Below are 57,671 nucleotides of genomic sequence, written 5' to 3'. Positions count from 1 at the left end.
GATGAAGGACGTGGACGTCGCCACGTTGAGTCGCAGCGCGATGAGTCCGATCGCCCCCGTCAGCACGATGTTGACGGCGGGGGTGCGGAACCGGGGGTGGACGAACCCGAAGAAGCGGCGGGGCAGCACCCCGTCGCGGCCCATCGCGAACAGCAGGCGGGAGGCGCTGGCCTGGGCGGCGATGCCCGAGGCGAACTGAGCGACCACCAGGCCGGCCAGGAAGATCGAGGAGAACAGGCTCCCGGCGATCGTCTTGGCGATCTCGAAGGCGGCCGAGTCCGGGTCGGTGAAGGTGCTCCCCGGGTGCACGAGCTGGGTCGTGTACGCGAGCAGGACGAAGATACCGCCGCCGATCAGGGCGATGAGCATGATCGCGCGGGGGATGGTGCGCCGCGGCTCGACGGTCTCCTCGGTGAGGGTGGTGACGGCGTCGAAGCCGAGGAAGGAGTACGCGGCGATGGCCGCTCCGGCCGAGACGCCGACCAGGGTGCTGTTGTCGTTGAGGAACAGCGTGGCGCTGAACAGCCCTCCGGCGCCCGAGTGGCGGAAGACGTGGAGCAGCGAGAAGAGCGCGAAGAAGCCGATGACGAGGACCTGGAAGATCATGAGCAGGTCGTTGGTCTTCTCCGCGGTGCGGATGCCGCGCACGTTCAACGCGGTGGTGATCGCGATGAAGCCGACGATCCAGACCCAGAAGGGCACGCCGGGGAACTGGGCGTGCAGGTAGGCGCCGCCGATCAGCCAGATGACCATGGGCAGGAAGAAGTAGTCGAGGAGCGTCGCCCACCCGACGAGGAAGCCCGCCCTGGAGTCGATGGCCCGCCGCACGTAGGTGTAGGCCGAGCCCGCCACCGGATGGGCCGCGGCCATCTTGCCGTAGCTGTGCGCGGTGAAGATCATCGCGACCATGGCCAGCAGGTAGGCGGTCGGCACGGTGCCGTTGGTCGTCTGCGCGATGACTCCGTACGTGCCGAGCACGATCAGGGGGGTCATGTAGGCGAGACCGAAGGCGACGACTGATCTGAGGGTCAGGGTCCGGTTCAGTGTCGGGGTGGGCTGTTCCATGGCGGGGCTCCAGGGGCGCGTAGGGGCCGGGCGGGCTTCCGGGGATGTGTCGGCGGGCGCGGGGGACGGGGCGGAGGCGGACGTGCCGGGCGGTCAGCCGCCGGCGCGGCGGTCCGGATTCCAGCGGCGGGGGTCGATCCGCCCCTGGTACAGCGGCAGTTCGATCGGGGCGTCACCGTCCTGGAACTGGTCCCACACACGGTTGAGGCCCGCCGTGCCGTGGGTTCGGACCCGGGTGACGTCGTCGAGGTCGAGCACGTCGGTGAGGACGGTGGGCAGGCCGTCGGGGGCCTCGACCCGTACCCGGCCCTCCGGGTCCACCACGAGACTGCGGCCGGTGCCGACCGGGCCCGCGGTGTTGACGCTGATCACGTAGACCTGGTTCACCATGGCGTTGGCCCGGGCCAGGACCAGTTCCTGGGCACGGTCGGCGGTCGTCGTCATGACCGGATTGACGATCACTTCCGCCCCCATCCAGGCCAGATGCCGGGAGACCTCGGGGAACCACGCGTCGTAGCAGATCGCGAAGCCGATCCGGCCCGCCTCGGCCAGGTCGGCCACGACGAAGCGGTCGCCGGGGTCGTACGGCTCATAGGGGCGCCACGGGAAGACCTTGCGGTACGAGGCCGCGAGCCGGCCCTCGGGCGAGAAGGCCAGAGCGGTGTTGAACAGCTCGCCCTGCGGACCACGTTCGCACACACTGCCGGGCAGCAGCCAGATCCCCAGGTCACCCGCCAGCTCGGCGAGCATCTTGGTCCGGGGGCCGTCCAACGGCTCCGCGGACTCCCGCAGCCGGACCTCCCGCTCCTCCCGGGAACCCTCCACCCCGCACAGGTGCAGCTCGGGATAGACCGCCAGACGGGTCCCGGGGAACCTCGCGAGGAGGTCCTGGACCTCGTCGGCGAAGCCGGCCAGCGGCGAGCGGGAGGAGCGCGGAGGGGCCTGCGCGAGGGCGATGGGCAGGGGCCGGGACACGGGAGTCACCACTTTCGGACAGCAGGTGGCCTGATGGCGAAAAAAAATAGAGCACGATGAGCACTTAAACAAGAGTGTTCAAGATGAGCACTTTTGAGTACGGTGTCGCCATGCCCGGCTCCCCCGTGAACTCCCGCCCGGCGCGCGCGGAGCAGGCCACGCACGGCCTGAACGCGCCGCCGCTCACCGCCATCCGGCGGCTGTCCGCACTGGACGCCGTACGGGCCCGTATCGCGCTCGCCGTCGATCTCGGCCTGCTGGCGCCCGGTGAGCGGCTGCCGGGCAGCGACCGGATCGCCGAGGCCCTGGGCGTTTCCGAGATCACGGTCCGCCGGGCCCTGGTGGCCCTGTGCAAGGAGGGCGTGCTGGAGCGCAGACGCGGCCGCACCGGCGGGACGCTGGTGGCCGAGCGGCCCGCGCACTCGACGGTCGGGGCCATCGAGACGTACCGGGCGGCGTCGGCCGACGTGCACCAGCTGATCGACCACCGGCTCGTCCTGGAGTGCGGGGTCGCGCATCTGGCCGCGGTCCGCGGCCTCGACCCGGAGTCCGCGCGGGAACTGGACCGGCTGCTCGAGGAGATGGACCGGGCCCCGAGCTGGGCGGAGTTCCACGGCTGCGACGAGCGGTTCCACATGGCGGTGGCCGCCGCGACCGGACTCGACTCCGTCGCCGAGCCCTACGGCGCCGTGCTACGGGAGCTGTACCGCTACTACCTGCCCTACCCGCTGGACTTCCTGCGCCACTCCAACGACGAGCACCGCGCCCTGGTGAAGGCGATACTGCGCGGGGACGCGGCGGAGGCGGCCGAGGTGGCGCGCCGGCATGTCGAGGAACTCCACAAGAGCATGTTCATGGACCTCCTCGACCGACGCTGACGGACACCGGCGGTCCACTGCCGCGCCGGACGCACCCCCTGCCCCGGCCGGTCCGGCATACCCGCGGTCGGTCCCGGCACCCGCACCCGGCCGCCGCGGCGTTCGCCCACGTCACCGAAGTGATCCGGGCGGGGGCTCCGGCCGCCGGCGCCCCGGCGGCGATCACACTCAAGAGCACGACCGCGGAGCCGATGACGGCCGCACGCGGTGAAGGAGGATGCCATGTCCACCGCGCGCGAGGAGCGGGCCCGGGCGGCCGGGGAGGCCGACCGGCTGACGGCACAGGGAGTGAGCGGGATCGTCCTCACCATGGTGGACAGCGCGGGCATCACCCGGGTCAAGACCGTGCCGGTCTCGGCGCTGCCCGACGCCGTGCGGTGGGGTGTCGCCATGCCGCCGGTCTTCGACCTGTTCCTGGCCGACGACTCCGTCACCACCGCCGGGCACACCGGCGCCCCCGAGGGCGACCTGCGGCTCCTGCCCGACCTCGACCGGCTGACCCCGCTGGCCGCGCAGCCCGGCTGGGCCTGGGCGCCCGCCGACCGCCACGACCAGCGGGGCACTCCGTACCCCGGCTGTCAACGGCTGTTCGCCCGGCGGATGACCGAGCGGGCCGCCGAACGCGGCCTCGCCCTGCGGATGGGCTTCGAGACCGAGTGGGTGGTCGGCCGAGACACGGATCCGTCCCCGTCCCGCCCGGCCGCGGGCCCCGCGTACGGCATGGCACGCTTCGTCGAGCTGTCCGACTACCTGCGCGACGTGCTGGACGCCCTCGTCGCCCAGGGCGTCGCCGTACAGCAGTTGCACCCGGAGTACGCGCCCGGCCAGTTCGAGGTGTCCGTGGCACCCGCGGACCCGGTGGGAGCCGCCGATCTGGCGGTGCTCGTGCGGGAGACGGTCAGGGCGGTCTCCGCGCGGCACGGGCTGACGGCGTCGTTCGCCCCGGTCGTCGAGGCGGGAGCGGTCGGCAACGGACGCCACCTGCACCTCAGTCTCTGGCAGGACGGCCGGAACCTGTGCCGGGACGGGGACGGACCGCACGGCATGACGGCGGTCTGCGAGGCGTTCCTCGCGGGCGTCCTGCGGGAGCTGCCCGCGCTGCTCGCCCTCGGCGCGCCCTCGGCCGCCAGCTACCTGCGGCTCGAACCCTCCCGCTGGGCCGGCGCGTTCCAGTGCTGGGGCCCGGAGAACCGGGAGGCCGCGATCCGCTTCGTCGCCGGGGCACCGGACGCCGGCTGGGCGGCGAACGCCGAGATCAAGAGTTTCGACGCGGCGGCCAACCCCTACCTGGCGGTGGGCGCGGTCATCGCCGCCGGCCTCGCCGGGATCGACGCCGCCGCGACCCTCCCGCCGCCCGAGGTGGGTGACCCCGCCGAGGTGGGAGGGCACAAGCGGCTGCCCACCTCGCTCACCGAGGCGCTGACACACTTCGAGCGGTCGGCGGTGCTGCGCGAGGCACTCGGGGAGTCGCTGTTCGGCGCGGTCGTCGCCGTACGGCGTGCGGAGGCCGCGCGGTTCGAGGGGGCGACCCCGCAGAGCATCGTCGCGGCCACCCGCCTGCGGTACTGACGGCCGGCGACCGGCCCCCGAAGGGCCCGCCCCCGTCCCTCCCCCGGTGCGCCTGGCACCGGGGGAAGGGCGGCGGGTCAGCGCGCGGTCTGCGTGTGGACGTACTCGACGAGGTGGGTGAGCGCGTCGGGGTCGGTCGAGGGCATGACACCGTGGCCGAGGTTGAAGATGTGGCCCTCCAGTCCCGCGGCCGCGTCCAGCACCTCCCGGGCCTTGGCCTCCATGGCCTTCCGGGGCGCGAACACCACGGTCGGGTCGAGGTTGCCCTGGAGCGCCTTGCCGGGGCCGACACGGCGCGCGGCCTCGTCGAGCGGGACCCGCCAGTCGACGCCGACGACGTCCGCGCCCGCCTCGCCCATCAGGCCGAGCAGCTCGCCGGTGCCGACGCCGAAGTGGATGCGCGGGACGCCGTACCCGGCGACGGCCTCGAAGACCTTGGCGGAGGCGGGCAGCACCGAGCGGCGGTAGTCGACCGGCGAGAGGGCGCCGGCCCAGGAGTCGAAGAGCTGCACGGCGCTCGCGCCCGCCTCGATCTGCACCTTCAGGAAGGCGGTCGTGATGGCGGCGAGGCGGTCGAGCAGGTCGGCCCACAGCTCGGGGTCGCCGTACATCATCGCCTTGGCGTTCTCGTACGTGCGGGAGGGGCCGCCCTCCACGAGGTAGCTCGCGAGAGTGAAGGGGGCGCCGGCGAAGCCGATGAGCGGGGTGGACCCGAGCTCGCGGGTGAGCAGGCCGATCGCCTCGGTGACGTAGGAGACGTCCTCGGGGGTCAGGTCGCGCAGCCGCGCGAGGTCCTCGCGGGTGCGCACCGGGCGCTCGACGACCGGGCCGATGCCGGGCTTGATGTCCAGGTCGATACCGATGGCCTTGAGGGGCACGACGATGTCGCTGAAGTAGATCGCCGCGTCCACGTTGTGCCGGCGGACCGGCTGGAGGGTGATCTCGGTGACCAGCTCCGGGCGCATGCAGGACTCGAGCATCGGGATGCCCTCGCGCACCTTGCGGTACTCCGGCAGGGAGCGCCCGGCCTGCCGCATGAACCACACGGGGGTGTGCGGCACGGGTTCACGCCTGCACGCCTTCAGGAAGGCGGAGTCGTAGGTGGCTGTCTGCGGCTGCCGGCTTGCGGGCGTCTGGTTGGCACTCACGCCCGCAAGTCTCGCATGCCCCCGATGACGCGAAGGCCCCGGTGTGCGGCCCCCGGACGGCGCCGCCGACGGCGGCGGGGTGTCTTGCCCTGCACAAAGGCCCGGTTCCCCTTAATCTTCCCGGCATGGCTGCGGCTCAGGGACGACTGTCGGACGGCACTGGCGGAATGGACGATCCGAAGGATCCGGGAAAGGGGGACGACGATGCGAGCAGGACGGCTCAGGCCCCCTTGCCCTTCCGGGCGGCGGTCGAGGCACTGAGGGCCGCGCGGCTGCGGCCGCAGCTGGAGATCGAGCAGGTCCCGCCGCCGCAGCGGCTCGCTCCGTTCACGTACGCGCTGGAGGCCACGGTCGTCGACGGGGAGCAGGACCTGGCCGACGGCCGGCTCGTGCTGCTGCACGACCCGGCCGGGCACGACGCCTGGCAGGGCACCTTCCGGCTGGTGACGCTGGTGCGCGCGGAGCTGGAGCCGGAGATGGCCGCCGACCCGCTGCTGCCGGACGTGTGCTGGTCGTGGCTGACCGGGGCGCTCCAGGCGCGCGGGCTGATGTACGGCGAGCCGAGCGGGACCGTCACGCGCGCCAGTTCGCACTACTTCGGCGGGCTGTCGTCGCGCCCGGCGGCCTCGCAGATCGAGATCCGCGCCTCCTGGACGCCCCGGGAGGGGCTGGGCGGGGTGCCGGACACCGCGGCGCACCTGGCGTCCTGGTGCGATCTGCTCGCCCAGGTCGCCGGGCTGCCGCCGGCCGGTCCGGGGGACGCGTCGGTGGTGACGCTGCCGCAGCGGCGCGGTCCGCAGTCGCGTTGACGCCGGACCCGTCCCCGCGCTGACGAGGGACTGGCACCCACGCTGACGAGGCCCCGCACCCGTGCGCGTACACCTGTCCGGGCGGCTTACCGGCTTCTTGCCGTTTCTTTGTCGATACGGCCACTTTCAGGCAGGTATCGCTCCCGAACGACACCCAAGTGAACCGATTCGACCTTCGGATTATCGACAATACGTTCGAATTAAACGCTCGGTCACTCACCAGATCGTGATCATTCTCTAAAGGACACCGGGTTTGGTGCCGAAGACCACTGTGACCTTGCAAGCACGGTTCTTCCCGGCTTCATCCCCACAAGCCGGCCCCGTCCCCCCACCCCCCAGGAGGCCTGGTGTCCGTTCTCCTCGAGCAGCCCGCAAGCCTGGTCGCCTACCGCCCGAACAAGCCGACCGCCATGGTCGTCGTGGCGGACCCGCGCGTCCGCTCCACTGTCACCCGTCATCTGTGGGCGCTCGGAGTCCGTGACGTCATCGAGGCGTCGTCCGTCGCGGAGGCCCGTCCCCGTATCGGCAATCCGCGTGACATCTGCGTAGCCGACGTCCACCTGCCCGACGGCTCCGGGCTCACGCTGCTGTCCGAGACCCGTGCCGCCGGATGGCCCAACGGCCTGGCCCTGTCCGCCGCCGACGACATCGGCGCCGTTCGCAACGCTCTGGCCGGCGGTGTCAAGGGCTACGTCGTCACCGGCACCCGCACCAACGTCGGGCTACCCACCCGGCCCGGCGCCGCCCCCATCGGCGCCGCGGCCGCCCGACTGCACCGCCGCCCCCCGGGCGCCCCGAGCCACCCGGGTGGATACCGCGAGCTCTCCGGCCGCGAGGTCGAGGTGCTGCGGCTGGTCGCGGAGGGCCAGTCGAACAAGGCCATCGGCGTCTCGATGGGCCTGTCCGCGCTGACCGTCAAGAGCCACCTCGCCCGCATCGCCCGCAAGCTCGGCACCGGCGACCGGGCCGGCATGGTCGCCGTAGCCCTGCGGACCGGCATCATCCACTGACCGCCCCGACCGCCCCGAACAGCCCCTTTCTCGATTTGTCCGTCTCCGTCCCCGACCCCCCGCACGCCTCTCCCCCGTCCCCCCCATCAGCACGTTCAGCACCCGACCCGTCCGCCCGAGAAACCGTCCCCTCCCCCGGTCGTCCCCCCGGTCGCGCTCCGCGCGTGCCCCTTGCCGGTCGTGCACCGGACGTATCACCTGCCTGACCGGTTTACGACCCCCCGGCGCCCGCCGACGGAACGTTCCGTCGGCGGGCGCCGTCCATCCACGGATACTCTTGACATGTGACCGACGCCCAAGAGACCGCAGCAGACAGCTCACTGCGAACCACCGGAGGCGCCCCTCCGGACGACGGCGGATCTTCTGGCACCGGGGCGCCGATCCCCCTGCTCGAACCCCGTGAGGGCATCCCGCCCGTGATCGCCGACGCGGACGCGCTCGCCGTGGTGACCGCCGCGTTCGCGGCCGGCTCCGGCCCCGTCGCCGTCGACGCCGAACGGGCCTCCGGCTACCGCTACGGCCAGCGCGCCTACCTGGTGCAGCTGCGCCGCGAGGGCGCCGGCACCGCGCTGATCGACCCCGTCGCCTGCCCCGACCTGTCCGGCCTCGGCGGGGCACTGTCCGGCGTCGAGTGGGTGCTGCACGCGGCCACCCAGGACCTGCCGTGCCTGCGCGAGATAGGCATGCTGCCGACCAGCCTGTTCGACACCGAGCTGGCCGGCCGGCTCGCCGGGTTCCCGCGGGTCGGGCTCGGCGCGATGGTCGAGGGCGTACTGGGCTTCGTCCTGGAGAAGGGCCACTCCGCCGTCGACTGGTCGAACCGGCCGCTGCCCGAGCCGTGGCTGCGGTACGCGGCGCTCGACGTGGAGCTGCTCGTCGACCTGCGCGACGCCCTGGAGAAGGAGCTGGACCGGCAGGGCAAGCTGGAGTGGGCCCTTCAGGAGTTCGACGCCATCGCCTCGGCGCCGCCCGCCGAGCCGCGCAAGGATCCCTGGCGGCGTACCTCCGGGATGCACAAGGTGCGGCGCAGGCGGCAGCTCGCCGTCGTGCGGGAGCTGTGGCAGACCCGGGACCGGATCGCCCAGCGGCGGGACGTGTCGCCGGGCAAGGTGCTCTCGGACGCGGCCATCGTGGAGGCCGCGCTCGCCCTGCCGGCCAATGTGCACGCGCTCGCCGCGCTGAACGGCTTCGGGCACCGGACCGGCCGGCGGCAGCTGGAGCAGTGGCAGATCGCGGTGGAGCGGGCCAAGGACCTTCCCGAGTCGGCGCTGCCGCAGCAGGGGCAGCAGGTGACCGGGCCTCCGCCGCCGCGGGCGTGGGCCGACAAGGACCCGGTGGCGGCGGCACGGCTGGCCGCCGCCAAGACCGAGGTGTCGGCGCTGGCCGAGCGGCTGAACATGCCGCAGGAGAACCTCGTCTCACCGGACACCGTGCGGCGCCTGTGCTGGGAGCCGCCGAAGGGCGCCGACGCCGAGTCGGTCGGCGCCGCCCTCGCCGGGTACGGCGCGCGGCCGTGGCAGGTGGAACAGGTCACTCCGGTGCTGGTGAAGGCACTGGCGGCCCAGGACGCCTAGGCCCTGTCGTCCAGGGGCGCCCAGGACCTTGAGGGCCTGTCCGGCCGGGCGCGCCTCCCCCGTCGCCCGGGTGCCCGTGCCCTACCTGGTCGCCCCCTTCATGAAGCCGTTGTAGACGAAGCGCTGGAGGAACAGGAAGACGATCAAGGTCGGCAGGATGACCAGGACCGCTCCTGCCGAGATCGTCTCCCAGTGGGCACCGAAGGGGCCGCGGAAGCGGAACAGGGACGTCGAGATCACGCCAAGGTCTTCGGAGGGCATGTAGAGGAAGGGGATGTAGAAGTCGTTGTAGACGGTGATCCCCTTCACGATCACGACCGTCGCGATCGCCGGCTTCAGCAGCGGGAAGATGATCTTCCGGTAGATCGTGAAGGCGTTGGCGCCGTCCAGGCGGGCCGCCTCGTCCAGGGACAGGGGGATGGACCGGACGAACTGCAGGAAGATGTAGATCGACACGATGTACGTGCCCATGTAGAGGGCGATCGGCGCCCAGCGCGTGTCGAACAGGCCGAATCCGTTGACGATCTGGAAGGTCGCCACCTGGGTGGTGACGCCGGGGACCGGCGCGGCGACCAGGAACAGCGTCACCACGAGCTTCTTGAAGCGGAAGGTGAAGCGGTCGATGGCGTAGGCCGTCATGGAGCCGATCAGCACCGTGCCGCCGATGGCGAAGACCAGGATGAAGGCCGTGTTGCCGAACGCGGAGAGCATCCGGCCGTCCTGGGAACGCCGTGGCGTAGTTGCGGAAGTTCAGCGGATCGCCGGGGAGCGTGAGCGCCCCGCCGTCGTCGGCCATCTCCTCCGGGGTCTTCAGGGACGCCATCAGGACCACACCGAGCGGGAGCAGCACGACCACCGACGCGGCGGCCGGCGAGACGTAGACCAGCGTCCGGGCGACGATGCGGCGCGTCATACCAGGTCCACCCTGTCGTCGGGGACGAGGCGCCGCTGGGCCCAGGTCACCGCCAGGATGATCAGCAGCAGTACGACCGCCGCCGCCGAGGCGAGCCCCGTCTTGTTGAACTGGAAGGCCAGCTTCACGGTCTGGATCACGAAGGTCTCGGTGCCGGTCGCCCCGCCGGTCATGATGTACGGGATCTCGAAGGCCGACAGCGAGCCGGAGACGGACAGGATCACGGTCAGGGTCAGCACCGGCTTGATGCCGGGAGCGATGATGTGCCGGAACTGCTGCCGGCGGTTCGCCCCGTCCAGCTCGGCGGCCTCGTACAGCTCCCCCGGGATGGACTGGATCGCGCCCAGGAACAGGACGAAGTTCAGGCCCAGGTAGCGCCAGACGGCGACCCCGGCGAGCGAGGTGTTCGCGGAGACGGGTCGGGTGCCTCGGCGTCCTGCCCCTTCGAGGCGCCTCCGGTGCCGGTGCACCCGGTGAGCAGCAGGGCCGCGGTGGTCGCGGCGAGGAAAGTGCGGCGGTTCATGTGCGTCAGCTCCGTTCTGCGGACGGACGAGCACTGCGGATGGGCCGGCCGGACGGCCGGGTTGGCTGGTTCGGCACTCTGACAGCGCTTTCTCAACCGGTAAAGTCCGAATCTCGCCAACGCTGCTACACCACAGACCAGTTGGATTGGACCGGTTTAGGGAGAGCGCATGCTTCGGGCCACACCGCTCACCGAGGGATGGATCCTGCGACACCCCGACGACACGGGTTCGGCGCTACCGGCGGCCGTGCCGGGCTGTGTGCACACGGATCTGCTGGCCGCCGGGCTGATCCCGGATCCCTTCCTCGGCCGGAACGAGGCGGACGTGGCCTGGGTGGGCCGCCGGGAGTGGACCTACGAGAGGCGGCTGGACGCCGAATCGGGGCACGAGCGGACCGACCTGGTCTTCGACGGGCTCGACACCGCCGCCGAGATCACGCTGGACGGCGGGCGGCTGGGCCGGGTGCGCAACATGCACCGCTCGTACCGCTTCGACGTGACGGGCCGTCAGGGGAACCTGACGGTGCGCTTCGACTCCGCGTACACCGAGGCGGAGGCCGTGCGCGCACGTGTCGGAGAGCGACCTTCCGCCTATACCGAACCCTTCGCCCACATCCGCAAGATGGCCTGCTCCTTCGGCTGGGACTGGGGGCCGACCCTGGCCACGGCGGGCATCTGGCGCCCGGTGCGGCTGGAATCGTGGTCCACGGCCCGGATCGACCGGGTGCGCCCCCTGGTGACCGTCGAGGACGGTACGGGCGTGGTCGAGGTGCACATCGGGGTGGAGCGGACCCGCGCCGAGGCCCAACTCGCCGTCGAGGCCAAGGTGGGAGGGGTCCGGGCGCGGGTGGCTGTCGACGGCACGGCCGGGGTCGTACGGCTCAGGGTGCCGGACGCCGACCTGTGGTGGCCCCGGGGGTACGGCGGACAGCCGCTGTACGAGCTGGAGTTGACGCTGCTGCGCGGCACGGAGGTGCTGGACGCGCGGCGTCAGCGGATCGGCTTCAGGACCGTGGAGCTGGACACCTCCGCCGACGAGCACGGCAGCGGCTTCACCCTCGTGGTCAACGGGGAGCGGCTGTTCGCACGGGGCGTCAACTGGATCCCGGACGACGCGTTCCCCTCCCGGATCACCCGTGAGCGCTACCGGCAGCGGCTGGGCCAGGCGGCCGCGGCGGGGGTGGACCTCGTCCGGGTCTGGGGCGGCGGGATCTACGAGAGCGAGGACTTCTACGACGCCTGCGACGAACTCGGCCTGCTGGTCTGGCAGGACTTCCCGTTCGCCTGCGCCGCCTACCCCGAGGAGCAGCCGCTGCGCGGCGAGGTGGAGGCCGAGGCCCGCGAGAACGTCGTACGCCTGATGCCGCATCCCTCGCTCGTGCTGTGGAACGGCAACAACGAGAACCTGTGGGGCTTCAGGGACTGGGGCTGGGAGCCGCGGCTGACCGGCGACTCGTGGGGCGAGGGGTACTACCTGGGCCTGCTGCCCCGGGTGGTGGCCGAACTCGACCCGACCCGGCCGTACACGGCGGGCAGCCCCTGGTCCGGGTCCTGGGCGCACCACCCCAACGACCCGGCGCACGGCACGCACCACTCGTGGGAGGTGTGGAACCGGCGCGACTGGGCGGACTACCGGCTCAACGTGCCGCGTTTCGTGGCCGAGTTCGGCTGGCAGGCGCCGCCCGCGTACGCGACCCTGCGCCGCGCCCTGCCCGGCGAGGAACTCGCCCCGGACTCCCCCGGCATGCTGCACCACCAGAAGGCCGGCGACGGCAACGGCAAGCTGGAGCGCGGACTGGCCCCGCACTTCGCCCCGCCCGAGGGGGACTTCGACCGCTGGCACTACCTCACCCAGCTCAACCAGGCGCGGGCGGTGGCCGCCGGCATCGAGCACTGGCGCTCGCACTGGCCGGTGTGCGCGGGCACCGTCGTGTGGCAGCTCAACGACTGCTGGCCGGTGACGTCCTGGGCGGCGATCGACGGCGACGGGCGGGAGAAGCCGCTGTACCACGAGCTGAAACGGCTCTACGCGGACCGGCTGCTGACGCTCCGGGCGAGGGAGGGCGGGCTGGTGCTGGCCGCCGTCAACCAGTCGGCCGCGCCGTGGGCGGGCGAGCTCACCCTGCGCCGGATGTCCGTCGCGGGCGAGGTGGTCGCCTCCACGCGTACGGCCCTGCACGCCGCAGCGCGCACGGTCGCGGACGTTCCCGTCCCGCCCGAACTGGTGCCGGCCGGCCCGAAGGAGTTCCTGGTCGCGGAGGCGGACGGCCTACGCGCCCTGCACTTCCCGGTGCCGGACCGCGACATCCCCTGTCCGCCGCCGGAGTTCGACGTCTCCGTCGCGCCGGACGCGGTCACCGTGACCGCCCGCACCCTGGTGCGGGACCTGCTGTTCCAGGCCGACCGGCTGGACCCGGCCGCGCGGGCCGACACGGGTCTTGTCACCCTGCTCCCCGGTGAACGCGTGACCATCGGGGTCGACGGCTGGAGGATCCCCGGCGGCCCGGAGGCGGCCGACGCCGTCCGGTCGGCCCTGTACTGCGTGGAGCCCGCCCGGTGACGGCACCCCGCGTCACCATCAAGGACGTGGCCGCGCGTGCCGGGGTGTCCAAGGGGGCGGTGTCGCTCGCCTTCAACCGCAAGCCGGGCCTTTCGGAGGCGACCCGCGACCGCATCTTCCGGGCCGCGCGCGAGCTGGGCTGGGCGCCGAACCCGGTCGCCCGGTCACTGGCCGGCTCGCGCGTGGACGTGGTCGGGCTCGCGATCTGCCGGCCGGCCCGGCTGCTCGGGCTCGAACCTTTCTACATGGAGTTCATATCGGGGGTGGAGAGCGTCCTCGCCGAGCACTCCTGCTCGCTGCTGCTGCGGCTCGTACGCGAACCGCGGGAGGAGGCGGGCCTGCTGGAGACGTGGTGGAAGGCCCGGCAGATCGCAGGCTCGATCCTGGTCGACTTCCGCACCGTCGATCCCCGCCCGGCCGTGGCACGGCGGATCGGGCTGCCCGCGGTCGCCGTGGGACACCCGTCGCTGACCGGCGGGCTCACCTCGGTGTGGACCGACGACGCCACCGCGGTCACCGAGGCCGTGCGCTATCTGGCGGCGCTCGGGCACCGGCGGATCGCCCGGGTCGGCGGCGCGGCGGCCCTCGGGCACACGGAGATCCGCGCGGCGGCGTTCGACGCGGCGGCGCGGAGCCTTCGGCTGGCCGGGGCGTGGCAGGTGGCGACCGACTTCTCCGGCGAGACGGGGGCGCGGGCGACGCGCTCGCTGCTGTCCGCGGCCCCGCCGGAGAGGCCCACGGCGATCGTCTACGACAACGACATCATGGCGGTGGCCGGACTGTCGGTGGCGGCGGAGATGGGCCTGCGCGTCCCGGCCGACGTGTCCCTGCTGGCCTGGGACGACTCCCAGCTGTGCCGGCTGACCCACCCGACGCTGTCCGCGATGAGCCACGACGTGCACGGCTTCGGCGCGGACGTGGCCCGCACACTGTTCGGCGCCCTCCTGGAGGAGGGTCCGGGCTCGCATAACGTGCCGACTCCCGTGCTGACCCCGCGGGGTTCGACGGCGCCGCCGGCAGTGTGACCTTCGCCGCTGTGGGCGCGGGGACTGGGCAGTCACATTACCCATGAGTAGCATGGAGGGTGAGCGCGCGCTCAGCGCTGCGCGGCAGTGCCGTCCCGCACCCTGGAGGAGAGCCATCGTGCCTCGTACCGTCAAGGACGTCGTCTTCGTCGACGGCGTCCGCACCCCGTTCGGCAAGGCGGGCCCGAAGGGCATCTACCACGAGACTCGCGCCGACGACCTCGTCGTGAAGGCGATCCGGGAGCTGCTGCGCCGCAACCCCGGCCTCGACCCGCGGCAGATCGACGAGGTCGCCATCGCCGCGACCACGCAGATCGGCGACCAGGGCCTGACCATCGGCCGTACCGCCGGCATCCTCGCCGGCCTGCCCACCTCGGTCCCCGGCTACTCCGTCGACCGGATGTGCGCGGGCGCGCTGACCGCCGTGACCACGGTGGCGGGCGCCGTCGCGTTCGGCGCGTACGACATCGCCATCGCGGGCGGTGTCGAGCACATGGGCCGCCACCCGATGGGCGAGGGCGTGGACCCCAACCCGCGGTTCGTCAGCGAGAAGCTGGTCGACGAGTCCGCCCTGTTCATGGGCATGACCGCGGAGAACCTGCACGACCGCTACCCGCACATCACCAAGCTGCGCGCCGACGAGTACGCGGTGCGCTCGCAGGAGAAGGCCGCCAAGGCGTACGCGGGCGGCAGCATCCAGGCCGACCTGGTCCCGATCTCCGTACGCCGTACCACCCCCGAGACCGGCGAGACCGGCTGGGGCCTGGTCACGGCGGACGAGCCGATGCGTCCGGGCACCACCCTGGAGAACCTGGCGAGCCTCAAGACGCCGTTCCGCGTGCACGGCCGGGTCACCGCGGGCAACGCGGCCGGTCTGAACGACGGCGCCACCGCCTCCCTCATCGCGAGCGAGGACTTCGCCCGCGAGCACGGGCTGCCGGTCAAGATGCGCCTGGTCTCCTACGCCTTCGCGGGCGTGGAGCCGGAGGTCATGGGCTACGGCCCGATCCCGGCCACCGAGAAGGCCCTGGCCAAGGCGGGCCTGTCGATCTCCGACATCGGCCTGTTCGAGATCAACGAGGCCTTCGCCGTGCAGGTCCTGGCCTTCCTCGACCACTACGGCATCGCGGACGACGACGAGCGCGTCAACCAGTACGGCGGCGCGATCGCCTTCGGCCACCCGCTCGCCTCCTCCGGCGTCCGCCTGATGACGCAACTGGCCCGCCAGTTCGAGGAGCAGCCGCAGGTCCGTTACGGCCTGACCACCATGTGCGTCGGCTTCGGCATGGGCGCGACGGTCATCTGGGAGAACCCGCACTTCGACGGAGGCGACAAGTGAGCACCACCGCTGAGCTGTTGAAGGGCGCGGCCGAGCTGTTCCCGGGCGAGGTCGTCACACAGGCGCACGTACGCCACTTCGACCTGCCCCGGGGCGCGGGCCGCTTCGCCCTCATCACGCTGGACAACGGCCTGGACCACACCAAGCCGACCACCTTCGGCCCGGCCTCGCTGGCCAACCTCGACTCCGCCATCGACCAGGTGGAGAAGGAGGCTGCGGACGGCGACATCGTCGGCGTCGGCATCACCGGCAAGCCGTTCATCTTCGCGGTCGGCGCCGACCTCAAGGGCGTGGAGCTGCTCAAGGAGCACGAGCACGCGCTGGCCATCGGCAGGGGCGGCCACGAGGTCTTCAAGCGGCTGTCGAAGCTGGCCGTGCCCACCTTCGCGTACTACAACGGCGCGGCGATGGGCGGCGGCGTCGAGGTCGGCCTGCACTGCACCTACCGCACGGTCTCCGCGGCCCTCCCGGCGTTCTCGCTCCCCGAGGTGTTCCTGGGCCTGGTCCCGGGCTGGGGCGGCTGCACGCTGCTGCCGAACCTGATCGGCGCCGACAGGGCCGTCACCGTCGTCATCGAGAACAGCCTCAACCAGAACAAGCAGCTCAAGGGCAAGCAGGTCCACGAACTCGGCATCGCGGACGCCCTGTTCGAGGGTGCCGACTTCCTGGAGCAGTCGCTGCTCTGGACGACGGCGGTCCTCAAGGGCGAGATCGAGGTCGAGCGCCCGGTGATCGACCGGGGCGAGGCCTGGGACCAGGCCGTCGCGCGCGGCCGGTTCATCGCCGACTCCAAGGTGCACGGCGCGGCCCCCGCCGCCTACCGCGCCCTGGACATCATCGCCGCCGCGAAGAACGGCGACCTCCAGCAGGGCTACGACGCCGAGGACCAGGCTCTCGCCGACCTGATCATGGGTGGCGAACTGCGGGCCGGCATCTACGCGTTCAACCTGGTGCAGAAGCGCGGCAAGCGCCCGGCCGGCGCCCCGGACAAGAACCTGGCGCGCCCGGTGACCAAGGTGGGCGTGGTCGGCGCGGGCCTGATGGCCTCCCAGCTCGCCCTGCTCTTCCTGCGCCGCCTGGAGGTGCCGGTCGTCCTGACGGACATCGACCAGGAGCGCGTCGACAAGGGCGTGGGCTACGTCCACGCCGAGATCGACAAGCTGCTCGGCAAGGGCCGTGTCAACCAGGACAAGGCCAACCGCCTCAAGGCGCTGGTGACCGGTGTCCTGGACAAGGCAGAGGGCTTCGCGGACGCGGACTTCGTCATCGAGGCCGTGTTCGAGGAGATGAGCGTCAAGCAGAAGGTGTTCGCCGAGGTCGAAGCGGTCGCCCCGGCGCACGCGATCCTCGCCACGAACACCTCCTCCCTCTCCGTGACGGAGATGGCGTCGAAGCTGAAGCACCCCGAGCGGGTCGTCGGTTTCCACTTCTTCAACCCGGTCGCGATCCTCCCCCTGCTGGAGGTCGTCCGCGGCGAGCAGACGGACGACGCCTCGCTGGCGACCGCCTTCGCGGTGGCCAGGAAGCTGAAGAAGACCGCGGTTCTGGTCAAGGACGCCCCGGCGTTCGTCGTGAACCGCATCCTGACCCGCTTCATGGGCGAGATCCAGAACGTCATCGACGAGGGCACCCCGGTCGAGGTGGCGGAGCGGGCGGTGGAGCCGCTCGGCCTGCCCATGTCCCCGCTGGTCCTGCTCGAACTGGTCGGCCCGGCGATCGGCCTGCACGTCTCGGAGACCCTCAACCAGGCGTTCCCGGACCGCTTCACGGTCTCCCCGAACCTCAAGGCGGTCGTCGAGGCCGGCAAGCGCGGCTTCTACGTCTACGACAGCGGCAGGCCCGAGCTGGACCCGGAGGTCGCCGTGCTGCTCAAGCAGGGCGACACCGTCCTGACGGAGGAGCAGGTGCGGGCGCGGGTGCTCGACGCGGTCGCGCAGGAGATCGGCCTGATGCTGGCCGAGGGCGTCGTCGCCGAGGCCCAGGACATCGACCTCTGCCTGATCACCGGCGCCGGGTGGCCCTTCCACCTGGGCGGCATCACGCCGTACCTGGACCGCGAAGGCGTGTCGGAACGAGTGAACGGCAAGCGGTTCCTGGAGCCCGGGGTGGCGAGCGTTCCGGCGTAACCTCCCGGCCCGCTGCGGCCCTGCGCTCCCGTCCGCCCCTGTCGCTCACCGCAGCGGCAGGGGCGGACGCGTGCCGCGGGTCGCGCGGCGGACGGTGGAGGGAACCACCAGAGGGGACCGCCAGGTCACCAGGTGGGCATCGCCGGGTAATGGGCACACGTCCCGGAGCAGGGTTCACGGGAGGACAACGACGTGTGCAGCCAGTTGTCCTCGGGAACGCCGTGCACGCGCAGCGTCAGCGGGACGGGCGCCGAGTGGATGGCGCTGAACACCGCCACGAACTCGACCGTGTAGGAGCCGGGCCGCCAGTCGTGGGCGTGGGTGACCCGCCAGGTGCCGTCCTCCTGGACGGGCGCCTCGGCGATGAGCCGGCCCTGTTCCAGGACCATGACCTTCTCCGCCCCGCGCGGTGCCTTGCCGGAGAAACGGGGGCGCGGGCCGGTCCAGGCGTTCGGCCGCGGGCCTACGACCTCCGGGGGGTCGAGGCGGTCGAGGACGTGGAAGTCCACCGCGGAAGCCCGTGAGACGTTGTCGTCGCCGACGCCGAGCACCTGGACCGTGTGCGGGCCCGCGGGCCAGTTGACGACTCGGCGCCACTGCCAGGTTCCGGAGGCGGAGACGGCGGTGCCGCCGAGGTGGCGGCCCTGCTCGTAGAAGAGGACGTAGTCCGTTCCGGCAGGTGCCTTTCCGGTCAACTTGCGTGCGGCGCCGACCAGTTGACCGGGTGCCGGCGAGGAGACCACGGGTGCGTCGGCCAGGCTGGGTGCCATGGTGAGGGCCATCTCGGGGTGGCTCAGGGTGAACTCGGTGAGCACCGGAGGCATCGTTCCGGGAGTGAGGCGCTGAGGGTCGACGATGTCACGCGGAAGGTCCGGCGAGTCGGCGATGACCATGGCCATCCGGCGGGCGACCTCACGCGCTCCCGGATCGTTGTAGTGGCTCGCGTCGATGATGCCGTCGGGGTGGTTCGGGTGCTCGCCCGGATCCAGCCACCGGTACAGCCTGCGCGCTCGTGTGGGCCCCAGTTCGGCGAGCATGGCCGTCGTGAAGGCGGTCATGTCGACCAGAGGCACGCCCGTCTCCACCGCGGCCTCCCGGGTGAGTGCGGGATATCCGTCATGGGTGTCCAGGACGTTCCCGGCCTCGGAGAAGGTGCAGCGGGCCGCCGGGGTGAGCAGCACGGGGACGGCGCCCTCGCCCCGGACGGCGTCGACGTACAGGCGCAGATACTCCTTGTACTCGCGTGGCCCGTGGTGGCGGTTGAGCTGATTGATGCGCTGCTCGACGTTGCCGAAGGCCATGAGGACCAGGTCGCCGGGCCTGAGGATGCTGAGGAGCGTGGCGAATCGCTCGGTGAAGTAGCCACGCAGCGTCATGGCGTCACGGGCGTAGTTGCGTACCTCGTAGTGCTCGCTCAGGAATTCGCCGAGGTACTGCCCCCAGCCGGCGAGCGGTGCCTCCTCGGCGGTCCGCGACGCGGCCACCGAGTTTCCGATGATGCAGATCTTCCTCAAGTCTTCCTCACATACTCCCCCGGCCGGTGCCGGCGACTGCTGCGGACGGGCGCTGTTCCGTCGTGCTGTTCCGTCGGGCCGCGGTGTGGCCGGCGGGATCAGACGACGGTCAACGGCCCGAAGCCGGCGGTGACGTCCGGTGCGTTCTGCCGCATCACCCGCAACCGGGAGTCCGTGCCCAGCACCGCCACCACGACCCGTCCCGCGTGGTCGAGCGCGAGGGCGGGCGGACGGGCCATCAGCACGTCGTGGTCGACCCACTCCGGCGTCTGTTCACGGCCCTGCGCGGCGAGGACCGCGACGCTCAGCCGGTTGCGCGCGCTCCGGCGGGCGAGGACGACGACGTCCTGCTGGTCGGTCAGCTGTCGCAGGGCCGCGATCCTGCCGGTCCCCCCGTGCCCGCCCAGCCGTTCGACATGCTCGTTCCACCGGCCGTCCGGTCGCTGCCGTACCCACATCACTTCGCCGGACTCCTCCTCGCGGTAGAAGACCGCCATGCGGTTGCGCCCGATCTGCAACGGCGTGAGGCCGCCGACGGGCCGCCAGGCGTCCGTGTCGGCCGACGTCACACCGTCCTGGAGCTTGTACGGACCGTAGACGTCCTCCTGGAACCAGTGCACGCCGCCGGTGCGGTTCGCGGCCAGCATCTGGATCCGGCCGGTGGACTTCAGTACCGCGGTCAGGCAGTCCTGCATCCCGCGGCCGCCCAGGTCCTCCCAGGCGCCCCAGCCCTGGCCGGTCTCGCGGCGGGCGCTGACGCCGGATCCGAAGTTGCGCAGGAAGACGTGCAGCCTTCCCGAGGGGTCGACCACGGCCTCCGGGACGCCGACCTCCCGGCAGCGCCTCCAGTCCTTCGACCTCTCGTTGGGGTTGCCGAGGCTCTCCCAGGGCGTCGTGGACCCGGTGTGCGCCTGCCGCCACATGCGTACGGCCTCCACGTCCACCTGCCCGTCCGGCCCCGGGGTACGGCGCAGACCGACCAGGTGCACTCCGCCGTCGCGGTCCGCGGCCACGGACAGGGCCGGGGTGAGGCCGGCACCGGGCAGGAAGGCCGGCCGGTCCCAGCCGCCGCCGGGCACGCTCTCGGTCCAGACCGCCACCCGGCCGCCGAGCACGGCGTAGGCGGCGAGCCGGCCGTCGGCCTGGAGGTGGAGCCAGTCGGTGCCGCCCTCGTACCGGGTCCGCGTGCTCCATCCGTAGCGGCGGATGTCGGAGCCGTCCGACAACTGCCGGTCACCGCAGTAGCGGTGGCGGCAGTCGTGTCCGTCGGCGGACGTGTACACCTCGATCACACGCTTCTTCTCGTCCCAGGCGCGCTCCGTGAGGTTGCTGGGCCAGAGTTTGTTGCCGTAGCCGACGCAGTGGTCAACGAGTGGGGGTGTACCGCCCTCAGCGATGTACTGCTCCAGTGCGGCCAGCGCGAACTGCGCCGTCGCGGTGTGGTCCTGGTGGTCGCTGGACGTCGGTCCCCGGCTGTCGTCCCAGGCGGTGTGCAACGGGTCGGGGTCCATGGTCCAGAACTGGGCGGGCCGCGTGTGGTGAAGCAGCTCGACCACGGAGCGCAGCAGCCCGTCCCTGGTGATCTCCTGAGGGCGGCGCAGCGGGGACTCGGCGGCGATCAGGGTGAGCTGGGCGGTCGCCTTCTCGGTCCAGAGGGTGGCCAGCCGGGCGCTCGGCACGTCGGCTGCGAATCCGTGCTGGGCGTCGACCATGCGCAGTCCGAAGAAGAACAGCTGGACGTGCGGTGCCGCCAGCAGCGTCGAACGCTCCGCCATCACCCCGGTCGAGAACGAGACGACGTCACGTGCCCACTCGCTCTCGCGCTTGCCCGTCACCATGGCCGCGTACGCCGCGCGCAGCCCGTGCTGACGCGCCTCCGCGTACCCCTCGTAGTCCGGCGGGCTGTCCAGGCGATCGGGGTCGCGGGTGTCGATGTTGCGACCGTCCGCCTCCGCGGCCGTCAGGTAGACGCTGGTGACCCGGTGCCCCGCCTCCAGCGCCCGTTGCAGGTCGGGGTTGACGAAGTAGAGGTCGTCGTCCGGATGCGCCAGGACCTGGATCAGCGAGGCCTGTGACGTACTTCCCTCGGCGGACTGCATGGCTGTCTCCTCGGTTGCGGACGGGCGGGCGGTGGGCGGTGCGCAGGGTTCCGGGCTGCCGGACGTCACAGCGGCCAGTCCGGCAGACGGCCCGCGTGGGCGAGCTGGTTGCGCTGTGATCCGGTCTCGAACTGGCTCGGCACCGGGAAGTAGCTGGGCAGGAAGGCGGCGAGGATGGCGTCCTGCTCGTCCTCCGGAACGTCGCCGTCGTGGTAGTCGTTCAGGCAGAACACGTCGTGCGGGCGCACGCTGAGGATCCGGTTCAGCCGGGGGGCGTGCTCGCTCAGGCCGACGTTGACGAAGCCGCACGAAATGCTGCCGGGCACGCTGCGCAGTGTGTGGAAACCGAAGTAGTGGTGCAGCGAGGACGCCACGGACACATCGCTGTGGCTGCGCAGACGGTTGCCCGCGGTGGTCGCCACCGCTTCCTGGTAGTGCTCCTCGATGTCGGCCAGGACGCTGCGGCGCAGCGGGTGCGGCGCGTGCAGGAACGAGTGCACCAGAGTCTGCCCGAAGGACTCCTCTATCAGAGCGCGGTTGTTCTTCGCGGCGCTGATGTTGAACTCGTCCTCGTAGGAGGGCGGAGCCATCGGGACGGAGGTGGGCGACATGAAGTGCTTCGCCTGTCCGTTGCCGTGGAAGAACATGCCGGGCTGGAGGGTCCGCCCGACGAACACGTCGTCGTTGAAGTAGAGGAAGTGCTCGGCCAGACCCTCGATGTGGTGCAACTGGCTCTCGATGGCATGGGAGTTGTACGTGGGCAGCGCGCCGCGGCCGGCGAAGATCTCGGTGTGGTCGACGACGCGCACGCGCGGGTGGGAGAGGTCGAGCCAGTGCGGTACCTGCTGGTCGGTGACGAGGTAGATGTTCCGGATCCAGGGTGCGTACATGTCGATGGAGCGCAGGGAGTAGCGCAGTTCGTCCCGGTCCCGGAACCGGGCCGCGCTCGTTGCCGCGTCCTCGGTCTCCATGCCCATGGCGGCCAGTACGGCGTTCTTGCGTTCCAGCCACGAGACGTCGGCGCCGTTCACCCATGTGTAGACGACGTCCACGGGGAAGTCGACGTCTCCGTGCAGCACCTGCCGAAAGGCGTCGATCGTCGGGTAGTGGCGGTTGCCGAGGGTGATCGGGCGCCGGTGCAAGGCGCTGTTGGGCACCCGGTCACCGATGAGGGTGCGTGCGGGAGCCTTGAGGTGAGCCTCGGTCTCGTCGTCGGGGTCGGAGTCCCAGAAGGACACGGTGCAGCCGTAGACGGCGCCGAGGCGCAGGATGCGCGAGTGGGAGACCACGTTCTGGTACACCCGGACACCGGACGAGGGGGTGTCGGCGTACGGCGCGACGAGGCCGGCGAGGACGGTGGCCACCGTCTTCTGCCCCTCGTTGAGTACGGCGGCGTACACCGCTTCCTGTGCGTACCGTTCGGCGAGGGCCTTGAAGACCGCCTCGCGGTGCACGGCGTGCACCGCGACGGTGTGCCGTACGAGGTGGTCGCGTACGACGAAGTAGGGGATGCCGGCCTCTTCGAGCGCGTCGGCCACCAGTGCCAGGTTCTGCTGGACGACGTCCCACGGGGACTGCCACTCCAGCAGGCGGCAGACCTGGCCGCCGTCCTGCACCAGGCCGCGCCGCTTGAGCAGGCGTCCTTCCAGCGCGCGCAGGTCGGAGGTGCGCACGGTGGTGGCCGGAGTGGCCGCCGCCGCGGGCACGATGCCGTCGGGGCCGCTGTGGAAGGCGTGCACGGCCTCGCGTTCGGCCTTGAGGACCGCGCGGGTGCCGCTGTCCCGTTGCGCCACGAGCTCGTGGAAGACGCGCTCCCAGTGCGCGGTGACCACGGTGGGCGAGAAGCGGTTGACGGACGCCAGGGCCGCCGCGCCCATCCGCTGCCGCAGCTCGGTGTTCTGGATGAGCAGCATCAGCGCAGAGGCGAGGGCGTCGGTGTCGCCGGGTGGGACGAGGATGCCGGTCTGCCCGTCGATGACCACCTCGCGCGGGCCGTTGGGCGAGTCGTAGGAGACCACCGGGACACCGGCCGCGTGTGCCTCGGCGAGGACCAGGCCGAACGCCTCGTTGCGGGAGGTGAGTGCGGCGATGCTGGCCTTGGCCCACTCCTCCGCCAGATGGGGCGAGTTGCCGTTGAGCTGAACGCAGTCGTGCAGACCGAGCATCTCGATCTGGCGGCGCAGGACAGCGCTGTCCGGCCCGTCGCCGAAGATCCGCAACTGCCAGTCCGGGTACGCCTTCGCGACGGCCACCCAGGCGGTGACGGCGTGGTCGATCTGCTTCTCCGCCACGAGCCGGCCGGCGATCACCACCGTGCGGGTCTTCAGGGTCGAACGGGGCCGGAAGCCGCTGGGCAGGGCGTTGGGCACGACCTCCAGGCGGGGAGCGGCGTCGCCGAGGGTCTCGGCGAACCAGTCCCGGGTGCGCTCGCTCAGCACCGCCAGCGCGTCCAGCCGGGAGGCGTAACGGCGCAGCGGCTCCCCGCTGGTGCCGCGCAGCTCGGAGACGCGGTGCTCCTGGTGCACGGTGACGACGTGGGCCGGGGCGAGGTGGACGGCCAGCGCCATCAGCGCGGGGGTGGTGGTGACCAGGACGTCCGTGTCGGTGTCCTGCAGAGCGAGTTCGAGTTCCAGATCCGACAGCCGGTTGAACGCCGACTCCCAGGAGGGGTCGACGATCCGGCTGGGCTGGTCGGCCAGCCCGGCCCACACCGAGTCGTCCACCGAGGTTCGGCGTACGGGGCGGGGTGGGCGGGAGGTGAGGTCGACCAGGTAGTCGACACGGACCCGCTCGTCGGGCGTGAAGAACTGTTCCGGCCTGCTCTTGAAAACGCTGAGTACCCGCACCTGATGCCGGGCGGCGAGCTCCGAGGCCTGGTTGAACACAGCCCGTTCGGTACCGCCGACGGCGTCGGCCGTCGTCAGCAGAAACGTGATCTTCATCAGTCGGTTCGGCCCGCCTCGGGCATGCGCGTGCAGGTGACCCGGAAATTGCCCGCGGGGGTGTAGCGCGGTTGGACGATCAGCGGCGGTTGGCCCGGCGGCGTGATGGCGAGGCTGCGCATGGCGAAGACACGCAGCGGGTTGCGTACGTCGTGCAGCCGGCGTCCCAGCCGCATCGATCGTCCGGTGCGGTCGCGCAGAACGACGTCCCAGTGGTCGGGGCGGCTGCCGCGAGGCGGCATCCCGCCCAGCGGGACGGTGACACGGAAGCCGTCCGGTCCGAGCGCGGTGACCGTCTGCTCGATCCGGCGGCCGGAGGCGACGAAATCCACCCAGGGCTCCTCCACCCGGGTGCCCAGAACACGGAAGTCGACGGTGACGCCGGCGTGCGTCAGGTGCACCTTGGCCACTTCCACGGCGGCCCGGGCACCGCTGCTGACCACCCGTGCGCTGCCGCGGAAGGAGCGGCCGAGCCGGTGGCGTTCGCCGGTCACCGGCGAGGCCGTCATCGGCTTGGTGGGTCCTTCGTAGGGCACCGGCGGCTGGAGCAGCAGCAGCGGCAGCGTGCGCGAGCGGCGACCGGTGTGCACACGCAGCCTCAGCCGCCAGCGTCCGGTGCCGACGGGCACACCACCGACCTCGGCGCCCAGCAGGACCGCGGCGTCGACCAGCACCTCACCGGCCGGGCCCTCGTGGACACGGGCTTCGCCGGGGTAACGCCGCCGCCCGCGCTGAAGGACGACCTCCGCCCGCTCGGGCAGGCCGGCACGGGCGGGCAGCTGGGCGTGCAGGTTCACCGTCTGGCCGTCGAGGATCGCGGCGTAGTGCAGCTGGGCGGCGCGCCTGCTGCGCAACGGGATCAGGACACGCAGCAGCCGGTTGCGCAGGGCCACGGCGCGCGGGCGGGCCGCCCCGCCACCGGTCGCGACGGGACGCTTGGATCTGGGGGTCATGAGCCCGCGTACCCCAGTTCTGCCGCAGGGGCCGGCCGCCGCGGCGCCACGACGCCGGAGGCTGTCTCGAAGGGACTGGCTACCGGGAAATAGGCTTCCAGGAACGCGGAGACCATGCGGGACTGGACCTCGGGGTCGGGGGCGGTGACGGTGTCGTTCATGCAGAAGGTGTCGAAGTTGCGGCGGGCCAGAAGGGTGTCGAGCCGGCGCTGGGCCATCCCGTCCGCCAGGTCGATGTAGACGTAGCGGATGTCGCCGACCGTGGCGCGTGCCGAATGGTAGGCGTAGTAGTGGTGCAGCGAAGAGGCGATCGGTACGTCGTTCGGCGACCGGAAGCGGGAGTGCTGGGTCACCCGGTGTGCCTGGTTGTAGACCTGCTCGATCTCCGCCAGCACACTGCGCCGCAGCGCGTGCGGCGTGTGCTTCATCTTCTGGGAGATGACGGTGCCGAAGTACTGGGCGATCAGGCCGCGGCTGTTCTTGCCCGCCGCGTTGACGGGCAAGTCCTGCGAGCTGGTCCGCCCGGACGGGATCAGAGCCTTGGACTGGAAGAACTTGGTCAGCCCGTTGGGGTGGAAGAAGCGCCCCGGATGTACGGGCCGCCCGAAGAAGACGTCGTCGTTCAGGTACAGGAAGTGCTCCGAGAGCTCGGGTATGTGGTGCAACTGGCTCTCGATCGCATGGGAGTTGAACGTCGGCAGCGCGCTGGGTTCGGAGAAGATCTCACGGTGGTCCACCACACGGATCCCGGGGAAGTCCGTGTTCAGCCACGACGGCACCTGGCCGGCGGTGACCAGGAAGATGTTGCGCACCCAGGGCGCGTACTGGTGGATCGAGCGCAGCGAGTACCTCAGCTCGTCCCGGCTGGTGTAGCGGGAGTCGTTGGCCGCCTGCTCGTGCAGGGCGCCCTCCCGGACGGCGGTGAGCTGCCCGCGGGCCGCGTCGCGGCGGGACCGCCAGACCGGGTCCGAGTCGTCCACCCAGGTGTAGACGACGTCGATCGGGAAGAGGTGGTCGTCCGGCAGCGCGGCCACGAACTCGGGCAGGGTGCGTGCCTGGCCGGTGGTGTAGGGGCCGGGCACCGTGCTGAAACGCTTCTGCTCCGCCCAGCAGCGGCCCGCGTCCAGCGGAACCTCGGTCGTCACCTTGTTGGGCCGCGGCGCGGTGAGCAGGCCGTCCCGCTCGGTCCAGAACTCGACGTCGCAGCCGTACTCGCCGCCGAACACCAGGCGCCCGGTGGGGTCGCAGACGACCCACGTCACACGCAGCACATTCTGCCCGCGCAGCGCCCGCCAGCTTCCCGGTGCGGACCCGGGACGCAACGGCGCCGGAGAAGCGGTGCCGATGTACCCGGGGTGCTCCACGAAGGCGAGCTGGAGCAGTTCCTCGAAGTCGGCCCGCCGCCGGGCGGGCACGGCCACACAGGGCACCACAGGCGACTTCGCGCCACGGACGCAGAAGTAGTCGATCCCGGCTTCCTCCAGGAGGGAGACCACGATGTGAAGGTTGCGGGCACGGGCGGCCCACGCGGTGGCGCCGGGCACCTCCACCGCGCGCAGGTGTTTTCCGGCCTCTCGTACGACGCGCAGCCGGCCTTCGGGAGCGTGCTTACCGCCTCGGACCTGACCGCCCATCGCCCGGACCGTGACGGCGGAGCGCACGGCGTCGGCGGAGGCGAGTGAACGCTTCACCGACGTGCGCAACGGGCCCGGTATCCGCCGCACGATCCGGCGCCGAGCCCCCACAGGTACCAGCGATCGATATGCCGACACGAGCGCACTCGCCTCGGGATTGTTGAGGCTCACCCGACTTCCGCACCACCCAGCTCAAGGCCGGCACAGACTGCCCGGCGCATGTCCCCCGCCCTGCCCGCGATGGTCACCTCACGTCGACCTGCGGTGCACCTGAGGCTTACCAACCAAACAGAATGTTTACATCTGCTCCTCAGACTGTCCAGAAGTAATCGGTTTCCGCGAACCATCTGTCATAAAGCACACACCAGTACAACCTTTTGGTGGAACCTCTGCTCCGCGGCTGCGGGGACGGTACGTCAGACGCGCGCCCAGTCCAGGAGCACCAGGCCCGGCTCGGGAGCCTGCCGGGCGAGGCGGAGCGCGCCGTCCGCGCCGAAGGCCGCGACCACCACCCGGCCGTATCCGTCGTGCACCAGGGCCGGCGCACTCGCGGAGTTCCCTCCGGCGTCCGTCCACCACACGCCCGACGACTCGGCCTCCGTGCCGCACACGCCGACCAGGACTCCGCCGGCCGCGCCACGGTGAGCGATCACCGTGCAGTCGTATCCGTCGAGAGTGGTGCGCAGCACCGCGTTGGCACCGTCTCCGGGAGTGCCGCCCAGCGTGACGAGCCAGGAGCCGCGACGGTGGCAGAGCAGGCCGGATCCGGACACATCGGTCCAGAAGCAGGTGAGCCGTCCGGGAGCAGTCTCCACCGCGGCGACCGAGCCGGGCAGTGGGCCCGGCCGTATGTCGTGCGAACGCTGCGGCACGGCGCCGAGTTCCGGCTGGAACCAGTGCAGGACCGCGTCGGCGGTGGGAGCGAACACCTCGACATGGCCGGTGGACGTGACCGCCGCCGTCAGTCCGTCCCGCAGGTCCGCGCCTCGCAGATCGACCCAGGGCTCCCACCCGCCGCCCTTGCCCTCCCTACGCATCATCAGCCCGCCGCCCGAGTTGCGCACGAAGACATGCACGGTGCCCTTGGCGTCCACGGCGCCCGCCGGCACCCCGAACCCGGCCGCCTTGTCCGGCTGCTTGTGCGGGTTGCCCAGGGAGCGCCATTCGGTGACGGGACGCCCGCTCTGGTACTGGATCGCGTGCACCACGTCGACGCGCACCACGCCGTCGGCGCCCCGCCGTTCCCGGCGGCCGAGGAAGTGGACGTAGGTGTCGGCTCCCTGCGCGACGGTGAGGTGCGTGAGGCCGGCGACCGGGAAGAGATCCGGTCCCGACCAGTCCGGGCCGCCCGACCGGATCTCGGTCCAGCGCAGCAGTCCCTCCTGGCAGCGGGCGTAGGCGGTGAGCCGTCCGTCCTTGCCCCGCACGAGCCAACTTCCCGTGACGAAACCGGTCACGACGGGAGATGACGCGGCCGCGGCGGGCAGAGAGGAACGACGCCGCTGCGCCACCCGCACCGACCGACCCCGCATCGCCATGACGGACTCCCTGGTAGAACCCGCCCGAACTCGACGCGGGGACATGAAATTCTCACATCATACGAACAATACATATGCACTTCCGACTTGAATCGATCCCGGAACGCGGCGCCGCAGTCGCAGCCGGCAGCCACTCCAACTCCGGTCGGCACGGCGTGTGATGTATGCCACTGCCGTACAACGCCCCGCGTGGGTTGCGGGTCTGTCCCGTAGCCCGAGTGCTCCCTGCCCGGGCATGAGGAGACGAGGACAGTGCGCCATGACAACCCCAGCCGTTGAGAGCCCCCGAAGCCCGCACCAGTCCACCCAGGGTGAGGCTCCCCGCCGCCGGCGCCGCACCGGCCGGTGGATCCTGCTCTCACTGGCCGTACTGGTCGCGGCCGGGGCGGGGACCGTGTACTGGCTGTACAGCGGCCTGAACGGCAACATCCAGGGCGTCGACATCGACAAGGCCATCGGCGACGACCGGCCCGAGAAGCTGCCCACCTCCGGGCAGAACATCCTGATCCTCGGCTCCGACTCCCGCGCCGGCGACAACGCCGCGCTCAACACCGGCAAGGTCGCCGGCGCCCGCTCCGACACCGCGCTGGTGATGCACATACCCGAGGGCCGCACCGAGGCCGTCGCCATCAGCATTCCGCGCGACACCCTGGTGACCCGGCCCGAGTGCGCGAAGTCCGACGGCACCACGGCGGCGTCGGCGAAGCGCGTGATGTTCAACTCCATCTACGGACAGGTCGGCCCGGCCTGTGTGGTGAAGACCGTGGAGCAGATGTCCGGCATCCGCATGGACCACTACATGGAGATCGACTTCGCGGGCTTCAAGGGGCTGGTGGACGCGATCGGCGGGGTCACCGTCACCGTGGACAAGGACATCCACGACAAGTCCAGCGGCCTGGACCTGACCGCCGGCACCCACCGACTGGACGGCACCCAGTCCCTGCAGTTCGTCCGCACCCGGCACGGCATCGGCGACGGCAGCGACCTCGGACGCATCAGTCTCCAGCAGCAGTTCATGCTGGACCTGCTGAGCGAGATCAAGCAGCAGGACCTCCTGGGCAGCCCCACCAAGACCTACAAGATCGCCGACAAGCTCACCGCGGCCCTCACCACCGATGCCGAGCTCGCCTCTCTCACCAAGCTGGCGGAGTTGGGGCGCAGCCTGAACGGCGTCAACCCCTCCAGCATGGAGACGATCATGCTGCCGGTGCGCTACGACAAGATCGACCCCAACCGCGTCGTGGCCGCGGAGCCCCAGGCGACCGAGCTGTGGAAGGCGCTCCGCGACGACTCCGCCATCCCCGAGTCTGCCAAGAAGTCCCCCGCGACGGGGGGTTGACCCGCACAGCGGGACAGCCCGCGTCCGCGGATCGGAACGCGGCGCCACGGGGGCCGGCGTCCGGGCCGCTCGCCAGCGCGGCGACCGGCCCGGGGTCGGCTCGGGGCCGGCTTGGGGCCGGCTTGGGCGAGAAGCCCCGCGGGCCCACGAAGTCACAGAGACTGGGCCTGTGTCTGATTCCGACCGGAAGGACCCCGGATGCCGACCCCGCCGCCCGACCCGGGCCGTACCCCCGCCCTGCTGATCGTCGACGGGGCCAACGTCGTCGGCTCCGTCCCGGACGGGTGGTGGCGCGACCGGCGGGGCGCCGCCGAGCGCCTGCGCGACCGGCTCGCCGGGTACGTCGCGGGAGGCGTACCCGGCGTACCGGGTCCGCTGGAGATCGTGCTGGTCCTGGAGGGCGCCGCGCGGGGCGTGCCGTCCGTGCCCGGCGTACGGGTCGAGGAGGCGCCCGGCAGCGGCGACGACCACATCGTCCGGCTGGCCGCCGCCGCGGCGGACCGCGCCCGGGTGGTCGTCACCGCCGACCGCGAATTGCGCCGCAGGGTAACCGCAACGGGCGCCACCACGGTGGGACCGCGCACGGTCTACGGTCCCGACACGGGACCCGATTCCGACCCCGGCACCGGCGCCGGTTCCTAGCCCGACTCCTGCACCGACCCGGGCTCCGGCTCCTAGCCCGACTCCGGCTCCGGCTCCGGCTCCAGCCCCGGGATGCTCCCGGCCAGGGGCCCGGTTCCGAGCCGTGCCCCGGCCAGGGACCAGTTTCGAGTCCGGTTTCGGTGACCACGATGCCTCCAGCCAGGGGCCGGTTCCGAGTCCCGCTCTGGCTACGGCTCCGAGTCCGCTCCGGCCCGGGGCACGGGGCCCGGGGCCCAGCCCCCGGTTCCTGCTCCAGTCCCCGGTTCCTGCTCCAGCCCTCTGCTCCAGCTCCAGCTCCAGCTCCAGCTCCAGCGACCAGGATGCCTCCAGCCAAGGGCCCAGTTCCGAGCCCGAGTCCGCCTCCGGCTCCGAGCCCTGCCCCGGCCCGGGACCCAGTCCCGAGTCCGGCCCCAGCCCCCGGCTCCGGCTCCCCCTTCGGCAATCCAGACGCCTCGGCCGCCCGAACAGAGCTGAACAACCAGGACCGATCCAGGTCAGTTCAGTGTGGCCTGGTACAGGGCCACACAGGCGCTGGCTACCAGGACGCCCAGGACGATTCGTTTGAAGCGGGTGGGATTCGTGCGGGTGAAGAGGCGGTCTCCCAGCCACCAGCCCACCAGCAGGCCGGGGAGACCCGCGCCGGTCAGCAGGAGGCTGTCCGTGGTCAGCCGGCCGACGGCGAGGAATCCGGCGCGGGCCAGGGCGTCCTGGACGCAGAACGTGGCCTGGAGGGTCGCCCGGAACTCGCGGGGCGCCAGGCCCATGGCCTGGAAGGTGGCGACCAGCGGCGGCCCGTTCATACCGGTCGCGGTCAGCAGCGCCCCGCTGGCGAAACCCGAGGCGATCGTGGGGCCCGTACCGCGCCGGAAGGTCAGGCCGCGGCCGATCAGGACGGCGAACACCAGCACCACACAGGCGATGAGGATCGACAGCGAACGGGCGCCGAGCACCGTCACCGCGAGCAGCCCGAGCGGCATGCCCACCAGTCCCGCCGCGCTCACCAGGCCCGCCGTGCGCACACTGACGTGCTCCCTCTGATGGACGCAGACCGCCAGCGAGAGCACCCCGCCCAGCGCGGTGACCACGACGATGGCGTTCTGAGGGCTGGTCAGCAGGGTCAGCAGCGGCACCGCCACCAGCGCGAACCCGAAGCCGCTCAACGCCTGCGCGAACGACGCCAGCGCGGTGACCAGCGCCACCTCGGCGATCAGGGTCGTCGTCACCTACGCCCCCTCCGGCCGCTGCCGCCGGGGTGGCCCGCCCGTCCCCGTACCTGCCCGAACCCTACCGAGCAGGAGGGCACCGACCGCCCGGGGGTGCTCGCCGAACGGCCCGGCGCCGTCCTCATCTCCCCGATGACGACGCCAACCCGGGCCCGTCGGCCACCGCCGCGAGCGGTCCTGCCAACCGCTAGGAGGCACCTCCGCCGCCCGCCGCCCGGCGCTCCTGCGCCTGGCGCTCGGCGAGCCTGCTGTGGGTGCGGCCGTAGAGGAAGTACACGACGAAGCCGATGACCATCCAGATGGCGAAGCGGAGCCAGGTCTCGGCGGGGAGGTTGAGCATCAGCCAGAGGGAGGCGCAGACGGAGAGGATCGGGACCACGGGGACCCAGGGGGTGCGGAAGGCGCGGGGCAGGTCGGGGCGGGTGTTACGCAGGATGACCACGCTGATCGCGACCACGACGAACGCGAACAGCGTGCCGATGTTCACGAGTTCGGCCAGTTCGCTCAGGCTGGTGAAGCCGGCGACGATCGCGATGATCACGCCGAGCAGGATGGTCGGCCGGTACGGGGTGCGGAACCGCGGGTGGGTGTGCGAGAAGAACCGGGGCAGCAGCCCGTCCCGGCTCATCGCGAAGAAGACCCGGGCCTGCCCCAAAAGCAGGATCATGCACACCGTGGTCAGGCCGATGGCCGCGCCGAAGCTGATGAGGCCCGCGTACCAGGGATGCCCGGTGGACTTGAACGCGTCGGCGAGCGGCGCGTCCACGGACAGCGCGCTGTACTTCTGCATACCGGTGACGACGATCGACACGGCGACGTACAGCACCGTGCAGATGATCAGCGAGCCGAGGATGCCGCGCGGCACGTCGCGCTGCGGGTTGCGGGTCTCCTCGGCCGCGGTGGCCACGACGTCGAAGCCGATGAAGGCGAAGAAGACGACGGACGCGGCGGTGAAGATGCCCATCACGCCGAAGTTCGAGGGCGCCCAGCCGAACATCAGCTGGATGAGCGGTGCCTTGAGGGTGCCGCCCGCGGGCACCGGCTGCGCCTTCGGGATGAACGGGTCGTAGTTGCCGCCCTTGATGAAGAAGGCGCCCGCGATGATCACGACGAGCACCACGGCCACCTTGACGGCGACGACGATCGAGGTGACCCGCGCGGAGAGCTTCATGCCGAGCACGAGGATGACGGTGAGGACCAGGACCAGGAGGGCGGCGAGGATGTCGAAGCCGAAGCCGGTCGCGGCGTCACGGCCGCTGAGATATTCGGGCAGGTGCCAGCCGGCATTGTCGAGCAGCGAGTGGATGTAGCCGGACCATCCGACGGCGACCACCGCGGTGCCGAGCGCGAGTTCCAGCACCAGGTCCCAGCCGATGATCCAGGCGGGGAACTCGCCGAGCGAGGCGTAGGAGAAGGTGTAGGCGGAGCCGGCCACCGGGACCGTGGAGGCGAACTCCGCGTAGCAGAGCGCGGCGAGCGCGCAGACCACCCCGGCCACGACGAAGGACAGGGAGACCGCGGGGCCGGCGGTGTTCCTGGCCGCCGTGCCGGTGAGGACGAAGATGCCGGTACCGATGATGACGCCGACGCCGAACACGGTCAGATCGAGGGCGGACAGGGACTTTCTGAGCGCGTGCTCGGGTTCCTCGGTGTCCCGGATCGACTGCTCGACGTTCTTCGTCCTGAAGAGCGTGCTGCTCACGGCGTGACCTCCCCTGCTTGTCGTCCTCGACCTAGCTCGAACCGGCTCGAACCGGCTCGACATGATCGAGAGAGCTGGGGATGCGTATGCCCCGGCATTCGCAGGTTCACGCAGACGGGCCGGTTGCGCCACCCGTAAGAGGGGGCACGACCGGCCCGTGCCGTCGTCCGCGCGGTCCGGCGGCTCAGTCGCGCGCGGGCTGCACCGCCGCGTCGACCTCCGCCTCGAGCTCGGCGTCGACCTCCGCCTCCGGCCGCTCGAACCGGCCGTCCAGCTTGGAGACCAGACCCGTGACCTGACGGGCGATGTCCGGCGCGGTCAGCCCGATCTCCGCCAGCACCTCGGCGCGGGAGGCGTGGTCGAGGAAGCGCGGCGGGATGCCGAAGTCGCGCAGCGGCACGTCCACGCCCGCGTCCCGCAGGGCCTGCGAGACCGCCGAGCCGACACCGCCGACACGGGAGTTGTCCTCGACGGTGACGACCACGCGGTGCCGTGCGGCGAGCGGCGCCATGGCCTCGTCGACGGGCTTGACCCAGCGCGGGTCGACGACGGTGGTGGTGATGCCCTGCTTGTCGAGGAGCGTGGCCACCTCCAGGCACATCGGGGCGAGGGCGCCGACGGAGACGAGGAGGACGTCCGGGGTGTCGGTGCCGGGCTCGCGCAGTACGTCCATGCCGCCGACGCGGCCCACCGCGGGTACGGCGGGACCGACGGCGCCCTTGGAGAAGCGGACCACGGTCGGGGCGTCGTCGACCTCGACCGCCTCGCGCAGCTGGGCGCGGACCTGGTCGGCGTCGCGCGGGGCGGCCAGCCGCAGACCCGGGACGACCTGGAGGATCGACATGTCCCACATGCCGTTGTGGGAGGCGCCGTCGGTGCCGGTGACACCGGCCCGGTCCAGGACGAAGGTGACCCCGCACTTGTGCAGGGCCACGTCCATCAGGACCTGGTCGAAGGCGCGGTTGAGGAAGGTGGCGTAGACGGCGAAGACCGGGTGCACGCCGGCGTGGGCGAGACCGGCCGCGGAGACGGCGCCGTGCTGCTCGGCGATGCCGACGTCGTAGACCCGGTCGGGGAAGGCCTTCGCGAACTTGTCCAGACCGACCGGCTGGAGCATGGCCGCGGTGATGGCGACGATGTCCCGCCGCTCCTTGCCGAGCCTGACCATCTCGTCGCCGAACACGGAGGTCCAGTCGGCGCCGGAGGACGAGATCGGCAGTCCGGTGTCGGGGTGGATCTTGCCGACGGCGTGGAAGCGGTCGGCCTCGTCCTGGAGGGCGGGCTGGTAGCCGCGGCCCTTCTCGGTGAGGCAGTGCACGATGACGGGACCGCCGAACCGCTTGGCGCGGGCCAGCGCCGACTCCAGGGCCTCGATGTCGTGGCCGTCGATGGGGCCGACGTACTTCAGGCCCAGGTCCTCGAACATGCCCTGCGGGGCGATGAAGTCCTTCAGGCCCTTCTTGGCGCCGTGCAGGGTCTCGTACAGCGGCCGGCCGACGACCGGGGTGCGCTCCAGCACCTCCCGGGTGCGGGCCAGGAAGCGTTCGTAGCCGTCGGTGGTGCGCAGGGTCGCCAGGTGGTTGGCGAGGCCGCCGATGGTGGGCGCGTAGGAGCGCTCGTTGTCGTTGACGACGATGACGAGCGGGCGGTCCTTGGCGTCGGCGATGTTGTTCAGCGCCTCCCAGGCCATGCCGCCGGTCAGCGCGCCGTCGCCGATGACCGCGGCGACGTGGCTGTCCCGCTCGAGCAGCTGGTTGGCCTTGGCGATGCCGTCGGCCCAGCCCAGCACGGTGGAGGCGTGGCTGTTCTCGATGACGTCGTGCTCGGACTCGGCCTGCGAGGGGTAGCCCGACAGGCCGCCCTTCATCTTCAGCTTGGAGAAGTCCTGGCGGCCGGTGAGCAGCTTGTGCACGTAGGACTGGTGGCCGGTGTCCCACAGCACCTTGTCCTTCGGCGAGTGGAACACCCGGTGCAGGGCGATGGTCAGCTCCACCACACCCAGGTTGGGGCCGAGGTGGCCGCCGGTCTTGGAGACCTCGGTGACGAGGAAGGTCCGGATCTCCTGCGCCAGCTGGTCCAGCTCCTCCAGGCTGAGCCGGTCCAGATCGCGCGGTCCCCTGATGCGGGTCAGCAGCGGCACCCGTGCCTCCTTGCGTAGAGCTGATCGAGCTGTTGCCGGGCTCGTCGAGTCTAATGTTCCGCCCGGGCGCCCGGTGTCCGGGCCGGGGGTCGTACGTCACGCGAACGGCGGTACCGGTGTCGCGCCCGCCACGACACGACTGTGCCCAGCACCGCCATGGGTGCCGGGCACAGTCCTGGATCGGACGAGGCTTACGCGCGCCCCGCCGACTTCTGCGTCTTGCGGGTCACGGCGTCGATGACGACCGTCGCCAGCAGCACGCCACCGGTGATCATGTACTGGACCGGGGACGCGATGCCCTCCAGGGCGAGGCCGTACTGGATCGAGACGATGACCAGCACACCGAGGAGCGCGTTCCAGGTGCGGCCGCGGCCGCCGAAGAGGGACGTGCCGCCGATCACGGCCGCGGCGATGACGTTCATCAGGAACTCGCCGGTGCCCGCGCCCTGGTTGGCGGAGGCGATCTTCGAGGCGACGAAGAGACCGCCGATCGCGGCGAAGGTGCCGGCGATCGCGAAGACCGAGATCCGGACCAGTTCCACGTTGATGCCGGCCCGGCGGGAGGCCTCGACGCTGCCGCCGAGCGCGAAGACCTTGCGGCCGTAGGCGGTGCGGCGGAGCACGAAGTCGGTGATCACCAGCACGGCGAGGAAGATCACCACGGCGAGGGGCAGGCCCTTGTACTGGTTGTACATGACCGCCACGGCGAAGGAGACGACGGCCAGCAGCACGGTGCGCACCACGATGTCGCTGAGCGGCCGGGACGGGATCCCGGCGGCCTCGCGGCGGCGGTTGCCCAGGTACGCGGTCAGGAAGTACCCGCCGACGGCCACGACGGCGAGCCCGTAGGCGGCGGCGACGTCGGTGAAGTAGTAGCTGGTGAGCTTGGTGACGATGCCGTCGTCGAGGTTGATGGTGCCGTTGCTGCCGAGGATCTGGAGCATGAAGCCCTGCCAGAACAGCAGACCGGCCAGCGTCACGGCGAAGGCGGGGACGCCGATGCGCGCGAAGAAGAAGCCGTGCAGGGCGCCGGCCACGGTACCGGTGAGGATGGCCAGCACCAGGGCCAGCAGCTCGTTCATCCCGTGGGTGATGTTCAGCACCGCGAAGGTGGCGCCCGCGACACCGGAGACCGAGCCGACCGACAGGTCGATCTCGCCCAGCAGCAGGACGAACACGATGCCGACGGCGATCATGCCCGTACCGACCATGGCGACGGAGATGTCGGAGAGGTTGCCCGCGGTCAGGAAGTTGGAGTTCAGGCTCTGGAAGATGATCCAGATGACCAACAGACCGATGACGACCGGGACGGAGCCCAGGTCACCGGCCTTCATCTTGCGCTTGAACTCGGTGACATAGCCCGCGAAACCCTGTTCGCGCACCAGTAGCCGGGGGTCCACGACGGTCGCCGCGCCGGCCGCCGCCTCGGTGTTCTCCAGCGCGCTGCTCTCGGGGGGCGTGGAGGTCTTGTCGATGCTCACTTCTTGATCTCCCCATTGGTGCGCGCCGCACGGCGGGTGACGGCGTTGTCCGTGGCGCCGGTGATGGCGGAGATGATCTCTTCCTGGGAGGTCGACTTGACCTCGAAGACACCGTTGTTGCGGCCCAGGCGCAGCACGGCCACCTTGTCCGCGACCGCTTTGACGTCGGCCATGTTGTGGCTGATGAGGATCACCGCGTGACCGCGCTCACGCAGCCGCTCGACCAGGTCGAGGACCTGTGCGGTCTGCTCCACGCCGAGGGCGGCGGTGGGCTCGTCGAGGATGACCAGCTTGGGCTCGCCGAGCATGGAACGGGCGATGGCCACGACCTGGCGCTGGCCACCGGAGAGCGAGGCGATCGGGATGCGGACGCTGGGGATGCGGATCGACAGCGTGTCCAGCAGTTCGCGGGAGCGGCGCTCCATCTCGACCTCGTCCAGGACGCCGCGGCGGCGGATCTCCCGGCCCAGGTAGAGGTTGCCGACCACGTCGATGTTGTCGCACAGCGCGAGGTCCTGATAGACCGTCGCGATGCCGAGGTTCTGGGCGTCGTGCGGCTTGTTGATCTGGACCGCGCGGCCGTCCCACTCGATGCGGCCCTCATCGATGGGGTGCACGCCGGCGATCGTCTTGACCAGCGTGGACTTTCCGGCGCCGTTGTCGCCCACCAGGGCGACCACCTCACCGGCGTGGACCTCAAGCTCTACGTCGGTGAGCGCCTGGACGGCACCGAACCGCTTGGAGACCCCGCGCAACGCCAGCACGGGCGTAGCGGACAAGTGAACCATCTCCTTCGCCGCCTGACCCGGCGGGAGGTTGTACAGAAGTTTGGGGGGTTGTTCCGTCCGGCGCCCCGCACGAGCTTGCGGGGCTTTGGATACGCGGGGCGCCGGACGGAGCCTTGGGGCGCGTCCCGTCAGGGGGATCCGGGGGTGAACTCCCCGGACTCCCCTGACGCTGGAGGCGCGTGCGTCGCTCTGCGGCGGACCGGTCCGGTTACTTCAGACCGATCTTGTCGCAGGCCGCCTTGTACTGGGCGGTGCAGATCTCGGGGATGGTGTAGACGCCGTCCTTGACGACGGTGTCCTGGATGTTGTCCTTGGTCAGCGAGGTGACCGCGACCAGGACCGAGGGGACGGCCTGGGTGGTGGGGCTGTCGACCTTGTCCTTGGCGATCGAGTCCAGCGACTTGCCCTGAGCCAGGGCGACAGCCATCTCGGCGGCGGCGTCGGCCTCGGGGGCGTACGGCTTGTAGACGCTCATGTACTGCTCACCGGAGACGATGCGCTGCACACCCGCGAGTTCGGCGTCCTGGCCGGTGACCGGGACGGAGATGCCGGCGGCCTTCAGGGCGGTGATGATGCCGCCGGCCATGCCGTCGTTGGCGGAGTAGACGCCGACGATGTTCTTCTTGCCGATGGAGGAAATGGCGCCCTCCATGTTGGAGTTGGCGTTCTCCGGCTTCCACTCCTTGGTGTCGTACTCCTTGCCGATGTTCACCTTGCCGTCGAGGACCGAGTGGGCGCCGTCCTTGAACTGCTTGGCGTTCGGGTCGGTGGAGGAACCGTTCATCATGACGATCTTGCCGGACTTGGCCTTGGCGCCCAGCGCCTTGAGCAGCGCCTCGCCCTGGGTCTTGCCGACGGTCACGTTGTCGAACGAGGTGTAGGCGTCGATCGGGCCCTGGGCCAGGCGGTCGTAGGCGACGACCGGGATGCCGGCGTCCTTGGCCTTCTGCACCGAGTTCTTGATGGCGGCGGCGTCGACGGCGTCGACGATCAGCACGTCCACCTTGTTGGTGATCATCGTCTCGACCTGCTGGCTCTGCAGGGTGGCGTCCTGCTTGGCGTTGGCGTAGACGACCTTGCCCTTGTTGCCGGTCAGCTCCGCGACCTTCTTCTCGATCAGCGGGCGGTCGAACTTCTCGTAACGAGCGGTCTGGTTCTCCGGCAGCAGCAGGCCGACCTTGATGGCGTCGCCCTTCTTCTCGCTGCCGGCCGACTTGGAGGAGTCGCCGCCGGACTCCTTGGCGCTGCCACAGGCGGCGAGCGAGACGGCCATGGCACCAGCAGCAACGGCGAAAGCCGCACGACGCATACGCGTGTTCACTTCTTCAAACCTCCCTGACGAGGCCGCGTCGTTGCGGCCGAGGTGGCTGGAAGTCAACTCGGCCGCGCGTGCGACGTCAAGAAGTAAATCCTTAACGAGATGGCAACGGTGCCATCCGTTCTCTAAGTGAAGGCAGGTGTGGCCGCGTGCAGCGTGCCGTCCAAAAGGGTCGAATCGCCCATCTCGCTCAACGCCAGGGCGAGCGCCCCGAGGACTTCGGCGCGGCCCCCGAGTGCCCCGGGAAGCACGGTGAGTTGGCGCGCCGCACTGGGGATGGCGTACCGTCCCACCGACTCCCGGATCGGGCCCAGCACCAGCTCACCGGCCTCGGCGAGGTCCCCGCCGAGCACCACCCGGCTGGGGTTGAGCAGGTTGCAGAGATTGGCGACCCCGCTGCCGATGTGGCGGCCGACGTCGGCGATCACCCGGCGGCAGCCCGGGTCGCCGTCCCGTGCCAGCCGTACGACGCCCTCCATGGTCAGGTCGGTGCCGTGACTGGGCCGGAGCAGCGGGAGCACGTACCCGGCGGCGGTGAAGGTCTCCAGGCAGCCGCGGTTCCCGCAGCGGCAGACCGGGCCGGACTCGTCGAGCGTGATGTGCCCGATCTCACCCGCCGTGCCGCCGGGGCCGCGGTAGATCCTGCCGCTGATCACCAGGCCGGCGCCGACCCCGCTGGCGATCTTGATGTAGGCCAGGTCGCGCACGCCCCGGCCGCTGCCCCAGACCAGCTCGCCCAGAGCGCCCAGGTTGGCGTCGTTGTCCACGTGCACCGGCACGCCGAGGCGCCCCCGCAGCTCCTCGGCGGGCTTGACGCCCGTCCAGCCCGGCAGGATGGCCGTGGAGCCCAGCGTGCCGGACTCGACGTCGATCGGGCCGGGTACGCCGACACCCACGCCGGCGATCTTGGAACGGTCGACGCCCGTGGCCGCGATCAGGCGGTTGACCAGCTCTTCCGCCCGGTCGAAGCCCTGCGCCGAGGAGGCGTCCACGTCCAGCGGCTCGGACTCCTCGGCCAGCACCTGGTGGGCGAGGTTCCCTATGGCGACCCGCAGGTGCGTGTGCCCGAAGTCGACGCCGATCACGATGCCGGCGTCCCCGCTCAGGGACACGCTGCGGGCCCGGCGCCCGCCCGCGGAAGTAGGCGTGACCTGGACCGTTCCACCGTCCTTGAGTTCGCGCACGATGTTGGAGACCGTCGCCGCGGACAGGCCCGTGGTCCGCGCGATCTCCGCCTGCGTGAGTGATCCGGCAAGACGCACGGCACGTACGACCCGCTCCAGGTTGGCTCGGTGCAGCGACGACTGCGACCCTGGAGTCTCCACGACGACCTCCTGCGCGCGGGGCCGCTTCGGCGAGGCCCCGTCCAATGTCCAACTAGTGAACTCTAAGCTGAGCTGTTCGGGTCCCCTCCCGTCAAGAGGTTGAACGGTATCCGGGTCCGTGGACACGCTGATGGAGCCGTGTCCCGCACACGTGTGCGGACATGCGTGCGCCGCCCCCGCACGCCCCGGAGGGGGCGGCGAGAGCGGCGTACAGGGGCGGCGGGGCGGCGGGGCGCCGAGAGCTATTTCAGGGCGCCCGCCGTGAGCCCCTGCACCACTTGGCGCTGGAAGATGATGTACGCGGCGAGCACCGGCAGCATCGCCATCACCAGTCCGGCGAAGAGACCGGACCAGTCGCCCTTGTAGCCCTGGCTCACGGCCAGCTGCACCAGGCCCTGGGTGAGCACGTGCTTGTCCGGGTCGGTGTTGAGCACCGTCGGCAGCATGTACTGGTTCCACTGCCCCAGGAAGTTGAAGATTCCCACGCTGATCAGGCCGGGCTTGGCCATCGGCAGCATGATCTGGAAGAACGTCCGGGTGTGCGAGGCCCCGTCCACGAACGCCGCCTCCGCCACCGAACTCGGCAGGGTCCGGAAGAAGGCGGTCAGGAAGAACACCGTGAACGGCAGTGAATAGGCGATGTAGACCAGGATCAGGCCGTGAATGGTGTTCAGCAGTCCCATGTTGTTCACGACGTAGAACAGCGGGACCAGGGCCAGCATGATCGGAAAACTCATGCCGCCGATGAAGAGGTAGTAGATGAAGCGGTTGCCCGGAAAGTCGAAACGGGCCAGCACATACGCCGCCATCGAACCGAGCACCAGGGTGCCGACGAGCGAACCGCCCACCACCAGAACGGTGTTGAGGAAGTATTCGCTCATATTGGCGTCGGTCCAGGCCCGCGCCCAGTTGTCGAAGTGGAGTTTGTCGGGCAGCGCCCAGGGCGAGCTGAAGATGGAGTTGTCGTCCTTGAAGGACGTCATCACCGCCCAGACCAGCGGCATGACCACCATGATCGCCCAGATGATCAGAACGCCGTGCGAGAAGACGTTGAGGACGGAGCCGTCCTTCTTCCGTCCGCCCGGCTTTTCGGCCGGTACGCCGGCCGTGGCGAGACCGACACCGGACTCGGCCGGAACGGGGGCGGGGGACTCGGTCGTTTTCATCGTCAGAACTCCAGCCGCTCGCGCCGGCCCAGCCGCATCACGACGGCCGCGAAGGCCAGCGTGACGATGAGCAGGGCGACGCCGATCGTGGTGGCGTAGGCGGCCTGACCGTCACGGAACGCCTTCTGGTACACGTACAGGACCATGACGGTGGTCGAGTAGTCGGGGCCGCCCGGCCCGGTCGTCATGATCTGTACGACCGCGAACGACTCCGCCCCGAGGGCGAGGATGCCCATGTACACCCAGCCGGACTGCACGGTGTCCCACAGCAGCGGCAGGGTGATCCGGAAGAAGGTGGTGAACCGGCTGGCGCCGTCCAGCAGCGCGGCCTCGTACAGGTCCGCCGGGATGGAGGCCATACCGGCGGAGAACAGGACCACGAAGAAGCCGACCGTGGACCAGACCAGCACCCCCATCACGCACCACAGCGCGAGGCCCGGGTCGCCCAGCCACAGCGGCTGGACGCTGCCGAGCCCGATCCCGCGCAGCACGGAGTTGATCGCGCCGCTGTCCGGGTTGTACGCGAACGCGAACAGCAGGGCCACGATGGCGATCGACAGTACCTGCGGGAAGAAGTAGACGATCTTGTAGAACGAGGAGCCGCGGACACCGGAGATCGCTGGTCCGCCCCGGCGGCGCCGCCCACCCACATTGATCATGAAGGAGAAGAACAGCGCCAGACCGATCGTCACCAGCGGTAGCACCAGGGCGAACAGCAGGCTGTGCTGCAACGACTTCCAGAAGATGTCGTCGTGGAGCATCCTCTGGTAGTTGTCGAAGCCGACCATCTGGAAATCGGGGCTCAGACCGGTCCAGTCCGTGAACGAGTAGTAGATGGACTGGATGAACGGCCAGACGACGAAAAGCGCGTACAGCCCCAGGGGAACCGCGAGGAACCCCACGATGAACCGGTACTTGCCGTGCTGCATTGCTGCCGACCCCGATCTCTGGGCGGGTGGTACCGCTGGTGACGGATCCTCAGGACTACTGGTGCTTGTAGTGCTTGATCGACTGGTCCTTGGCGGCCTCGTCGGCGAAGCCCTGGATCTTCTTGATGGCCTCGGCCGGGGTGAGGCGGCCGGCCATCATCTCGCCGATGCCCGACACACCGATCTTCTCCTTCTGGAGCTGCACGTACCAGTCCTGGAGCCGCGGGTTCACCACGTTGGAGCCCGCCTTGTCCAGCGCCGCGACTCCGGACTTCAGTCCGGGGGTGAGGTCGATGCCGTCCGTACCGCCGTTGTACGCGGTGAGCGACTTCACCTTGGCGGTGAAGTTCTTCGAGGAGGCCTCGCTGAGCATGATGCGCAGCTGCTCCATGCCGCCCTCGGGGTTCTTGGCCTTGGCCGGGACGATGAACGGCTCGCCGCCGGAGGCCCAGATGGTGCCGAACGGCATCTTGTCGGAGCTGTCGATGCCAGTGGGCGCGGAGACCGCAAGGTTGAAGTCGGCCGGGATGACGTTCGCGGACTCGTTCTCCACCCAGGAGCCGTTCGGGATGAACAGCGCCTTGCCCTTGGCCCAGGCGGTCTGCGACTGGATGTGGTCCAGACCCGGGGTGCCCTTGAGGACGTAGCCCTTCTGGTAGAGCTCGTAGTAGGCCTCGAAGCAGGCCTTGACCGCCGGATGCTTCCAGGCGTTGGGCTCGAGGTTGTCGATGGCGTCCAGGGCCTCGCGGCCGCCGACCTTGCCGATCATCGGGTAGAGCGAGAAGGGCAGGTAGTAGGGGTACTTGCCGGCGTAGGTCCAGCCGGCCATGCCCTTCTTCTTGGCCTTCTCGCAGACCTTGAGCATCTCGTCCCAGGTCTCCGGGTACTTCTCGTCCAGCGAGTCCAGGGCCTTCTGCGAGTACCACACGCCGTAGACCGTGTAGGCGTAGTACATGATCCAGACCGGCTGGCCGTCGAACTGGCCCATCTCCACGATGCCCGGGCGCAGGGTGTCGCGGACCTTCTTGCTCGGGTCGTCGTAGGACGCGGCGTCCAGCAGCGGGGTGAGGTCCGCGAGCTGGCTCTTGCCCACGAGGACGCCCATGTCCATCTGCTCCGCACCGGAGTTGTCGATGAGGTCCGGCGGGTTGCCCTGGTTGAAGCGCGGCTGGAGCGTCGACTGGATCTTCTGCGTGGCGGCGAACTTGGTCTTCGCCTTGGGGAAGTCCTTCTGGTAGACCTTCACGGCGTCCTCGGCGTACTCCTTGCCGAAGCCGCCGTCGAACAGGACGAATTCCATCTGCGCGGTGTCATTGACACCGAGCGGGTTCTTCTCGGTCTTCTTGCCCGTCTTGGCCTTCTCCTGGCCGCCACCGCCACCACCACTGGCGCAGGCGGACAGGAAGCCCATCGCGGGAACGCTGATGAGACCGAGTGCGGCGGACCGCTTGATCAGAGCCCGGCGGCCGACGCCTCCGTGGTTCTCGGCGGAAGTGGATCCCATGCTCAAGTCCTCGCCTTCTCCAGGACTCAGGCGGTGAACCGGATCCTCCCCGGCACCGCGGTCGGGTCAAGCTGGGTGGTGCAGGAAGTGCTTCGTGCGTCATCTACCGGGATCGGACGGAAGACAAGGAGGCGAACGCGTTTCACACGTCGAACCACCCTTTCCGACTGACTCCCCCGGGTCCGCTTCCGGCCGTTCTCGCGGTCGCACGGACGCCGACAGGTATAGTCCACTTCCCGTCAACGGAGCAAGATCGAGAGCAAGGTTCACCGCGGGTCTTTTCCGAGTTGAGACCTCACGCAAAACATGAGCCGTCCACGGGCTTCCGTTGACGGAGATATCCGTGCCTTTGCGCCCGAATGCCACACCCAACACCCTTGACATCACTGGCCACTTGGCTCCCTACTGGTCCTTGCGTAAAGAGCTGACAACGTTGTCCGAACCCAGGGAGGGACGCCGCGCATGCAGCGCAGAGTACGGCACAGATGGGGTCCGGCGGTCGTCATCACGGCCGCCTTCGTCACGGCAGCCGGCTCGCAGGGGGCCGCGGTCGCCCTGCCCGGCAAGCCCCCGGCCGCCGACCGGGAGTTCAGCTCCTCGTTCGAGGCCGGCGATCCGGCACCGGACTGGCTGAACACGGTCGACACCGCTCCCGGCGGCGGCAAGCGCGCCTCGGGCGTGGACGGCGGCTACAGCACCGGCATACCGGGCAATGTGGACGACCACATCACCGAGGTCCGGGCCAGCGGGGAGAACACGGGCGGCGGGGAGGTGAAGGAGAACCTCGTCGACGGCGAGTCCGGTACCAAGTGGCTGACGTTCGAGCCCACCGGCTGGGTCGAGTTCGACTTCGACAAGCCGGTGGAGATCACCCGCTACGCCCTCACGTCCGCCAACGACTTCGACGGGCGCGACCCCAAGGACTGGACCCTGAAGGGCTCCACCGACGGCAAGGACTGGAAGGCCCTCGACACCCGCACCGGGGAGAGCTTCTCCGAGCGGTTCCAGACCAGGACCTTCGACCTGGCCGAACCGGCCGAGTACCAGCACTTCCGGCTCGACGTCACCAGGAACAACGGCGCCTCGGGCATACTCCAGCTCGCCGATGTGCTGTTCTCCACCGGCGGCGACGACGCGCCGGTCCCGCAGGACATGCTCTCGCTGGTCGACCGCGGCCCGAGCGGCTCCCCGACCGCGAAGTCGGGCGCCGGCTACACGGGCAAGCGGGCCCTGCGGTACGCGGGCCGGCACACCGCGAAGGGCCGGGCGTACTCGTACAACAAGGTCTTCGACGTCAACGTCAAGGTGCTCCCCGACACGCAGCTGTCGTACCGCCTCTACCCGTCGATGGCCGACGGCGACCGCGACTACGACGCCACCAACGTCGCCGTCGACCTCGCCTTCACCGACGGCACCTACCTGAGCCGGCTGGGCGCGACCGACCAGCACGGCTTCACCCTGAGCCCGCAGGGCCAGGGCGCGGCCAAGACGCTGTACGTCAACCAGTGGAACAACGTGGCCTCCCGGATCGGTTCGGTCGCCGCGGGCAAGACCATCGACCGGGTCCTCCTCGCCTACGACTCCCCCACCGGCCCCGCGAAGTTCCGCGGCTGGCTGGACGACGTGGTGATCAAGCAGACGCCGCAGGAGAAGCCGAAGGCGCATCTGTCGGACTACGCGCTGACCACCCGCGGCACCAACTCCAGCGGCAGCTTCTCGCGCGGCAACAACTTCCCCGCGACCGCCCTGCCGCACGGCTTCAACTTCTGGACGCCGGTGACCAACGCGTCCTCGCTGAGCTGGCTGTACGAGTACGCGCGCGCGAACAACGACGACAACCTGCCGACGGTCCAGGCGTTCAGCGCGAGCCATGAGCCGAGCCCCTGGATGGGCGACCGGCAGACCTTCCAGGTGATGCCGTCCGCCGCCGCGGGCACCCCGGACACCGGCCGCGGCGCCCGCGCGCTCGCCTTCCGGCACGAGAACGAGACCGCGCGACCGTACTACTACGGGGTGCGCTTCGAGAACGGCCTCAAGGCGGAGATGACGCCGACCGACCACGCGGCCGTCCTGCGCTTCACCTACCCGGGCGACGACGCGAGCGTGCTGTTCGACAACGTCACCGAGCAGGCGGGCCTCAGCCTGGACAAGGAGCACGGTGTCATCACCGGCTACTCGGACGTCAAGTCCGGGCTGTCCACCGGCGCCACCCGGCTGTTCGTCTACGGCGTGTTCGACAAGCCCGTGAAGGAAGGCTCGTCGAGCGGCGTCAAGGGCTACCTGCGCTTCGACGCGGGCAAGGACCGCACGGTCACCCTGCGCCTCGCCACCTCCCTCATCAGCGTCGACCAGGCGAAGGACAACCTGCGCCAGGAGGTCCCGGACGGCGCCTCCTTCGACACCGTCAAGGCGTCCGCCCAGCGGACCTGGGACAAGCTGCTCGGCAAGGTCGAGGTCCAGGGCGCCACGCCCGACCAGTTGACCACGCTCTACTCCAGCATGTACCGGCTGTACCTGTACCCGAACTCCGGCTTCGAGAAGGTCGGCGGGAAGGACCAGTACGCCTCCCCGTTCTCGCCGATGCCCAGCCAGGACACACCGACCCACACCGGCGCGAAGATCGTCGACGGCAAGGTGTACGTCAACAACGGCTTCTGGGACACCTACCGGACCACCTGGCCGGCGTACTCGCTGCTGACACCCGGTCAGGCCGGTGAGATGGTCGACGGCTTCTTGCAGCAGTACAGGGACGGCGGCTGGACCTCCCGCTGGTCCTCCCCCGGCTACGCCGACCTGATGACCGGTACCTCCTCGGACGTGGCCTTCGCGGACGCGTACCTCAAGGGCGTGCCGATGGACGCGAAGGCGGCCTACGACGCGGCCCTGAAGAACGCCACCGTGGTGCCGTCGTCCTCGGGCGTGGGCCGCAAGGGCATGGCCACCTCCCCCTTCCTCGGCTACACCAGCACGGCCACCGGCGAGGGCCTGTCCTGGGCGATGGAGGGCTACGTCAACGACTACGGCATCGCGAAGATGGGCGAGGCCCTCTACAAGAAGACGGGCGAGAAGCACTACAAGGAGGAGGCGGAGTACTTCCTCAACCGGGCCCAGGACTACGTAAAGCTCTTCGACTCCCGGATCGGCTTCTTCCAGGGCCGCAACGCCCGGGGCGACTGGCGCCTCGACCCGTCGAAGTACGACCCGCGTGTGTGGGGTTACGACTACACGGAGACCAACGGCTGGGGCTACGCCTTCACCGCCCCGCAGGACAGCCGGGGCCTGGCGAACCTGTACGGCGGCCAGAAGGGCCTGGCGAACAAGCTCGACACCTACTTCGCCACTCCCGAGACGGCCTCCCCGGAGTTCGTCGGGTCCTACGGCGGTGTCATCCACGAGATGACCGAAGCGCGGGACGTGCGGATGGGCCAGTACGGCCACTCCAACCAGCCCGCCCACCACGTGATCTACATGTACGACGCGGCGGGGCAGCCGTGGAAGGCGCAGGAGAAGGTCCGTGAGACGCTCTCCCGGCTGTACGTCGGCAGCGATATCGGCCAGGGCTACCTCGGCGACGAGGACAACGGCGAGCAGTCGGCCTGGTACCTGTTCTCCGCGCTCGGCTTCTACCCGCTGGTCATGGGCGGCGGCGAGTACGCCATCGGCTCCCCACTGTTCACCAAGGCGACGGTGCATCTGGACGGGGGCCGCGATCTGGTGATCCAGGCCCCGAAGAACAGCGCGAAGAACGTGTACGTGCAGGGCGTACGGTTCAACGACAAGGCGTGGAACTCGACGAGCCTGCCCCACTCCCTGCTGTCGAAGGGCGGTGTCCTCCAGTTCGACATGGGTCCGCGGCCCTCGTCGTGGGGCACGGGCACGGACGCGGCGCCGGCGTCCATCACGACCGGCGACAAGGCACCGAGCCCGCGGGCGGACGTGCTGAAGGGCGACGGGCCGCTGTTCGACGACACCTCGTCGACGGAGGCCGCGGTGACGGCGGTGGACCTGCCGGTGGCCGGCCCCGTCAAGGCCGTCCAGTACACCCTGACCTCGTCCGCCGACCGCACCAAGGCCCCGACCGGCTGGACCCTCCAGGCATCCGCGGACGGCACGACCTGGAAGACGGTGGACCAGCGCTCGGGCGAGTCCTTCGCCTGGGGCAAGCAGACCCGCCCCTTCACGATCGCCGCACCGGGCACCTACCAGAAGTACCGCCTGGTCCTGGACGACGCCTCGACGCTGGCGGAGGTGGAACTGCTGGCCTGACGCACCACGGCATCCAGCATGAGGAAGGGGCGGGCCCGCCGGGCCCGCCCCTTCGTGCCGTCCCGGGGAACGGGGGTCCGGTCAGCCCGTGGCGACGGTGAAGACGTGCAGGTCGCCTCCTCCGACGGTCCAGTCGGTGGAGGAGAGGTCGACGGTGCCCGTGGTGCCGTATGTGTAGGTAACGGTGGCCCTGGTCTGCTGGTTGCCGCTGACCGCGCAGCCGACGAAGGACAACCGGGCGGCGGGCGTGGCCAGTTCGATGCTCTGGCCGGGCGCCGAGGCGTTGTCCGGGCGCCCGCTGGGCGAGTTGGGCGAGGTGAAGGACAGGCCGTTCACCGTGCCCTGCCCGCCCGGGGGGAGGCCGGCGGCCGCGTGACCGACCATTGGTGTCGCCACAAGCCGGCTCCACCTGTGCGCGGCGTCGCCCAACGGGAGGGCGAGGTGGGAGCACCCCGGACGGCAGGTTCCGGTCCGCCGTTATGGGAGCGCTCCCACCTCACTGCAAGTGAAGCTAGCGCGGACGGCGGCGGCTGTAAACGTCTGGTGCGAAAGAGCGAGGGCCGCACCCCCGTTACCGGGGATGCGGCCCAACTGCCCTACCGGATCCGTTACTTGCCGATCAGGTTGCGCAGGACGTACTGCATGATGCCGCCGTTGCGGTAGTAGTCCGCCTCACCGGGGGTGTCGATGCGGACGACCGCGTCGAACTCGACACCGCTGTCGGTGGTGACCTTCATCGTGCTCGGCGTGCGGCCGTCGTTGAGCTCGGTGACACCGGTGATGGAGAAGGTCTCCTCGCCGGTCAGGCCGAGGGACTCGGCCGTCTGACCCTCCGGGAACTGGAGCGGCAGGACGCCCATGCCGATGAGGTTCGAGCGGTGGATGCGCTCGTAGGACTCGGCGATGACGGCCTTGACGCCGAGCAGCGCGGTGCCCTTCGCGGCCCAGTCGCGGGACGAGCCGGAGCCGTACTCCTTGCCGGCCAGGACGACCAGCGGGATGCCCTGCTCGATGTAGTTGCGCGAGGCGTCGTAGATGAAGGAGACCGGCGCGCCGTCCTCGGTGAAGTCGCGGGTGTAGCCGCCTTCCGTGCCCGGCGCGATCTGGTTGCGCAGGCGGATGTTGGCGAACGTGCCGCGGATCATGACCTCGTGGTTGCCGCGGCGGGAGCCGTAGCTGTTGAAGTCGCGGCGCTCGACGCCGTGCTCGGTGAGGTACTGGCCCGCCGGGGTGTCGGCCTTGATGGCACCGGCCGGGGAGATGTGGTCGGTGGTGACCGAGTCGCCCAGCTTGGCGAGCACCCGGGCGCCGGCGATGTCCGCGACCGGGGCCGGGTCCATCGTCATGCCCTCGAAGTACGGGGGCTTGCGGACGTAGGTGGACTCGGTGTCCCACTCGAAGGTGTTGCCGGTCGGGATCGGCAGCGACTGCCACTGGGCGTCGCCGGCGAACACGTCGGAGTAGGACTTGGAGAACATGTCCTCGCCGATGGCGTTGGCCACGACGTCGTTGACCTCGGTCTCGCTCGGCCAGATGTCCTTCAGGTGGACCGGGTTGCCGTCCTGGTCGACACCGAGGGCGTCCCGGGTGATGTCCACCTTCATGGAGCCGGCGATGGCGTAGGCGACGACCAGCGGCGGGGACGCCAGGTAGTTCATCTTGACGTCGGGGTTGATCCGGCCCTCGAAGTTGCGGTTGCCGGAGAGGACCGAGGTGACCGCGAGGTCGTGCTCGTTGACGGCCTTGGAGACCTCCTCCGGCAGCGGGCCGGAGTTGCCGATGCAGGTGGTGCAGCCGTAGCCGACGAGGTTGAAGCCCAGCTTGTCCAGGTACGGGGTCAGGCCGGCCTTGTCGTAGTAGTCCATGACGACCTTGGAGCCCGGCGCCAGCGTGGTCTTGACCCACGGCTTGCGGGTCAGGCCCTTCTCCACCGCCTTCTTGGCCACCAGCGCGGCGGCGACCATGACGTACGGGTTGGAGGTGTTGGTGCAGGAGGTGATGGCCGCGACGGTGACCGCGCCGTGGTCCAGCTCGTAGGTGGTGCCGTCGGGGGCGGTGACCTGGACCAGGTTGGTCGGGGCGCCGTTGGGGTGGACGGCCGGGGCGTCGGAGGCCGGGAAGGACTCCACGCCCGCCTCGTCGACGCTGTCGACGTAGTTGCGGACGTCCTGCTTGAACTGCTCGGCGGCGTTGGCCAGGACGATGCGGTCCTGCGGACGCTTGGGGCCGGCGATGGAGGGCACGACGGTGGACAGGTCCAGCTCGAGCTTCTCGGAGTAGTCCGGCTCGGCGTTCGGGTCCAGCCAGAGGCCCTGCTCCTTGGCGTACGCCTCGACGAGCGCGAGCTGCTGCTCGGGGCGGCCGGTCAGGCGCATGTAGTTGATGGTCTCGTCGTCGATCGGGAAGATCGCGGCGGTGGAGCCGAACTCCGGCGACATGTTGCCGATGGTGGCGCGGTTGGCCAGGCTCGTCGCGGCCACGCCCTCGCCGTAGAACTCGACGAACTTGCCGACCACGCCGTGCTTGCGCAGCATCTCGGTGATGGTCAGCACCAGGTCGGTGGCGGTGGTGCCGGTGGGCAGCTCGCCGGTGAGCTTGAAGCCGACGACCCGCGGGATCAGCATGGAGACCGGCTGGCCGAGCATGGCGGCCTCGGCCTCGATGCCGCCGACGCCCCAGCCGAGGACGCCGAGGCCGTTGACCATGGTGGTGTGCGAGTCGGTGCCGACGAGGGTGTCCGGGTACGCCTTGCCGTCGCGGACCATGACGACACGGGCCAGGTGCTCGATGTTGACCTGGTGGACGATGCCGGTGCCGGGCGGGACGACCTTGAACTCGTCGAAGGCGGTCTGGCCCCAGCGCAGGAACTGGTAGCGCTCCTTGTTGCGGCCGTACTCGAGCTCGACGTTCTGCTTGAAGGCGTCGTTGGTGCCGAACTTGTCGGCGATGACGGAGTGGTCGATGACCAGCTCGGCCGGGGCCAGCGGGTTGATCTTCGCCGGGTCGCCGCCGAGCTCCTTGACGGCCTCGCGCATGGTGGCGAGGTCCACGACACAGGGCACGCCGGTGAAGTCCTGCATGATCACGCGGGCCGGCGTGAACTGGATCTCCTGCGACGGCTTGGCCTGGGAGTCCCAGCCGCCGAGGGCACGGATGTGGTCGGCGGTGATGTTCGCGCCGTCCTCGGTGCGGAGCAGGTTCTCCAGCAGCACCTTCAGGCTGTAAGGCAGTCGGGCCGAGCCCTCGACCTTGTCAAGCCGGAAGATCTCGTACGACTCGTCGCCCACGTGCAGCGTGCTGCGGGCGTCGAAGCTGTTCGCCGACACGACAGTCTCCTTCATTCATGTGCGCCTACCACCACGATCCTGCCGCCACGGCACCTCGACCAATCCAGTAAGGTAAGGCTAAGTTAGGTATGCCTTACCGAGTGGCGACTGTGGTGCACCCCGGCAGATATCTCGATGTCGAGATAACTCTAGTACATGGGGGCCGAATGGTCATGCGCGGACCGGGGCCGGACTGGCCGACGGGCGCCCGACCCCCCAGAGTGAGTACGCCACCCGGCCGCAGGAATCGGCACCTGAACACATAAAGGGGGCGGCGCGCCCTCCGTGGCCGAGGCGGCGGTACGACGCGAGGCGCCTACCCCGCACGCTGCGCGCCACGCACCGCACCGCGCGCCGCACGCCACGCACCACACCGCACACCGCGGCAACCACCGCACACCGCCGCGGAACATCGATGGATGTAACCGGAACAACCGGAATGCCCGGAACGTCTAGATCTTTCGGGTGGCATCGAACCCTTTGGCCCAGGGCTCACTGACGGCTCATCACCCGAATGGACCCCCCAAGAGGCGCCATCTCATATCTGAGATAACCTCAACCCCATGGCAGACGACTACCTCGTACGCATCGGCAAGCTCATCCGTGACGCTCGGCAGCACCGGGGCTGGACGCAGGCACAGCTGGCCGAGGCGCTCGGCACCAGCCAGAGCGCCGTCAATCGCGTCGAGCGCGGCAACCAGAACATCAGCCTTGAGATGATCGCCCGCATCGGCGAAGCCCTGGACAGCGAGATCGTCTCGCTGGGCTACGCGGGCCCCATGCACCTGCGAGTAGTGGGCGGCCGCCGGCTCTCCGGCGCGATCGACGTGAAGACGAGCAAGAACGCGTGCGTGGCGCTGCTGTGTGCCTCGCTGCTCAACAAGGGGCGCACGGTGCTGCGCCGGGTGGCCAGGATCGAGGAGGTGTACCGCCTGCTGGAGGTGCTGAACTCCATCGGCGTACGCACCCGCTGGATCAACGATGGCACCGACCTGGAAATCGTGCCGCCGGCCGTCCTCGACCTGGACGCCATCGACGCCGAGGCCGCCCGCCGTACGCGGTCCATCATCATGTTCCTCGGGCCGCTGCTGCACTGGATGGACCACTTCAAGCTGCCCTACGCGGGTGGTTGCGACCTCGGCACGCGGACCATCGAGCCGCACATGATCGCGCTGCGCCGGTTCGGTCTTGACATCACCGCGACCGAGGGCCAGTACCACGCCATGGTGGACCACGGTGTCCGCCCGGACCGCCCGATCGTGCTGACCGAGCGCGGCGACACCGTGACCGAGAACGCGCTGCTGGCCGCGGCCCGCCACAACGGCGTGACCGTCATCCGCAACGCCTCCTCCAACTACATGGTCCAGGACCTGTGCTTCTTCCTGGAGGCGCTCGGCGTCAGGGTCGAGGGCATCGGCACCACCACGCTCACCGTGCACGGCGTGCCCAACATCGACGTCGACGTCGACTACTCCCCCTCCGAGGACCCGGTGGAGGCAATGAGCCTGGTGGCCGCCGCCGTCGTCACCGAGTCGGAGCTGACGGTGCGCCGGGTGCCGATCGAGTTCCTGGAGATCGAACTGGCGGTCCTGGAGGAGATGGGCCTCGACCACGACCGCACGCCCGAGTACTTCGCCGACAACGGCCGCACCCGGCTGGTGGACCTCACCGTCCGGCCCTCCAAGCTGGAGGCTCCCATCGACAAGATCCACCCGATGCCGTTCCCCGGCCTGAACATCGACAACGTCCCGTTCTTCGCGGCGATCGCGGCCTCCGCGCAGGGTAAGACGCTGATCCACGACTGGGTCTACGACAACCGCGCGATCTACCTGACCGACCTCAACCGCCTCGGCGGCCGCCTGCAACTCCTCGACCCCCACCGGGTCCTGGTCGAGGGCCCCACCCGCTGGCGCGCCGCCGAGATGATGTGCCCGCCGGCCCTGCGCCCCGCCGTGGTCGTCCTCCTGGCCATGATGGCCGCGGAGGGCACGTCGGTGCTGCGCAACGTGTACGTCATCAACCGGGGCTACGAGGACTTGGCCGAGCGGCTGAACTCGATCGGGGCGCAGATCGAGACCTTCCGGGACATCTGAGCGACGGTCGTCACGGTCACGTGCGGATGTGGCGCCGGCCCGCCGGCTCAGGTTCCAGCAGATCCAGGGCCTCCGTCCATCGGAAGCGGTCGGCGCCTCCCCCGGCCATCGGCCGGTGCGGTTCGTACGAGCCGAGCAGGACGCCCATCCCGGCCGGCCGTTTCAGGCTCTGCCGGTAGGCCGGGTGGGCGGCCTGGGCGGCGTTCTCCGGTCGTCCGGCCGCTCCCGGTGACCGACTGACCTTCCCATCTCCCCGACTCGGTCGGCGTGACCGCCTCATGCCAAGCCCCGCCAGGGACCGCGCCCGCTCCACGGTGTGTGGGTCGATGGCGGACGGGATGGGAGTTGGGGGAAGCAGTGGGCTGAGGAGTATCTGACCTCGGGTGCAGTGATCGTCAGGCGGCGTGAGGATTCACGCCGTGCCGGATCCACACATTGGGTTCAACGTAGACCGCATGGTCATGTGTGGTGTCACAGTGCACCGGGACGAGGGCGCCGGGCACGTCGACGTCACCGTCGCTGTCGAAGGGCAGACCGGTCCACTGTTGCCACTGGGCCAGGGAGCCGCTGACCGTCATCGATGCCGAAGCGACCTTTTCGATGCTGCCACCAGCCTTGACATGCACTCGCAGCCATGGGTCGGTGGGCAACCCGTCGTCGCGCTGTCGGTGGATGTAGTCGGCCATGGGGACGCGCGGTTCGAGGTGCTTGGCTGTGGGACGGACCGGAGCCAACAGCACGTCGTGGTCCTGTCGGCCGACGGCGTCCCGCAGCGCGGCCAGCATTCGGTAGGACAGGCCGCGGCCGAGGTATTCGGTGTCTACCGTGATCTCCAGCGCACTGGCTGTTGTCAGTGAATGCCCGCGGCGCTGGTCGTGGAACGCCCACACGAGAACCTGGTCCCAGCCCTTGTCCGGCATCTCCTCACGACCGCCAAGCTCGGCGTTGAAAGGCACACTCAGCCCGCGCGCAACAATTCGGTCGCCGTCCGTCGCCACTACACAATACTGGGGGAATTCCTCGACCACCCGGCCCAGCAAGGCACCCGCGACCGGATCGTTCGGTATGAAGGCCGGCCAGGTCTCGGCGATCTCGTAGACCCGGGAGGCCAACGACGCACGCTCGGCGAGTGAGGTGATCACGATGCTGTCCATGTCTGTCACGGCGGGGACCCTGACACGGGAACGCCACTCGGGGCCAGCGGTTTTGTCTCTCAGCCATAAGCTTCCCAAGCTGAGGTCTCACCGCTGTCCTGGCCCGTCAGTCCAGCCGGACGAACACCGCGTCATTCGCCCTGGCGGCAGCCTCGAAGAACTGCGTGAGTCCGTGGTACCAGCAAGGGGGTGCACCTCAGCGCTGGTCGGATATACCGCCGGTCAAGGGCATGCGCCCGGGCGTGCTTCGCGAGCGGCGGTAGCACGGACCCTGCGACGTGCGCCTTGGGATGAGACAGCCCAAGCGATAGTCCGTCCACGAGCGTGCCGCCACCGCTCGCCATCAGCGCGGATCTGCGGTCAAGGTGCGGCTGTGAGCCCCGCCACCTCGCTGGCCGCAATCCGAGTGTCAGTGAGGATGAGTGTCCGACTGCGTGACAACGCCGACGTACAGCGGCGGACAACTGCGCACGAGAGCGGACCATCGCAGCAGGTGAGCGGCACACCAGGTCGAGGTCGAGCGCCCAGCCGAGTTGCTTCGGGACGAAGTCGTCCGGGCTTCAAGTCCCGGACCGATGCACCAGATCAGAAGGCCCGCAAGTGCACATGCGGGCCTTCTGCGTGCTGCCTTCCGGACGTGGTGGCACGGATCGCCTGGTTCAGCGAGGCGCGTACGCCACACGCTCGAAGGGCCACTCGCGGGCCAGCCAGTCGCTGACGACGCGGTAGAGCTCGGCGTCGAGGGAAGCCTGGTCCGCCCGGACCCAGGAGCGGACGTCAGTAACACCAGGGTCCTGGCGTGAGCCGTATATGTAGACACAGCCGATGACGTCATCCCCAGGGACCGACAGGACAGTGTAGGTGAAGCCGACGCGCCGGTCGAAGTCCTCCGCATGCCGGCGCAGGTCGCCGAGGTTGGCCTCCAGGGACATGCCCCCCGGAGGCGGCCAGGAGCGGCCGGCGAAGTCGGGGTTGGCTCGAATGTGGGCGATGCTGGAGGTCCAGGCGGCGTGATCGGCAGCATTGTGCTGAGGGCCGAGGGGCTCCAGGCGGAAGCGGTCGGTGGTAGGCGGGAGCGGTACGGCGAAATCGGGAGCCACGAGCGACTGGTCAGGTGAGGTCACCGCGGGAGGCTACCCCCGGGCCCCTACCGATCTCTCGCGAATATTGGGAGACAGCACCGATAGCCGTCGTGACGAACCCTGACACCAACAACTCCGGACAGGCGTGTACCCACGCACGCCGATCCGGTCGTCACGAAAACGGGCGACGGCACCAGAACATGCCCGCGATCGAACTCCTGACCGTGGTCAATCTGCTCTGCTGTACAGCAGCGAAGCACAGCAACTACCGGAGCCGCAGCCGGTCGTCACCAACCGCAGGCACACGGGCCCGGTGGCCATCGTGGCCGCCGGGCCGAAGCTGGGCCGCTAGTCGCCGGTTACCGCATGCTTCGGCAGATCGGCGGCACGCGGCGCAGTCCGCGCCTGCGTCGTGTCCTTGCAGTCCTCCGAAACTTTCACCACGTAGAAGACCACCGGGTAATCGGTGATCTGCTGGTACGGGCGCGGCTGGGAGCTGCAGATCTTCCACGCGGCCGGATCGTCCACCGGACGGCCCTGTCCGCTCGCGTCCTTGAAGGCCATGTCGAGTTCGGAGCTCATCTGCTCGTACGCCCTCCCGGCGTTACCGCCGGCCATATCGGGCATGACGGCGTCAACGGGTGCCGGACGATGCGTCCTGGCGGGCCCCGGGCTGATCGTGGTGCTCGCCGAGACGTCGGGCACGGACGACGCGCCGCAGGCGGTGGCTGAGACCAGGAGCGTAGCGACGAGGGCGGATCTCAAAAGCTTGGTGACGGTCATGTCCCCCCAATGTGATGGCGGTTCGAAACGATATCCAATTCGATAGCCGCATCCAGTCACAGCTCGGGACGAGCGATCGCGGCCGGTCCTACTTGCTGCCGCCCTGCACCCGCCGCCGCCCACCCCCAGCCGGATGGATTACGGGTCGCTTGGCCGATCAGATGGGGGCAGTGGCCCCCAACGCCACTGAGAAAGGCCGAGTTTGTCAAGGCCGTGTGCGGCGACTGACATCAGCGGCCGACACCAACAGCGGCTTGGCAGCGGCGGACACGATGCCAAGCGGCCCTGCTCGCGAGGCCACCTCGCGAGCCATTCCCGTGCCAGAACAGGCGGGCACTCGCAGGGAACGGCGGTACTTCCAGGTACCCGGCGACTGACGCTGCCCATGCCGGCAAAGCCACAGGTCACCTCGGACAACCGCCCAACCTCGCGGTTGTTCGCGGTGTTCCGTTGCGCCGCCCAGGCAACTTGCCAGTGCCACCTCGCTTTGAGCTGCTCTGCGTTCCGTGGAGTTCTTGTTGTGCCAGCACCAGGGAAGTACCCGACGAGTTGCGGGAGCGTGCGATCCGCCGTCGGCTGAGTTCCGCCTGCCGAATACGAACACGACTGGCATCGAACCCAGGAGGCCACCCAACTGTCCGCCCGCACCGACATTACAAACTCCGTTAAACCTGGGGCAGTTCAGCTCATCCGGGTGATATCCGCAGTGTCTCGACGCGTGGCTGCGGCGGGCCGTTAGATAGTGCCGCACGTGAACCTTCAAAAAATCGCCGTAACGCTCCTCGGCGCCAGTAGTTGCCTGGTGCTGTCCTGCACGACAGCCGCCCACGCCGATGGCACCATTGCCAAGATCGGTAGCCACGGAATCAGTCAGCCCGACAGCTGCGGCGACCATGGCAACCGCAGCGGCGGCAAGCACCGCGGCAACCACGACGACAGCAAGCGCGACAACGGCACGCACCACGGCGGCAAGCACCGCCGCGGCCACCACAACGGCGGCGGCAACTGCGGCCACCAGGGCGACGGCGACCACCACAACGGCGGCCATCACGACGGCAAGCACGACGAGGGCAAGCACCGCGGCGACCACCACGACGACGGCAAGCCCCACGGCGACCACCACAACGACGGCAAGCACCGCCGCGGCCACCACGACGACAGCAAGCGCCACGGCGACCACCACGACGACGGCAAGCACCGCCGCGGCCACCACAAC

The 57,671-nt window shown here is 70.1% G+C and carries 37 protein-coding genes and 4 pseudogenes (2 of these 41 running past the window's edge); 14 read left to right on the top strand and 27 right to left on the bottom strand.

Annotated features, from left to right (window positions below; genetic code table 11):
• Both ACIQFZ_RS24420 and ACIQFZ_RS24415 read right to left on the bottom strand, forming a co-directional pair.
• Nucleotides 1-1,065, bottom strand: the 5' portion of a protein-coding gene (locus tag ACIQFZ_RS24420; RefSeq protein WP_402692123.1) for an APC family permease. 294 nt of this gene lie to the left of the window's left edge; 1,065 of the gene's 1,359 nt are visible here — the first part of the coding sequence; the start codon lies at nt 1,063-1,065; its stop codon lies off the left edge, out of view.
• A gap of 93 nt (nt 1,066-1,158) precedes the next feature.
• Nucleotides 1,159-2,040, bottom strand: a complete 882-nt coding sequence (locus ACIQFZ_RS24415) for a carbon-nitrogen hydrolase family protein (protein ID WP_365424557.1) — start codon at nt 2,038-2,040, stop codon at nt 1,159-1,161.
• Nucleotides 2,041-2,123: 83 nt separating this feature from the next.
• On the opposite strand from ACIQFZ_RS24415, the gene ACIQFZ_RS24410 reads away from it, so the two are divergent.
• Together ACIQFZ_RS24410 and ACIQFZ_RS24405 are read left to right on the top strand one after the other, a co-directional pair.
• Nucleotides 2,124-2,918, top strand: coding sequence for an FCD domain-containing protein (locus ACIQFZ_RS24410; RefSeq protein ID WP_365424559.1), 795 nt, complete (start codon nt 2,124-2,126; stop codon nt 2,916-2,918).
• Between the two features lie 222 nt (nt 2,919-3,140).
• A complete protein-coding gene (locus ACIQFZ_RS24405) occupies nt 3,141-4,487 on the top strand; it encodes a glutamine synthetase family protein (RefSeq protein ID WP_402692122.1) in 1,347 nt (448 codons plus the stop codon).
• A gap of 77 nt (nt 4,488-4,564) precedes the next feature.
• On the opposite strand, the gene hemE is transcribed toward ACIQFZ_RS24405, so the two are convergent.
• Nucleotides 4,565-5,635: a uroporphyrinogen decarboxylase gene (hemE, locus tag ACIQFZ_RS24400; RefSeq protein ID WP_365774241.1), complete on the bottom strand. Its 1,071-nt coding sequence runs from the start codon at nt 5,633-5,635 to the stop codon at nt 4,565-4,567.
• A 125-nt stretch (nt 5,636-5,760) separates the two neighbouring features.
• Here hemE and ACIQFZ_RS24395 point away from each other — a divergent pair, with 125 nt between their 5' ends.
• The 3 genes from ACIQFZ_RS24395 to ACIQFZ_RS24385 all read left to right on the top strand — a co-directional run bounded on the left by ACIQFZ_RS24395 (nt 5,761) and on the right by ACIQFZ_RS24385 (nt 9,028).
• Nucleotides 5,761-6,444, top strand: a complete 684-nt coding sequence (locus ACIQFZ_RS24395) for a DUF3000 domain-containing protein (protein WP_365424565.1) — start codon at nt 5,761-5,763, stop codon at nt 6,442-6,444.
• A gap of 347 nt (nt 6,445-6,791) precedes the next feature.
• Nucleotides 6,792-7,454: a response regulator transcription factor gene (locus ACIQFZ_RS24390; protein ID WP_003972894.1), complete on the top strand. Its 663-nt coding sequence runs from the start codon at nt 6,792-6,794 to the stop codon at nt 7,452-7,454.
• Between the two features lie 284 nt (nt 7,455-7,738).
• Nucleotides 7,739-9,028: a ribonuclease D gene (locus ACIQFZ_RS24385; protein WP_402692121.1), complete on the top strand. Its 1,290-nt coding sequence runs from the start codon at nt 7,739-7,741 to the stop codon at nt 9,026-9,028.
• A gap of 81 nt (nt 9,029-9,109) precedes the next feature.
• Here the strand turns inward: ACIQFZ_RS24385 and ACIQFZ_RS24380 are convergent.
• Together ACIQFZ_RS24380 and ACIQFZ_RS24375 are read right to left on the bottom strand one after the other, a co-directional pair.
• Nucleotides 9,110-9,941, bottom strand: a pseudogene (locus tag ACIQFZ_RS24380) (carbohydrate ABC transporter permease).
• A pseudogene (locus ACIQFZ_RS24375) lies at nt 9,938-10,360 on the bottom strand (carbohydrate ABC transporter permease); the annotation flags it as partial. The pseudogenes ACIQFZ_RS24375 and ACIQFZ_RS24380, both read right to left, overlap by 4 nt.
• A 273-nt stretch (nt 10,361-10,633) precedes the next feature.
• On the opposite strand from ACIQFZ_RS24375, the gene ACIQFZ_RS24370 reads away from it, so the two are divergent.
• The 4 genes from ACIQFZ_RS24370 (at nt 10,634) to ACIQFZ_RS24355 (ending at nt 17,514) form a co-directional block, all read left to right on the top strand.
• Nucleotides 10,634-13,024 (top strand): glycoside hydrolase family 2 protein, encoded by a 2,391-nt coding sequence (locus ACIQFZ_RS24370; RefSeq protein WP_402692120.1) that lies wholly within the window; start codon nt 10,634-10,636, stop codon nt 13,022-13,024.
• The gene (locus ACIQFZ_RS24365; RefSeq protein WP_402692119.1) at nt 13,021-14,049 is read left to right on the top strand and encodes a LacI family DNA-binding transcriptional regulator; all 1,029 of its coding nucleotides are present in this window, start codon (nt 13,021-13,023) and stop codon (nt 14,047-14,049) included. The genes ACIQFZ_RS24370 and ACIQFZ_RS24365 overlap by 4 nt, the downstream gene beginning before the upstream one ends.
• A gap of 118 nt (nt 14,050-14,167) precedes the next feature.
• Nucleotides 14,168-15,388, top strand: a complete 1,221-nt coding sequence (locus tag ACIQFZ_RS24360; RefSeq protein ID WP_383057731.1) for a thiolase family protein — start codon at nt 14,168-14,170, stop codon at nt 15,386-15,388.
• Nucleotides 15,385-17,514 (top strand): 3-hydroxyacyl-CoA dehydrogenase NAD-binding domain-containing protein, encoded by a 2,130-nt coding sequence (locus ACIQFZ_RS24355; RefSeq protein ID WP_402692118.1) that lies wholly within the window; start codon nt 15,385-15,387, stop codon nt 17,512-17,514. The genes ACIQFZ_RS24360 and ACIQFZ_RS24355 overlap by 4 nt, the downstream gene beginning before the upstream one ends.
• A 125-nt stretch (nt 17,515-17,639) precedes the next feature.
• Here the strand turns inward: ACIQFZ_RS24355 and ACIQFZ_RS24350 are convergent, their stop codons facing one another.
• From ACIQFZ_RS24350 to ACIQFZ_RS24325, 6 genes are all read right to left on the bottom strand, one after another.
• Entirely contained in the window at nt 17,640-19,028 is a 1,389-nt protein-coding gene (locus ACIQFZ_RS24350) for a GDSL-type esterase/lipase family protein (protein ID WP_402692117.1), read from the bottom strand.
• 98 nt (nt 19,029-19,126) lie between these two features.
• The gene (locus tag ACIQFZ_RS24345) at nt 19,127-21,127 is read right to left on the bottom strand and encodes a PIG-L family deacetylase (protein WP_402692116.1); all 2,001 of its coding nucleotides are present in this window, start codon (nt 21,125-21,127) and stop codon (nt 19,127-19,129) included.
• A 65-nt stretch (nt 21,128-21,192) separates the two neighbouring features.
• Complete coding sequence (locus tag ACIQFZ_RS24340; protein WP_365774232.1) at nt 21,193-24,069, bottom strand: stealth conserved region 3 domain-containing protein; 2,877 nt, start codon at nt 24,067-24,069, stop codon at nt 21,193-21,195.
• The gene (locus ACIQFZ_RS24335) at nt 24,069-25,022 is read right to left on the bottom strand and encodes a hypothetical protein (protein ID WP_365774230.1); all 954 of its coding nucleotides are present in this window, start codon (nt 25,020-25,022) and stop codon (nt 24,069-24,071) included. Before ACIQFZ_RS24335 ends, ACIQFZ_RS24340 begins: the two co-directional genes overlap by 1 nt.
• On the bottom strand, nt 25,019-26,776 hold the full coding sequence (locus tag ACIQFZ_RS24330) for a stealth family protein (protein WP_402692129.1): 1,758 nt from the start codon (nt 26,774-26,776) through the stop codon (nt 25,019-25,021). The genes ACIQFZ_RS24335 and ACIQFZ_RS24330 overlap by 4 nt, the downstream gene beginning before the upstream one ends.
• Before the next feature lie 296 nt (nt 26,777-27,072).
• Nucleotides 27,073-28,188, bottom strand: coding sequence for a hypothetical protein (locus ACIQFZ_RS24325; RefSeq protein WP_365422940.1), 1,116 nt, complete (start codon nt 28,186-28,188; stop codon nt 27,073-27,075).
• A 265-nt stretch (nt 28,189-28,453) separates the two neighbouring features.
• On the opposite strand from ACIQFZ_RS24325, the gene ACIQFZ_RS24320 reads away from it, so the two are divergent.
• Both ACIQFZ_RS24320 and ACIQFZ_RS24315 read left to right on the top strand, forming a co-directional pair.
• Nucleotides 28,454-29,533, top strand: coding sequence for an LCP family protein (locus ACIQFZ_RS24320; RefSeq protein WP_365422928.1), 1,080 nt, complete (start codon nt 28,454-28,456; stop codon nt 29,531-29,533).
• Between the two features lie 198 nt (nt 29,534-29,731).
• Complete coding sequence (locus tag ACIQFZ_RS24315) at nt 29,732-30,175, top strand: NTP pyrophosphohydrolase (protein WP_383057724.1); 444 nt, start codon at nt 29,732-29,734, stop codon at nt 30,173-30,175.
• Between the two features lie 494 nt (nt 30,176-30,669).
• Here the strand turns inward: ACIQFZ_RS24315 and ACIQFZ_RS24310 are convergent, their stop codons facing one another.
• From ACIQFZ_RS24310 to ngcE, 10 genes are all read right to left on the bottom strand, one after another.
• The gene (locus ACIQFZ_RS24310; protein ID WP_402692115.1) at nt 30,670-31,398 is read right to left on the bottom strand and encodes a sulfite exporter TauE/SafE family protein; all 729 of its coding nucleotides are present in this window, start codon (nt 31,396-31,398) and stop codon (nt 30,670-30,672) included.
• Nucleotides 31,399-31,585: 187 nt separating this feature from the next.
• A complete protein-coding gene (locus ACIQFZ_RS24305; protein ID WP_365422234.1) occupies nt 31,586-33,100 on the bottom strand; it encodes an amino acid permease in 1,515 nt (504 codons plus the stop codon).
• Between the two features lie 184 nt (nt 33,101-33,284).
• On the bottom strand, nt 33,285-35,240 hold the full coding sequence (gene dxs / locus ACIQFZ_RS24300; RefSeq protein WP_365422231.1) for a 1-deoxy-D-xylulose-5-phosphate synthase: 1,956 nt from the start codon (nt 35,238-35,240) through the stop codon (nt 33,285-33,287).
• 191 nt (nt 35,241-35,431) lie between these two features.
• Nucleotides 35,432-36,721: an ABC transporter permease subunit gene (locus ACIQFZ_RS24295; protein ID WP_365422228.1), complete on the bottom strand. Its 1,290-nt coding sequence runs from the start codon at nt 36,719-36,721 to the stop codon at nt 35,432-35,434.
• Nucleotides 36,718-37,509: an ATP-binding cassette domain-containing protein gene (locus tag ACIQFZ_RS24290; RefSeq protein ID WP_141357328.1), complete on the bottom strand. Its 792-nt coding sequence runs from the start codon at nt 37,507-37,509 to the stop codon at nt 36,718-36,720. The genes ACIQFZ_RS24295 and ACIQFZ_RS24290 overlap by 4 nt, the downstream gene beginning before the upstream one ends.
• Nucleotides 37,510-37,717: 208 nt before the next feature.
• Nucleotides 37,718-38,818 (bottom strand): substrate-binding domain-containing protein, encoded by a 1,101-nt coding sequence (locus tag ACIQFZ_RS24285; protein ID WP_365422225.1) that lies wholly within the window; start codon nt 38,816-38,818, stop codon nt 37,718-37,720.
• Nucleotides 38,819-38,952: 134 nt separating this feature from the next.
• Nucleotides 38,953-40,152 carry an ROK family transcriptional regulator gene (locus ACIQFZ_RS24280; RefSeq protein WP_361420855.1) on the bottom strand — a complete coding sequence of 400 codons (1,200 nt, stop codon included), beginning with the start codon at nt 40,150-40,152 and terminating at the stop codon, nt 38,953-38,955.
• Between the two features lie 242 nt (nt 40,153-40,394).
• On the bottom strand, nt 40,395-41,318 hold the full coding sequence (locus tag ACIQFZ_RS24275) for a carbohydrate ABC transporter permease (protein ID WP_365422222.1): 924 nt from the start codon (nt 41,316-41,318) through the stop codon (nt 40,395-40,397).
• Nucleotides 41,319-41,320: 2 nt separating this feature from the next.
• Nucleotides 41,321-42,247, bottom strand: a complete 927-nt coding sequence (locus ACIQFZ_RS24270; RefSeq protein ID WP_365422219.1) for a sugar ABC transporter permease — start codon at nt 42,245-42,247, stop codon at nt 41,321-41,323.
• Nucleotides 42,248-42,302: 55 nt separating this feature from the next.
• A complete protein-coding gene (ngcE, locus tag ACIQFZ_RS24265; protein WP_365422216.1) occupies nt 42,303-43,751 on the bottom strand; it encodes an N-acetylglucosamine/diacetylchitobiose ABC transporter substrate-binding protein in 1,449 nt (482 codons plus the stop codon).
• A 462-nt stretch (nt 43,752-44,213) separates the two neighbouring features.
• Between ngcE and ACIQFZ_RS24260 the strand changes: the two genes are divergently transcribed.
• Nucleotides 44,214-48,017 carry a GH92 family glycosyl hydrolase gene (locus ACIQFZ_RS24260; protein ID WP_402692114.1) on the top strand — a complete coding sequence of 1,268 codons (3,804 nt, stop codon included), beginning with the start codon at nt 44,214-44,216 and terminating at the stop codon, nt 48,015-48,017.
• A 114-nt stretch (nt 48,018-48,131) separates the two neighbouring features.
• Here ACIQFZ_RS24260 and ACIQFZ_RS24255 read toward each other — a convergent pair.
• Together ACIQFZ_RS24255 and acnA are read right to left on the bottom strand one after the other, a co-directional pair.
• Nucleotides 48,132-48,389 (bottom strand): annotated as a pseudogene (locus ACIQFZ_RS24255) (hypothetical protein); the annotation flags it as partial.
• 236 nt (nt 48,390-48,625) lie between these two features.
• Nucleotides 48,626-51,343 carry an aconitate hydratase AcnA gene (acnA, locus tag ACIQFZ_RS24250; protein ID WP_383057715.1) on the bottom strand — a complete coding sequence of 906 codons (2,718 nt, stop codon included), beginning with the start codon at nt 51,341-51,343 and terminating at the stop codon, nt 48,626-48,628.
• Between the two features lie 563 nt (nt 51,344-51,906).
• Here acnA and ACIQFZ_RS24245 point away from each other — a divergent pair.
• Nucleotides 51,907-53,436: a UDP-N-acetylglucosamine 1-carboxyvinyltransferase gene (locus ACIQFZ_RS24245; protein WP_365422208.1), complete on the top strand. Its 1,530-nt coding sequence runs from the start codon at nt 51,907-51,909 to the stop codon at nt 53,434-53,436.
• Nucleotides 53,437-53,452: 16 nt separating this feature from the next.
• Here ACIQFZ_RS24245 and ACIQFZ_RS24240 read toward each other — a convergent pair.
• The 4 genes and pseudogenes from ACIQFZ_RS24240 to ACIQFZ_RS24225 form a co-directional block, all read right to left on the bottom strand.
• Nucleotides 53,453-53,641 (bottom strand): annotated as a pseudogene (locus tag ACIQFZ_RS24240) (flavoprotein); the annotation flags it as partial.
• Between the two features lie 190 nt (nt 53,642-53,831).
• Nucleotides 53,832-54,590: an N-acetyltransferase gene (locus ACIQFZ_RS24235; RefSeq protein ID WP_402692113.1), complete on the bottom strand. Its 759-nt coding sequence runs from the start codon at nt 54,588-54,590 to the stop codon at nt 53,832-53,834.
• Between the two features lie 659 nt (nt 54,591-55,249).
• Complete coding sequence (locus tag ACIQFZ_RS24230; RefSeq protein WP_402692112.1) at nt 55,250-55,714, bottom strand: GNAT family N-acetyltransferase; 465 nt, start codon at nt 55,712-55,714, stop codon at nt 55,250-55,252.
• A 306-nt stretch (nt 55,715-56,020) separates the two neighbouring features.
• Nucleotides 56,021-56,455, bottom strand: coding sequence for a hypothetical protein (locus ACIQFZ_RS24225; RefSeq protein ID WP_383057713.1), 435 nt, complete (start codon nt 56,453-56,455; stop codon nt 56,021-56,023).
• A gap of 751 nt (nt 56,456-57,206) precedes the next feature.
• Between ACIQFZ_RS24225 and ACIQFZ_RS24220 the strand changes: the two genes are divergently transcribed.
• A protein-coding gene (locus tag ACIQFZ_RS24220) for a hypothetical protein (protein ID WP_402692111.1) crosses the window boundary here: on the top strand, nt 57,207-57,671 show its 5' portion. Its footprint extends 411 nt past the window's final position; the window shows 465 of its 876 coding nt (coding positions 1-465); it begins with the start codon at nt 57,207-57,209; its stop codon lies off the right edge, out of view.

This window comes from Streptomyces sp. NPDC093064 (assembly GCF_044754605.1).
In the GTDB taxonomy this organism is placed as follows: Bacteria; Actinomycetota; Actinomycetes; order Streptomycetales; family Streptomycetaceae; genus Streptomyces.
Note: the sequence above shows the minus strand (reverse complement) of the source record. Positions and strands in the feature narration are given on the sequence as shown.

Coding starts and splice junctions, on each gene's coding strand:
- ACIQFZ_RS24260 (WP_402692114.1), top strand. CDS start 44,214: ATGCAGCGCAGAGTACGGCACAGATGGGGTCCGGCGGTCGTCATCACG.
- ngcE (WP_365422216.1), bottom strand. CDS start 43,751: ATGGGATCCACTTCCGCCGAGAACCACGGAGGCGTCGGCCGCCGGGCT.
- ACIQFZ_RS24225 (WP_383057713.1), bottom strand. CDS start 56,455: ATGACCGTCACCAAGCTTTTGAGATCCGCCCTCGTCGCTACGCTCCTG.
- ACIQFZ_RS24235 (WP_402692113.1), bottom strand. CDS start 54,590: ATGGACAGCATCGTGATCACCTCACTCGCCGAGCGTGCGTCGTTGGCC.
- ACIQFZ_RS24315 (WP_383057724.1), top strand. CDS start 29,732: ATGCCGACCCCGCCGCCCGACCCGGGCCGTACCCCCGCCCTGCTGATC.
- ACIQFZ_RS24325 (WP_365422940.1), bottom strand. CDS start 28,188: ATGCGGGGTCGGTCGGTGCGGGTGGCGCAGCGGCGTCGTTCCTCTCTG.
- ACIQFZ_RS24410 (WP_365424559.1), top strand. CDS start 2,124: ATGAGCACTTTTGAGTACGGTGTCGCCATGCCCGGCTCCCCCGTGAAC.
- ACIQFZ_RS24285 (WP_365422225.1), bottom strand. CDS start 38,818: ATGCGTCGTGCGGCTTTCGCCGTTGCTGCTGGTGCCATGGCCGTCTCG.
- ACIQFZ_RS24405 (WP_402692122.1), top strand. CDS start 3,141: ATGTCCACCGCGCGCGAGGAGCGGGCCCGGGCGGCCGGGGAGGCCGAC.
- ACIQFZ_RS24320 (WP_365422928.1), top strand. CDS start 28,454: ATGACAACCCCAGCCGTTGAGAGCCCCCGAAGCCCGCACCAGTCCACC.
- ACIQFZ_RS24270 (WP_365422219.1), bottom strand. CDS start 42,247: ATGCAGCACGGCAAGTACCGGTTCATCGTGGGGTTCCTCGCGGTTCCC.
- ACIQFZ_RS24345 (WP_402692116.1), bottom strand. CDS start 21,127: ATGCAGTCCGCCGAGGGAAGTACGTCACAGGCCTCGCTGATCCAGGTC.
- ACIQFZ_RS24290 (WP_141357328.1), bottom strand. CDS start 37,509: ATGGTTCACTTGTCCGCTACGCCCGTGCTGGCGTTGCGCGGGGTCTCC.
- ACIQFZ_RS24335 (WP_365774230.1), bottom strand. CDS start 25,022: ATGACCCCCAGATCCAAGCGTCCCGTCGCGACCGGTGGCGGGGCGGCC.
- ACIQFZ_RS24340 (WP_365774232.1), bottom strand. CDS start 24,069: ATGAAGATCACGTTTCTGCTGACGACGGCCGACGCCGTCGGCGGTACC.
- ACIQFZ_RS24245 (WP_365422208.1), top strand. CDS start 51,907: ATGGCAGACGACTACCTCGTACGCATCGGCAAGCTCATCCGTGACGCT.
- ACIQFZ_RS24370 (WP_402692120.1), top strand. CDS start 10,634: ATGCTTCGGGCCACACCGCTCACCGAGGGATGGATCCTGCGACACCCC.
- ACIQFZ_RS24395 (WP_365424565.1), top strand. CDS start 5,761: ATGGCTGCGGCTCAGGGACGACTGTCGGACGGCACTGGCGGAATGGAC.
- ACIQFZ_RS24275 (WP_365422222.1), bottom strand. CDS start 41,318: ATGAAAACGACCGAGTCCCCCGCCCCCGTTCCGGCCGAGTCCGGTGTC.